Source organism: Spirosoma migulaei (genome assembly GCF_054776855.1).
Genome location: NZ_BAAHBG010000050.1, coordinates 1 through 57,523, shown reverse-complemented (window position 1 = coordinate 57,523; position 57,523 = coordinate 1). Strand labels below are relative to the sequence as shown.

The following is a 57,523-nucleotide window of genomic DNA, read 5'->3' as shown; positions in this document are numbered from 1 at the left end:
AATTAGCTAGGAAGTCACTGGATGACGACACGTTCAATTTCATCAAGACGTCAAAAACTATCTTATGTTTAACCGCAATTAGTTTACAGACAGGGAGAATTACGGTATTTAGTACAAAACCCATCGAGCCTACCGAATTTTATGATGTACAATCCATAGAAACGAGAGATGACCTACTGAACGCTATGATTGCCAGTAGTAATCAGGCAGGTTTTCTTCCACCTGTATCTATTAAGAATAAACTGACGAATCAGATTGAACAGTTTGTAGATGGTGGCAATCGTGAAGTCATTCCTACTCGGGTAGTTGTCTTTCAAAAACCTACTGAGATTTTTGTTCTCAGTAATAATCCAAGAACTTTTGCTCCTTTAATCAAGACCTTTGATAAAATTATTGATACGATTTTACGGGCTATAACGATTTTCATACAAGAAGTCCGAGAAAATGATTTGGCCGTTCTCAAGGAGTATACTGATGAAAAGGGAATTAAACCGATTTTCATTGAACCTGATCATGATCTAGATCCCCTGAATCCAACTGGTTTAAATTTTGATCGGATCGTAATGGCAAATTGGCAGGTTGAAGGCTTTAAAAAAGCGGAACAAGCTTGTACGCAAGCTAAGATCGTAAATGCTATAAAGCCAAGCGTCTAACATTGGGGGCTAGATTAGTTGCAGAAAAAGCTCAGATAGAAAGATGAAAGGGAGGGTATCTAGTATATTATTCAGAAAATGAAATGACTCAAAAGCAATCAGACCCTACTAATCCATTACAACCCAACTATTCAATAGTAGGAGATATTGTCCTTAAAAATCAGAATACGCTCCGAAAGTTGGTAGGCATACTGGGCATGATTTTGCCTGCTTTATGCTACATTCTTTTACAAATCGATAGTAACTTTTCTCCCGTTTTGCCATCTATCAGTCATTACTATTTCACTCGTTCCTGTGGCATTTTTTTAATATGCGTCAGTTCTTTATCCATTTTCCTACTTATTTATAAAGGGCAAGAACCTGTTGATTTCTATGTATCATTTCTGGCAGGAATATCGGCATTTTGTGTATTACTATTCCCTACTGATAATTTGTTAGATTTATTAAACGGGAAGTACAGTTCAGTTACTGTTACCATATTAAAGACCAGCGATTTTAGACCTAAATTCCATTACTTCTCGGCAGCTATTTTCCTATCATGCTTAGCCTTCATGTCCTTCTTTCTATTTACTAGATCTAATTTACCTCCTAGCAAACGGCCAAAGGCGAAAATTAGACGAAACCGCATCTACAGAGTCTGTGCTGTAATCATGGTAGTAGCTTTATCCATAATTTTCCTTGGTTTTCTACAGGTTATTCCGGATAAATATTATAATGATCATTGCTTGACTTTTTGGATGGAAGTATTGGCCGTTGAAGCTTTTGGGTTTTCCTGGATGGTAAAAGGTAATTCATTCTTTACAGACAAGCCATAATAATTCCTCTTAGACCATACTAGCAACTCGCTGTTAAGGTGATTTTATTCCAGAGCTGTCGATACTAATTAGATATTACTAGGCTTGGTATTAAGATTATACCAATACCGGCTTAAAACGTGGCCACCTCTGCCCATCTTATGACCTGGATAGCACAGACTACTTTCATCCTGACCAACATTGTACCCCAAGCACCACAGCTTAACCGGCAATCCTGGCTACGGCTGGAAGATTACTGTCGGAATCTAGTGGCTCAAGGCAACGAGCTATACATTATTGCTAGAACTACGGGCAAAGGTGGCGAAGGAGATAATGGAAAGGCTTCGACTATTGCTAATGGCAGACTAACCGTTCCGGCCGCCCTCTGGAAAGTGATTGTCGTACTGCCGGTGGGATCTGATGATGTGAGCCGGATAAACGCACAGACGAGGGTTATAGTGGTCATAATTCCAAATACCAGCTCAGTAGGTGAACAAGTTTGGCCGGGCCAAACAAAGCCAGCTTGACAAGCAACAAGCAAGGCTTGACGATTTAGAGAGGTTGGTGAAGCAATTGCTGGAAAAGAAGTAAGTGACTAAGACAAGAGCCCCTCCCACCCGGTTGGGGCTTTTTAATTCACTAGCTGTAGTTTCTGGCGTATCAGCCGGAGCGTCTTGATACTCGTTTTGTTGCCGTTCTGGGCATTAATGAGGGCCAGCTTCACGCACTGGCGAAGATTACAGGTTTTTGCCCAACGCGAAATAACAAACTCAGTATCGGGCAGGTATCGACCCTGAAAATAGTCTAGCAGTTCGTTGAGATCATTCATGCCCACTAATGTACCCTTAAGCTAAATCGGTGATGTGTATAAAGCTGACTTTCTACCCAACGGGCTTCCTAGGGGATCCCATCAGCGATTTTCTTCACCTGATCGGGCGATACATTCTTTACCTCTCCCTTCCCATCGAGTTTTACTGAAACACGCCCTGACTCCGTCCAGCGAAGTACCACACCTTTCTGCGTGCCTCGGTAGTAACCATTGGCTCGGACTTCAACGCTGACCCGATCGCCGGGTGAAATTACTGGATTCATGTTTTGATGATTTACTTCGCTTCCAGTATATCACTCCACTTCGTTGTGTAGCAGGGTGAAAGGTACTCCTGCTTCATCGGCCAATCAGGATTGTATTGCTGAGATGCTAGTCGCAGTTTATCCCTCCCATAGCGGTAGTTTAGTTTATCCATCAAACCAGCCAGCTTGATCATTCGCTCGTCAGGCCCCCCCACAAATAACCCTTTTTGTCGGTAGTCAGCAGGCACAAGATTAGTCAGCATAACGCCAACCTTCTGAAAATTATAGCCGAACTGGAAGATAGCTTTTAGGGACGCCTGGGCGTATTTCAGCAGCTCAGCGGTGCTATTAGTCGGGTGAGGTAGTTCCACGGTGCGAGAGTTGTAGTACTGCTTGGCGGGCTGGCCATTACCTGGTGTTTTACGAAATCGGTCGGTGTGCAGAAATACGGTGACGGTACCACACAGCGAATCCTGCTTTCTAAGCTTCTCACACGAGCGGGCTAAGTAAGTTGTCATCGCATCGGTGATCGTGTCTAGGTCGGGCACTAAACGGCCAAAGGAGGGGGCTGTACAGATGGCTTTCTTGGGTGGTGAATTTACTTCCAGCATCCGGCAGGGAAAGCCCCGTAGTTCGTGTTGGAGTCGTAGACCGTTAACGGTCATGACCCTATTGATCCACTCGTCGGGGGCATCCCGAAACTGAGCCGCCGTTACAATGTCATGGCGCTTTAACATACTGGCATACCGATATCCAACCCCCCACAAATCCTTAACGGGAAAGGCCGCTAGGGCTTCGTCAATCTGCCCTTTCGTATCCAGCACGCAAACGCCGTTCAGTTCTGGCCGTTGCTTGGCAAAGCGGTTAGCCAGTTTAGCCAGCGTCTTGGTTGGCCCAAAACCCACGCATACCGGCAGACGGAGCCACTGCTTCACGGTGTCTCGAATTGATTGCCCTAAGCCCTCATAACTCGGATACAGCCCTTCGTAGCCGTTGACTTGCAGGAACGCTTCGTCAATACTATACACCTCAACATCTTCCACAAACCGATTCAAGGTACTCATCAACCGAGCGGACATATCCCCATAGAGGGTGTAGTTACTACTGAATACTTTGATGTCGTGTTGCTGTCTGAGTTCGGCCAACTGAAAAAACGGCACGCCCATTTTAATACCCAATACTTTAGCTTCATTACTACGTGCCACTACGCACCCATCCCGATTGCTGAGGACAATGACGGGTTTGCCTTCGAGCGATGGGTTAAAGCTGCGCTCGCAGGACACATACATGGCGTTGGCATCAACGAGGGCGAACATACTTTGCGGGTTTGAAAATGACGAAGGTGACCACCCCCAGTACCGTAAACTCGTCCTGGTCAGGGTGGACATAGATCGGGGCATACTTCTCGTTACTGGATTCGAGCAGCACCATGGCCTCTTTGCGCACGAATCGCTTCACGCAGTACTCTCCATTCAGCCAAACCACAACTACGCTTCCATCAGCGGGCTTTAAGGCCGAATCCACGATTAACACATCACCGGGACAGATACGATCACCAATCATACTTTCCCCCGCTACCCGAACAAAATAGGTTGCCTCAGGATGAACGATACAGAGGTCATCCAGGCTACAAACCCGCTCCACATAATTTTCGGCAGGACTGGGAAATCCACCCTGAACTAAAGCCAAAAAGAAGGGAATGGCGTGCTTACTAGCAGTAGTCACCTGAACAATATCCTGGGGGTGTATTGGATCAAGGGTGTCGATCATAGCAGTGCCGAAAAATCAAAGAACCGCTATATTATACTTTTGTTATATATGTTGCAAATCAAACATAATAAATCGCCTATTTGGTGATATGTAGAGTTGGTTCATTCCTGACACAAAAAAATGCTGACCCCATTAGAATCAGCATTTCTAGTAGTCACCCTCCCTAGAGTGAAGTATTGATGAGTGACCACTACCGGTCAGGCTTTTAGCATTTACAGGTTACTTTTTGGAGAAAGTACCTTTTTGACGAAGAGTTGGTAAAAGGTAACAACTTTTGTCTCGTAGCCAGGCAGCTACTAGTCCTGGGAGCGGCCAAATATAGCTTGCATGGGATTAATCAAATCCGGTTCCTGAAGATCCTTGGTGTAGATTTCGGTAGTCTTGAATCGGCTATGACCCAGCATCATCTGGATATCATACATCGTTAGTTTTCCCCCTTGCTGCATCATTCGACGAGCCCGGTCGGCAAAACTATGCCGGGCATTGTGCATCGTCAGCTTATCCGCCAAACCCGCTGCCTGCTTAAGCGGCCTCAGGCTCAGATTCACCTTGCGGTTCCAGTGGACGATGGTGTTGTAGAGTTTTCGCTTGATGGCAAAGGAAGCGGCCTTGTAGTCATCATAAGTGAGCAATTTGGCATACACTCCTTGGTTATCCATGTAGGGTAGTAAGTAGTCTGTCGAACCAGCATCTGCCTTCCACCAGAGCTGAAGTAATTGACGAGCTTCCTCGAAAATGGGCATGTGGACCAGATGCCCCGTTTTTAACATGCGGTAACGCAGCTGGGTCGGATTACCCTCGGCATCCAGCGTAAAATGAGCATAGCGTAACTGGATCACATCCGAAAAACGCATCCCCGCAAACAGGTGAGCCAGCATCCAGATCTGGAAAGCCTCCGTAGGGGTGATGCGCCAGCGCCGACTGGTAACCCGTAAGTCCGCCACCTGTTCGATGGTTGTTTCATGGAGTTTAGCCCGTTGCGTTTTAACTTCTTTCAACCGGATCACATCTGTCCAGGGAGAGAGAAGAAACGCCTGCTTGGGGGAAATGCCCGTTTTAATCAGAATGGCCTGATGAAGCACATGCATCCGATCTAGCATCGTATTGATGGTTAAGCCCACTCTGCGACCCCCGTATTCCTTTTCAGACTTAACCAGGTAGTCCTGATACTGCCGAACCAGGACGGGGGTAACCGAGGCCAAGAGTAAGTCGGCCACGGCCCAGGTGCGGAATATATTCGCTGCGCTGCGCTTATTGACATAGGTAGAATAGGCCTGATCCTGGGCATCGACCAATACTTTATCGATCCACTCGAAGTACAACTCGGGAATACCTGCCCGAAAGCGTTCGGCCAGTAGTAAGGGTGAGAAGATAGCGGTGGGCTCGGCAGCCTGCCACTTTTCCACCTGATCTTCGACTCGATTGTGTTCGTTTTTGATCCGGGTGTTGAGTCGATCCTTATCGGGGTGTTTAATGACCCACTGACCCCAGGTCTTTTTGGGGTTCCAGCAAGTAGCGGGGGTATCTATTTTCACCTGCGTGAGCACCCGTCCCGGCTTTTGGCCTTTCATGTGCAGGCGTATACTAACTGTCGAGCGCCCTGTTTTGTCGGGCTTTGGCGACAATTCGATATGGTAAGTAAGTCGTGACATACTGAGCGTATTGGATTAAGTAGATAAATGGATTCATCTCTGTGTTGGTATAAGTTGAGGGCGTTAAAAAAATAGGGCGGGCTATTCGTAGTTTATTTCCTGCGCTGTCGAAGGTAGACAGTACAATCGTATACCCAGCTAGTATCGTTACTTCCCATCAGCGGTGTTCTTTGTAGTAAAAAAGCCAGCCCCAACGAGACTGGCTTTTGAGACCTCCGTAACTTAATGCTATTGCGGCTTAGACGAAGTTCTGACAGGGCGTCACAAAAATGCCGACTCGAATTGAATCGGCATTTTGCATTCTATCCATACACCATGCCCAAAAAAGGAACATGATTGAAGCTTAGGAAGGAAATTAAATAACGATTATACTGAAACTAACCAGTGAGCATAGCCTAGGCTTTCCATTACTTTTACCGGTAGAACAGTACCTCAACGCCATGAGCCTTCCTAGGTGGCCAGTCAATTCGCCCATGGCGAAACTGATGCTGGTAGAAGAAAAGTTACTCCGCCTGACGCCTGAGTCAGCTACTGAAGCGGTCATTCAACTCTACACCGAGTTCCGGGAACTACTCTGGAACATAATTGAAATATCTCCTGATCCAGCTCCTTACACACATGCCTGGAACCTGATCAACCTGTATGCAAAGGTGGACCTATTGGATTTTCAGCAGGGTAATATCGGAGCATTAGCTAGAATGCAAGCGAAGGTAAAAGAAGCGATCCAGTTGTTACCCTGATAGGTAGAGAATTAAACTTTTTAGCCTTATAAACTGAGAATGACAAATTCAACCCGCCGATTAAAGCGCCGGTCCTCTTCCGTCCCGGTTCGGTTGAGTGGATAGTTAGCCCCATAACCTACAGCTCGGAGTCGATTTAACGGAATGCCTTTCTGATGCAGATACCGTTGACAAGCTAAAGCTCTTTCCTGGGATAGGCGCAGATTCTGTTGGGGATCACCGATCGTGTCGGTGTGGCCCTCGAGCCGGATAGACAGTTGGGGATTTGTTTGAAGTAACAACGCCAGTTGATCCAGTTCAGCAAAAGAGGCTGGTAATAAATCGGCTTTGGTGAGGTCGAAATAAATGTTTGCCAGAGGTAGCTTATCGCCTATCCGTAGCGTTTTTGCCGTTTCCCCGCTGGGTAGTAGCGAAGGGCTAACGACAGGACTATATTTTCTCAGGGTGGAACTACTATCCAGCGGATTGTCGATTCGTAAGCCTAAGAACTCAAAGCATTGAAACCGATCTTCGTGACTACAATCCCCCCAATTAAGTAGCTCTACTCCCCTAGGTACTCGTTCATAGTAAAGCGAAAAGTTAACTTGGTCAACAGAGGAAACTTTTACTTTTTTAGGAAATAAAGGAATGCCTTCCACCTTGATAAACCGAAAGCTTTGGGTCCCTAAGGCGTTCGTTAGTTTGGGCTTATCGTTGAGATAGATATAGCCAATGGGCACATACTGACCCGATTGGGTATAAAACTTCTCTCTACGGTTGGTAAACTGCATATCGAGAATGGTGTATTGGGGCGTTAGCCGGATACCAACCACGCGCATCCCGTATCGCTCAAAGCTTGGCGACACTAACATATTCGTAGCGCTTTTCGCGTCAATTCCAACGCTACCGAATGCGTTTCGACTAGTGGTCTTATAGCCATTCGGCGTACAACTCAGCAAGCTAATCAGTAACGGCAATGCATACCGGCAGGATTTCATCAGGGCTAATAATCTATAGATATCAAACAGGTGTTAAGTCAATAAATAAATAGACCTTATTTTGTTTTGTAATCGCCCTTGCAAAAGTCAAAACTGGCTAGGTAACGCAAAATCATTGGGTCACTTATCATCGCTCAAGGCTAAGAAAAGCTGAAATTATAGGCTATCTGGATTCTTACCAGCCCTTTGCAACATCCACTTTAGTCATGCGGCAAGACTGAAAAAAAATGCTAGTAGTGGCCTAGAGAAATGCCACTACACTATTTGATGAAGCCGATCGCTTCATCAAATAGTGTAGTTTGGGCCCGGTCATTTAATTGATTTAACCGCAACGTATGGCTTATGAGCTGATCACAAATCTGCTTTGTAGTTGACGGCTTACGTGGATCTACTTGATCCGCTTTCTGTTTCAGGATCGGATGTTTGATTGTAATAGAGCTGAACGGGTATTTAACTCAATCGCTCGCTTTATTTACAAATGAGTACTATCCAGAAACTGTTTGAAAGCTGCCAGGCAGAAGTCATTGTTTTTTATAATGGCCACAAGAGTACCGGTGAGTCCGTCGATGAGTACCTCACCGATTGGGGGGATGGGCAGGCGGCAAAAGCAATCTCACAGGAGGTATACATCGAAATGATAAAACGGGATACCGTTATTGTCATTCAATTTTATCCGTTCAGCCCACTCGACTATAAGCTCGTTTTTCATTACGATTTGGAGCAAGCTGCCGAGCAAGCGCTAGCCATTCTCTTATAGCCAAAGGTCATAGGGTAGGATAATTCCATTTTCGTACTAACGTCCGTGCCGTACAATTTTGCGATACCTTGTTAGAACGTGTCGATCAGGTTAGGTTATGCCTAGAGTGCACTAGTAGAACCTCTAGTTCATCCACATTGAGACCTATTTGCTGAATGTTGCTCAGAACCACCACACTATGGTTTTTAGAAACACCATTACAGCCACCACTCATCTTTATCAGCGCTGGGTCCCTGGTGAATAAGCAGCCCTATTGCTGACGGTTTTTGAGGTGTCTGTTTTGTTCATCATACGCATAAAACTGTAGGTCATTGGCACTAAGCGCCACTCCTTTTGGGAACGCTCATAGACCATCTGATTCGTCTCGCCCTGTAGGATCGTTAACTCACCTTCCTCTTCATTGAGCGAAATCATATCGACCTCTTTGGGAATTTGATACGTTTCTCGCTGTAGATCCAGTACGCCCTGCAAATTTGACCTGTAAACGTCGGCCAGCTTTTTCAGGGAAGCCAGCGAAGTTGTATCGTGCGATTTCACGCGGTAAATGGTTCGCCAAACGACTGGTTTTGTTAGGTACTGAAGTCCCTCAAGGGTGAACCACTTTCGCTCGAGCTGATAAGAAGTCTGCTCAAAACGAACGTCAAATTCTTCGCCCATTTTATTGAGATCCGCAAAAATCTGGTTAGCAAACGCCTGTCGGGTGGTTTGAAAGAGGGGAAATACGCTGGAGTGGAAACACTCAGCCAGCATAGTTGTATCTCGGGTTTGTATAGCCTGTACGTAGTCGGCCAATAGCTGATCTATCGAACGATTGGTAAAATTGGGTTGAGTACAGCTGAGAGTTAAGCTCAACAGTAGCAAAGGGGTTGCCAATAGGAATAGGAACTTTTTCATCGTTCGGGGTTGGTTTAGTGAACGATACAAAGTTGGGCGGTACTAAGCCCGCTTGAAATGGCGAAACCCCTATATTCTGGTTACAGGAATACCTATATTTTGGGGCAAAAATCGGATCAGAGCTGGTAATCAATTAAAAAATTGCCTAAAAATTAGCTTTTCAGTCAGGCCTGTGTCACCTGGGGTAATATACGTAGTCAATCCAAAGTGGACAGATGCGGCCGGGCTGCCGGAGCAGTGAGAAGAGAGAGTGACGAAATATAATAAGGCCAACTAGCTGGTGACTAACTGGCCCTGTTATAAATTTTAAATAACCTCTGCCCGAAACTGCTTGATCTGAGTCTGGCATTAAATCAGGTGATCAGCTAGTGCCTTATCGGCATAAGCTCATCGAGCAGGGCTTGCCAGTCGGAGAAGTGACGCTCGGCTAAGGCTTGAACGGCAACAATCGACGGGTAAGGTTTGCTGAGGCAGCCATTAGTATTCCCAAACAAAAGCCACACTTGGAGCCATATATTGACGTCCAAGTGTGGCTTTTGCTTAGATAACAATACTTATTAGCGCGCCTTCCGCTCCTTCTCCAGGCTCTCAATGGCCTCCCAGCGCTCATTGATCCGCGTCAGGTGAACCACCAGCCGTAGCGTACTATATAGCTCTGAGAGGTGCGTTTCCTTCAAGGGGAAGGTCTTATTGTGATCAATCGTACGATCCTGGTCAGCATCGACCAGATACAAAAAACGGGCATAGAACGAAGACGTGATCAGCTCTATTAGCTCACTGGTGGAAGTCTCTGAATTTAGTTCCTTAACCGCTTCGTAGAGTTCATAATATTGGCGCTCCAGCGGAGGGCATAGCGTGGTTTGCTTATTCATGGTTGGTCGAATCTGTTTTGATGGAGTTGCCGATTTTACGCAAGTCAGCTGCCAGGTTGTTTGCCATTAGGCCTATGTAAGTGTTGCAAACCTTGATCTGCTCTATCGTACGCGCCAGCTCGCCGGTAGCAAATGAGTCCAGAAGATCACACATAGGCGCTTTTCTTCCGGAAACCCAGGCATCACGCTGCTTTTCCAACTCATCAAACAGCTTTCGTTGGTGCTCAATAAGTGCATCAAGAATGACCTCAGCATCTGATGGATTCGACGCAATATCCTTCCGTCTTGAATCGGTATTTATTTCCAATTCCATTGCCCAAAAGATGGACGTCCTAAAGTTCTGTCCGGCTGAATTGGTGGTTTGCTTATTCATGACCTAATCCTCCTTTTTGAATAGCTTCGACGATATCACTGTCCGAATTGATGAGAAAGCAGTCAAAATCCGTTTTGAGCTCCGAGAGGAAGCTGATCAGCGTGGTAATCGTGCGGATATGGATCTTACTGTCACTACTGGACAGATCCGTTTGGGGATTGGTTGCCCAGCCTGACAGCAGTTCACTAATGGCTGGAATCGAATTAGTCGTATCAAAGAAGCTACTCATCCGGTCCAAAGTATAGCACAGGTAATCCATCGCCGATTCATTGGGATCACTAGCAATGCGTTGCAGGATGGCCTGCTTATCGAGGGGTGCAGGCGTTGTTGGCTTATTCATGACCCACCTCCCGTAGTTTTCTGGCTTCCTCAGTGAGCCAGTTTACATTCGCTAGTTCATCCCGTAAGTCAGATAGGAAGGTAACAAGCTGTAGGACGATAAGCAGTTTTCTTCTGCTGTGATCCGAAGCCAGCACGGCCGCTGGGGTGATGAGCCACTCATACAGCAAGTCATTAATGGCCTCGGTTGGTGAGCAACCTGCCCCGCAAGCCAGGAAGTCATCGACCAGAACTAGCAATTTGCTTTGGGCATCGTAGACATCTTTGTTGACGTCTACATAGTCCTGGGTAACAGTGGGGATCATTGGCCGGTTATCGGCCGGTGGAGTTGTTTGCTTATTCATGAGAAATGGGGCTTGGAGTGGAGAGTTGAGCAGGTGTCCATTGGAGATTACCCGCCTGACTGTTGAGCTTGTTGCCGTCCAGGTGAACCAGAAAGGAATGCTCCTGCGAATTGGGCAAGAATGCAGTAGCAACCACCCAGTCGACACGTACGACGATCGTCTTTTTACGGCCGCCCTGTTTGACACGCAGGCATTCGTAGCCGTCGGCGTCAACGCTCGTTCTGATCAGAATACCCGTATGGACGCTGCAAATCCGACCGAAGCTGGAGAGCTCATAGCGGTCTTCGAAGCCAGGAAAAGGCTTCCAGATCTCACTCGAATTAGGAGGATGGGGAATAGGCCAATCAACCGGCGAGGGGGTTGGTTTTATCGTTTCCATCGGCTTAGTTGACTACGGTTTCCAACACTGACACCACACGCGCAATACTGGCAATCACTGACCGGCTTTCAATCCGTTCTGACCACTCTGAATTATCCCGGCTAACCCGTACAACATCCTCGTCAATGGAAACCACACGGCCTAAGTAATAGGCGAATCGCTGAGCTTTCACTACTACGGCAACCACCTTACCAACAAGTGAAGGGTAGTCAACAGGATTAGTAGGTACAGTCAACAGTTTAGCGTTTAGGCTAACAGTCGGGCTCATGGAATTGTCTAACACTTTAATAGTTTCGGCTGTGTTGCGTTCAGATGAACTTATTTTATCCTCACCAAGTAAGCGGTTGAGGAGTATCTCTACGAAAGGCAAAGTCTGAACTTTTGCCTGTGCCTGTGAATTGGCTTGAACTGTGCGTATATCCGAAGGGCGCTTTCGGGGGCTAATTTCCGGCACCCATTCAAGATTAGACGCGATTACATTGAGTAAATTGCCATTCTTGGCTCTTACCTTTCGGCTGTTGGTCGGGTTGGGAATAAAGGCTGCGGCTACTGCAAGGTGGAGTATCACCCGAGCTCTAGGTGCCTTACTTTGACTTCTTCCAGCTTCGGTAGCGATAAAGAAGAAATACGGTTCGTTTGCCTCCCTGTTAATTTCGGGCTTAACGATCAATCCCGTTCCTGCTATTCGCACCCGACCCAGGCTTGAGACCTGATAAGGGAAGCCCGCTTTTTCTAGGACTTTCCACTCTTCGACTGATTGCCGACCATCCAGTACGGCAAGGGGATTTGGGCCATTTTTGGCCGTTTGTGGAGGTGGGGTTGCATTCTTTCCCCTACCCACGTAGCTTTGCTCCGTAGACATAAAACGTAACGGTTTGATGGTTTACATGGCCCCAACGCGCATCCCGCCAAGTTTGCTAGCGTTGGGGTTCTCCATGTTTAAGCGGGTGATTTTCACCAGCTATCTTAATACAATATTAATAAAACATGAAATATATTCCAAGTTTGTTAACAAATAAAAAATAGAGTTATCTGAAATTTATTTCAAGTTTAATTTTTAGAGCATCGGCAATTTTCTGAACCGTCTCAAGTGATAAGTTTTGTTTTCCAGCCTCATACTTATTTACTGTTGATTCAGAAAGGCCCATTATTTCACCCAATTCCTTCTGAGTAAGCCCCTTAGCTTTACGAGTCTCCCGAATGAGTTGCCCTACATACTCTACAATATCTGACATAGTTAACCGGTTGCGTATTTAACAAAGGTAGCAATTTACCTGAAATATGTTTCAAGGTTACCTACCTGCTTTACCAAATGGCAATATTTGATGTAGATACATGATTTAATGCCGCTTACATAACCACAAAAAAGCCCGAAAAAATACCAATAGTTGATGAATTTGAAAATTAATAGTAATATCAGCCGCTAATCATCCAACCATCTTCACCTTGCCTTTTCAATGAGTACTCCTCCTAAATCAGTACAAGAGATCACCCCACAGGATTTTTATATAACTAGCGGACTTTACGAGACTTATTCCTTCACTCAATCAAGCTTAGAGGCTGTTTTACAGCTCGTTTACACAAACGACCCAATTGAATGCTACTGTCCCCAATGTGGCAAATCATCTGTATTCGCGCCAGTTAAGAACGATCCCATACCTATTCGCATGGCTCCGGCCAAGGAATTAATCTCATATGCTTTAGCAAACAGGGTTGTAGAAACAAAAGAGTTCACTTGTTCGCGGATTAGTACACACGCCCTTAGTTTTTGTATTCGACTAGAAAAGGGTAGAATGACCAAAATAGGGCAATTTCCTTCTTTTGCTGACATTCATTCGCAGGATGTTAAAAAATTCAAAAAAATACTTGGAGATGAGATGTACTCCGAATTCAATACAGCGGTTGGCCTGTTTGCCCATGGCATAGGTGTCGGATCACTTATTTACCTGAGACGAATTATTGAGAAGTTCATGCTACAACCTGCTTATGAACAGGCTAAACAGCAACCAGAGTGGAGCGATGATCAATATAATAAGCTAAGAGTTAGGGAAAGAATCAACCTACTCAAAGCCTATTTACCTGATTATCTGACCGAAAATCCAATCATTTACGGTATTGTCAGTAAAGGTATTCATGAGTTAAGTGAGCAGGAGTGCCGAAAGATTTTCCCTTTAGTCCGAAGCTTTATTGAGACAGTGTTAACAGATATGCATATAGCAGAGGAACTGAAAGCTCAAAGAGCCAAATTAACCGCCGAAATGCAGAAGGTGGCTTCGCAACTGTAAGTATTACTGAGTGTCTTGCCAAACCGCCGGGCTGTCGACTCAAAGTTAGCACGACTCTCAACCTCATTAATTCTCAAAGACGTTCTAAATTATAACTAACAAAAATTCTTCTCTCAACAAGTTTCAAATAGGTGAGGAAGATCATTCTTTAACTTTGACAACAATCGATTTTCTATACCTGTACACCCATTAAGTGATTTTACTTTAACAAACATATTGTAAGTCATTCCCTGTGCTCCAGAAAATTTCACGTTGGATAAATCTGCATCATCTAAATTTACTCCAGACAGTAATGTATTTTCTAAAGATGAGTTTTTTAAAATCGCTTTCGAAAGATTGGCTTCAAACAAATCAGATCCATCTAAATCAGCTTCCGACAAATCAGCTTCAAACAGATTGGCTTCAATTAAGTTAGTATCTTTAAGATTTGCTCGATTTAATTTTGCTCTAATAAGTTGTGTTTTAAATAAATTTGATTGACTAAAGTTTACATCAGCTAAATTTGCATCGGAGAAATTTGCTAAAGAAAGATTTGTCCTAAAAAAGATTGATTTTTCAAGGTTCGCTTGATCAAATATTGATTGCTCAAAATTTGCGTATGAACAATTAGAATTAGAAAAATCGGACAGTGAAAAATTACATTCGGAGAAATTTGAAAACAATAAAGATGTGCCCGCAAAATTCGAACATTTGAATTTAGATTTAACCAAAACAGCCCTCTCTAAGTTAGACTGTTGAAAATTACAATAATTAAAACTAGCTCTATCATAACTTAAAGCAAGTATTTTGCAAAAACTAAAATCGTAATAATTAAAATTGAGTTTGTATTTCAATTGCAGTAGCATCATAAAAAGACTAAAATAAGGAACATTTTCGAAAGTAGTAGTTAAATGCTCCTTCATCTCACCTCCTATACGGAAAAATATACTAATAATGCCATAATAAATATTTAAAGATTTTTTGATATTATTTGGATGGTTTTCTTTGAAATATGAAAATTGATGATTAAACAAATAGGGAAAAATGTCAGATATTTTTCCTTTTAATAATAACTGATTATTAGTAATTTTATTCGGAATTTCACGTTCATTATGGATTATTTCTATTAAATACTTTTGAATCTGATCGGTCAATATATAATTTCCATTAAAAAGATGAACAATTGAAATTAAGATATCTTGTTCGCTTTTTATTTTTCCATTGAAAATTGAAGATATTTTATACCAGATAGCTTCAGCAGCTAGATATTCGCCAAATGTCTTATGTAAAAATTCAATTGCAAACTTTCTTTCTTCAGTCAGCTCATTAACTTGATAATTAAAATAAAAAGCAATAGCAATGGTTTTAAGTGCTTTGATCTGGTCGTCCCCAGCAAAGCCCAAAGATTTTAATATAGACTCAGGAATTTGTTCATGACTTAAATAAGTAGTATTTCGGTGTAACATTTCAAGTGCAATATCTTGTAATATCATTCGCAATTTTTCGGAATTAGGAAGCCATTCCTTCAAATTAGGGTGAAAATTTTCCTTATTATTAACTAAGTTCCAGTACCTATAAATAAGGCGGCTAAATAATTCATCATAAACTCTACTCGAATTGTAATTTTCTTCTGGTATAATTTTCAATTGGGCAATTATATGTAATAGGATTGGTTGCTTTACCATTGGGCTTAATGCGTGTGTGGCGTCATTAAGTTCTAAAAGTTTCTCGTAAGTAATAATATAAGGTTCATTCACTTTTTCATTATAATTACTTATCCATTGCATTTGTTCTTTTATGTTTAATTCTTTTAATATACAGCAAATAACACCTCTTCTTTTAAATTGATAATAATCAAGATCTTTCCTAGAGGTGATGATAAGCTTATAAGGGCTAGATATTGTATTTGTTAATTTAGCGATTTGCAAAAAAAATTTATCCTTATCTATATTATGAATTTTTTCAATTTCATCTAGCCCATCTAAAATTACCACTGATTTTGTGAATTTTTCTTTAGTTATAGGTACGTCTTTCTTTTGGCTATCATTTTCTAATCTAAAAGCACCTTCTGCAATGTTATTATAAATGGCATCAAATGGATTTTCATAAAACTCCTCTATTCCTGAAATGTCTCTTAGGCGTAAGAAATAAATAGGGCGATCCACCTTATTAATAATTTCATATAACAATTTAAAGCAGAATGAAGTTTTGCCCTGACCTGGGTCGCCTAACAATAACAATATATCATTATATATATCCGAAATAGAATCACCATTAATCCATTTTTTTACAGCAAAAATCAACGAATTATTATTAAAAATATCATAACTATTCTTTGAAATTTTCGGTTCAATATAAATATCTTTTAGTGACAAATTAGTTTCTCCTAAATTGCCTTTTCTTGTAAAAAATCCTTTAAGATATTCATAATATTCATCCTGCTTAGTACGCGCCCCACCTTCTGCATATTTTTTCAAGCCATCATAATATCTTTTCCACAACGAAATTTCCGTAGGCTCGTCTATTTGAGTAACAGCTTTATAAATAGAGGTACCCTCTTGATCACCCCCTTCTCTTTTTGGTAATAACTCACTTAGGTCTGGTGACTTACGCATATGAGCTAGCAAGGCATTAATTTGCGGCTTAGTCTGTAACGAAAATCCAGTTTCTTCATAATATCGTTCTGTTACTTTTTCCCAGATTCCAGCAAACTCTTTATTAGGATAGGAAGGCATAAAAAGTGTGACTTTTAAAAACTAAATTTTCTAACAAAAACTAAATACAGAACCATTTTCAGCTCTCACTGACCTTTGCAGGGTCAAATCGTCCGGACCGAAATGATGCTATTTTAACTCATCAATTTAGATCTGCCATGCAAAATAGTAACTTTCGCAATGCGCTGGTACTAGCCATCATTGCTATATACACAACCGAATTTGCCACTATTTCCGTACTGACCATCAGCTTGTTTCATGTCTGTTTGCTCTCATTTGCGCTGCTACTAACGCTTTTCTTTCTTCTGAATGTTCTGGTAGTCTGTGAATGCTTCGATGAGCTGTTCGGCCTGAAAAGCTTTGTCCGGCGAAAACATAACCATTTATTGACGCTGAAATTGTTGCTGGTCGCTTCTGCGGCTGTAGCTGTTGGCACAAACTACCTCCTGCATCCTAACGGGCCTGTACACCTGGGCGGTGAACTTTGGCTAATACTGCTGAGTGAAGTTGTCACTTACATGCTGGTTCAACTCAAGAACCATGTCGAACGCTTAGGCTCAAAATGGTAAGTGAAGTTCTTTCTGCAACTATAAAAACACCCGGCCATTTAATTTGAATTGGCCGGGTGTGGCATTTTCAATGTATCACTAAAAGCTCAAAACCTCCCACGCCGGTTTCAAATGGCAGTAGGTTGAGTAACAAAGCCAATTTAAGCCTGTGGAAGCGCTCTTACGCCATTTTTCGACAACTTTACTTAAGTGCATACTGATTAGTTAGTTCAGCCATGCTAAAGCCATTTTTCAACCTCCGAGATTGTATCTAAATTACTAGCCCTCAAATTGGTCATTAAATGTAAATGTCTACATAGTGACTTAAATACCTTATTTATATATGAAGGCCAAAAAAGAAGTAGAGAGACTAGAGGTAAGCTTGACCTTTACCGCTGAAGTCATCAGCCCATTTGTAGCTGATTTTAAATTTGATACCTTTTCATTAGATGTATCCTATCTTCAAATAGAGGCCTTAAAGGACATCAAATCTCTGACTATTAGCTTTATAGATACTGCCAAACGGGGGAATGACAACCTCAAAATTGTAGGTAAGTTTATTGGCAGTATTCGAAAAGATAACAAAGCCTATAAAGGCTTTATGGAACTGCGGGATGGCGCTGGACCACTGGGTGCTGATAAGATAATGGTTATTTACAAAGCTTTTGGGGTTCTTGTAATAGATCTAATAAAATACATTGGATGGCGAAAAGACCTGGATATTCAGTATAGCCAATTTGAGAAAATCAAAATTGACTGGCGATGGGATACGGACGGCATGTCTAGTGACGACCCCGTAGATGTAACCCATAGATTTAGTAATTTTCAACATTACTACTTGACTACTGACCATAAGGTACACATTGCTGCTGAGGATTTTGTCGATTTTTATAGTCTACAAGATGAATTTGGGGCCGTTCCCCTTCACCATGAATTACTTTTTGAAGTTGACAGGTTGCGTCAGGGACAATATAATAGGAGCGCCTATTTGATGCTGTATACCACGCTTGAAGTCGCCACAAAAGGACTAATCAGGCAAAAAAAGCCTGATGCAGCTTGGCTTATCAACAATATGGCTTCTCCTAATTTAAATAAGCTATACAGCGAATATATCAATAAAGAAATAGCGCCTATACTAGATAGTGATGACCTGGATAACTTAATGAAGATAACCACGAAACGTAATAGCGTAGCCCATACAGGGGAGGGTGTTAAGAAAGAGACCCTGGAAAAGCATTTTGAGCAAATCAAGCGGTGGGTCAAACAAATTGATTTTGTACTAGGCTATGAATGGGCAAAAGGCAAAGCATGATATATAAAGCGCCACAACTAAATGTAGCTACATGTTTCACCCCCGCTTGCGTAACTATGCTACCGACAATCCGACAAAAAAAAGGGTGTTTTTCCCATTGTTCAAATGACGCTAAAACGGCACATTCGTACCACACTACAAAACTAAGTTTATGGCAGCTGACTTAAATACGCTCGTTCCTGAATTTAAAGTAAAAGTTGAGCAGTTACTTGAAAACTGTCTAAAACAGGGAATAGAGATGCGTCCCAATGAAGCACTTAGAGGCCCGCTTAAACAAGCTATTTATTGGAGACAGTCAAGGTCAATTGAAGAAATTAATAAAAAAATCAAGGAGCTTAGAGTTAAGGAGGCCCCCTTTTTAGCCGACTGCTTAGAAAAGGTTGGACCGCAGCACGGAAAACATGTAACAGATGTAATTCCTGGCGTTTCATGGCACCAGTGGGGTGAAGCACTTGACTGTTTATGGATAGTAAAAGGAGAAGCTGAATGGTCGTTGACTAAATTAGTCAATGGTCTGAATGGCTTTAAAGTCTACGCGCAGGAAGCAAAAAAAATAGGCATTGAGGCTGGCTTTTTCTGGCCTAAATTTAAAGATAGTCCACATGTTCAACTGAGGAAAACGGCGAACCCTTCTGTGATCCTTTCACTATCGGATATTAGTAAAGTGATGCAAGAAAGATTTAGTGGAGCACTTTAAACTCTTATGAATACGCAATCAAGTGTCGCTATCTGTATCTGCTTGTTACTTTTCTCTACGATATTTTCAAATGCACAAGAGGCAGAAAAGACTAGGATTTATGAAACACGAAGTAATATAGCCATTGTTCCCTGTGATGTTAAAGGCAATAGGGTTTATAAAAATAGTTATTATGAACGAGCTCCATTTAAAGCTCGGTTTGCTGTAATAAGAGCGTTAAAAGATGAATATGTAGTACGCTTTTTAACTTGGTCCACTCCATCAGATTCTACTACACCCCCTGGAAATAACTCATCATTAGCTGGCCTTTCTACTTCGGCCACTCCTGAACAGATAGTCCAAGTTTATAGAATAAATCTTAATGATCCTCTTAAGTTGTCAACCAGTAACACAAATGTCAATGATTCCATTAGAAACCGACAGATTACAACTGGAGATTTTAAGATCGGCAGATTTTTCCTTATCGCAAAAAGTGATTTGGATTCAAATTGCGTAAAAGTATTTGCTACTTGGTTTAACTCTGCGACCTTTACTCTAGGGCTAGTAACAATGCCAATGAAATTACGATTAGGGCCAAATTTTGATTTTCAGGGTAATTTATCTTTAGGTACAACGGCAGGGGGTAAAATGCGAATTTCTAAGTATAGTTCTAATTATCTTAATGTAATGCTGGGGCTATCGCTATCAACGGTTTCACTGGATAGTTTTAGTACAGGGGGCAGAATTAGTGGTCAACCGCTCACAAATATTGCCGTTTTTTCTCCGTCGCTTGGCGCAGTTTTAGAATTTGGTAAAGCGCAGATTGGGGCATTTTTAGGGTGGGATTTATTAAATAAGTCTACAAAATCTAAATATGACTGGATTTATGACAGAAAACCATGGCTCTCGGTAGGTTTTGGATTTTCCATCTTTGCAGTAGATAGTAAGGTAACAAGCTCTCAAAATATTAAACAGACCGTACCAACATCTGCTCCTAAAGACTGAAAAAAAGTATTGAACATGCATTCTTCACTCCTTTACCCTACTACCTGTGGTAACTACATCTTCAATTCCATGTATCTCCATTTAATAAGAGTATATTTTTTTGCAGTTTTTTGTGGTTACTTTAACTTACCAAATATGTGATTACTTGCTACATTACTCATAATTTCAATAAGAGCAGTAAGCACTATAATAGCCTCTGAGTTAAAAACTAGAATGTCAACGCCTATTCAGCTACCTACAAAGATATATGAAAAAGAACATTTTAATATTACTACTCTTCCCTCTATTGTTTTTAACGGCATTTGATTCTCCGACTAAAATTGTTTACAAGAAAATAGGGGGAACAACAATATATAATATACCAAATGAAAAGATCTATCTATTTATCGCAGGTCTAGCTGTCGATGCAGATGGGTCCCCAAGGGCTTATAATAAAGACAATAGTAAAGCATTAGATTATTTAGCTAATGCTGGAAAAGTGGGGAATTGGTGGGCTCTGGCAACTGACAATCAAAAAAAATAGGGCACTCCACTTATTCAAACAAAAACTGACCCTGCCCCAGGTTATTACATTTCAAAAACAGCATTAGAAGATGATTCAAAAAAATATGCTGATCCAAACAGATATGTAGATTCTGAAAGCATTCCATTCATAGTATTACCTCCAAATTTTGCAAAGGATTTTAAGCTTGGTGATGTGGCTTTAGTAATAAATAAGAAAAACAATAAACGCTGTTTCGCATTTACAGCCGACATAGGCCCTAGTGACAAAATTGGGGAAGGATCGATTTACTTGTGCAATCAACTCGGAATTAATAGTAACCCAAAGAAAGGAGGGGCTTCTTCTGATATTACTTATATTTTAATCAAAAACTCAGGAACTGGAAAAATTTTGAGCAAGCAAATGATTGATCAAATTGGAAAATCAAAATTGAGCGAGGAAAAAATAGCTGAAATTTTGAAGCCGTGAAAATTTCAACTTAGGACCTATCAAGTAGCTTAGTATTGGTGAAAATCCTCCTATCTCCTTCCTATTCTCATAAATTTGCTGGTATCTTCCGTTAACTACAATCACACTATCTACTTTCTTATTGAACCTCGAAGTGTTCCAGTCGCTATTCTCGACCATTGCACTCCTAGATGCAGCTTAGACGATTAAGGAACTCAGGAGGGGAAGTACAAAGCCGGGTGAGTAGTAAAGGTTCTGCCACGGTTAGTTGCCGAGTAACGTCCATAATCTTACGGGTTATTTTCGCTAAAAAAGGGTGTTTTTCCCGTAGGAAATGAAGAGAAACAAACAGTTATTGCCACTTTTTAAACTATTAAACTCCTATTAATTAAGTACTTATTAGTCTATGTCATAGTAACTAGAACTTATAAATGGAAAAATTTAGCTTAGATATTTTTACATCAAAAGTTGCTATAGGCTCGCTATGGCTTGTTTCGATCTTTCTCTTTACATGCGGATTTTATAATATTTACCCATTTGTCGAAGAATTATCTGCGACTAAAACCTGGGGGGCAATCGTCACGATACCCACTTTAATATTCTCCTATGTAATTGGAGGTGTTATTATCTATCTAAATGAGACATTCTTGTTCCCAATTTCAAAAGAATCAAAAAATATAGAAGTAATAAATTATATTAAAATTGCAAAAACCGGAAATGAATCTATAATTAAACGCTACGAAGCAACTAAATATCAATATGATTTTTTTTCGGCAACAATACCTACCTGTATCTTTTTAGGTATATCTGTAATTTGGGGGTCTATCAGATGCCTCAACACAAATCCTCCCCTGGAACACATAGCAGTTGTACTAGGCATGCTCCCTATTTTAGCATCCTATCCATTATATATTATTATACTTAATTTAAAAGCAGATATTATTACGCTTATAAATAGTACCGATGTTGAATAATGATTGATTACAGTTTTTTAGTCGTAATTCCCTATCTCCGTAGCCATACCTCCTTCCGCCCTCTTTCTCAAGCTGGTTTCAAATGGCAGTACGTGGAGTAAGCGCATTTTGTCGTTTGAAACCCATACCGGCCGGATCGGGTCCGAAAATCCGCCACTTGGGTTATATTTTACGCAGGGCCGCCTGAGCGGTCCGCCGTTGCGGTCGGTTGTAGGCTTTTGGTACTCATAATTGCAGATAATAAAACAAGCCAAGAGCTAAAGTTAGATTGTAACTACCAATAGTAAACTTCTTATTCCAGATGACACTAAAACTTTGCCTGCTTGCGATTGGTGGCTTATTGAATAGTCAATTCCTGCACGCTCAAGTTCAACTGGGAGCTAAAGCGGGCCTCAACTTAGCTACCCTTAAATTTGACAACCCCACTCTAAACGCAACTCAGCAAGCACGAATCGATTTTCAAGGGGGGCTTTTGGTGGATGTGCCCATCACTCGTAGTTTATCCCTTCAGCCAGCCTTATCGATTAGTACCAAAGGCACTACCATTAACACCTTCGCCATTGATAGTAGTCGAAACCCGATTGCAACGCCCATAACTAACTCGATTAAACTACTTTATGTCGAGTTACCCGTACTGGCCATATTTCGCTTTGAAGTCAGTTCATCATTGCGCCTTTATGGGGGAGCAGGACCTTATCTAGGCGTGGGCCTAGGTGGTCGAATCAGCTCCAGCTTTTCGCCCTTAAACGAACATGAAGTAATGTTTGGATCAGGGAGTATAGGCAGTAACACTTTTAGAAGGTTTGGTTATGGCCTAAATGGTACTGCGGGTCTAGAATGGCATCGATTGTTATTGGGCATTACTTATGGCTATGGCCTAGCTAATTTAGGCAGCGCTCTGACCAAATCTTATCATCGCCCGGTAGGTTTATCGATTGGTTTTTGGCTTAGTCGGAAATCTTCCTAGTGAGGTTAAACCGCTCGTTGACTGATAGTCTTTTGTCGCTGCATTTAAGATGGGTTAACTTATAGGCACTTATTTAACAGTTTTACAACCCTGTCTTCTTCTATGGAGTCCTATTAAAAACGGTTCTATGAACAAGGTAACTTTCTTTCTGCTCCTCGTCTGGATAGCTAACTCTGCCTGTGAGGGGAGGTACCCATTGAAGATTGACTTTGAAATTGCTAAGGCTACCATTATTGGCCGCGAAGTATGTAGTACTGATACTAGTTTGAACGCCTGGCTTATCGACTTAGGGCCAACTTTTAGCGGCAAAACGACGGGTAATTACTACGGGAGCGAGGCCACAGTGAATGGAAAATATTACGCGCATGTGGTTAAGACATACAGCCCGGTAGTAAGTGGCTTAGACTCAAGCAAACACTATGTTTTCGATTTCTATGTGGAAGATATTATACCAAAACCAAGTTGTAATCTTCCTATAACTACCCAGATTAATGTCTCACAGATTCGAGTGAAAACGGTCAGTTTTACAGACTAATAGAAGGATATATTTTAGAGTCATTGAGGGCTTTAGTCCTAATATAACTGGTTATAATTTATTTATATAACGAGAGTGGCTGTTGCAAAAGTCGACCCTGCCTAAAATTGGCTCCGATGATACTACCCCGTTAGGGGTTGTTATGGAGTAGACACCTGGTTATTTATACATATTCAGACTTTTCACAGCACTTACACAACAGATTTATGCCCTCTCGAAGTAAGAGCGGATATGACACGTTTCTGGGTGACTTTATTAACGTAAGCTACGTGATTTGTCCAATTTGTCATAAACGGGCCATTGTCGAAGTTTCGCAGATGACAGCTGGAGTCGTTAGGCTTAGCTGCTCTCATTGTTGCCTTACGAAAGAAAAACAAACGTCTCCCTATACGCTGGGAATAGCAGCAGACCCCTTCTTTGCCTTACCACTATGGTTAACAGTGCAATGTGGAGATAACCAACTGTGGGCTTATAACTATGAGCATCTCAGGTTTCTACGTGACCATATAGGAGCTCAACTCCGAGAGCGTAACGGATTAGCCAGGCGTAATCAAAGCTTAGCAAGCCGCTTGCCTAAATGGATGCTTACTAAAAAGCATAGGGAGCTAGTTCTAAAGGCAATGGCACACTTAGAGAACCTGTAACAAACCGATTGAGCCAGCATTTTCTAGCCTGCTTCTATTAGTTTAGTTTTGCAACTAGCTGATTTTTAGTCATTGGATGAGCGCTGACCGACGGGTAAACTTGGCTTCCTAACCCCATTCAGATTTTGGCAACCGTGCGGCGGACCGTAGCCACATTAGTTATACAAAGACTCCAAAATGGACAGTAAACTGCTTTAGGAAAAGGTAGCCCTATTTCTAGTTAGTATCGACGTTTAATTGGGCCAGCCTTCAGGCTTGAAGGGGGTTCGTTGGTCCAGGGGCGCACACAAGGCCGTGGGCGGACGGTACGTCCCGTCGATGAATAGGGGGCGCGTATTCGGGCCAGGGGCAGGCTCGGGAGTTACCTCACGGCCATTCAGGGCATAGAAGAGTTCACCACCTATAAATTTCGAATAGCCATTGGCCAGATCCAGGCCCAAAGGCACGCCCTGATAGTCCTGACGATCAATGTAAATGGGCTTCGTATACACCCCCGTAGCTGTAAAATAACCCACTACAACTTGTTTAGGAGTAGCCACATTGTGCACATTACCCACCGGAGCCGTGGGGGGCGTGTCGGCCAGGCCGCCGGTATTCTGGGTTTGATCCTGAAACAGCTTATAATAGCGGTAAGCATCAACCGTCAGCGAGGACTGGCGTACCTGTACCAGACAAGGCCCATGCTGATAAAAGGGAACACCGGCTACCTTGAAGTTGGGGATGAGGCCCCCGTTGCTGTACTGGTCATCAAAGAGGGTCACCGCGTAGCTGGGCAATATCTCCCAGCATTGGGTTCGGCACCGGTAATCAAACGTGCGGCCGTAAACGAAATCCCCAATATAAACGTAGGGCGGGTAGTAACACGCTTCGTAGAGCTCTGGGCCGGAGCGGTATACGTCATGATTGACTAAGATGACATTGTAGATGTTGTAAAAGCCCTGCTCGCAGGAACGACACCAATATTGGGGTTCATAGTCGACCAAATCCCAACGGTAGTAGTTGCGCTGCTCGATGGGATCTTGCAACTCGATGAATATATCATGGCCCGAGGTATAGTAGCCTTTCACGGCGGGGGACAGACTTTTCAGGTTGAATTGAGCCCGAATCTTAGTAATGGGAGCTGTAGCGGGCATCACCTGTTGAGTGGAGACATACTGGGTCCCATCGGTGAGGGTGAATCGTAACTGGTAGGCATGGCCCACCTGGCCTTTAAAGTCGGCCGGAAGTTGGTAGAGTCCATTCGTGGTTTCATGGCAAGCGATCACTCGTGCGGAGTCCTCCAGGACCTCAACGCTCGCTTTGGTAATGGGCAGGTTGCCAAAACGCCCTGTCAGCCGGTCGGCTCGGGCGTAGTTGAGCCGAATAAACTGAGGCTCGGCCAGATTGGTCACTGTGCCATCGACGACGATAATGTCCACTGTACCGTGTAGAACGAGAACTTCGGGGTCCACGCAGGCCAGCAAGAGCAGACACAGTATACAGCTATGAAGTGCTTGCAAGGTATAGGAACGCATGAGGTATGGATTAATCCTTGGCTAGACAAGAGAAAGGCCTGGCAAAGGGGGATTTACCTGCCTAGGCTTTTCTAGGGCAAAAGTTAATATTCTAAATGTTGAAGCAATTAATCCTCCGAATATGAGCCCTTTTTAGTTCTTTAATAGCCTTTGGAATGGAGCGGTTAAACCCCTGGCGGACTTTTGCAACAGCCACTACACTTATGATTAGACATGGCTCACTGCTTCCTGCACGCTCCTGCCGTGAACGAGTCAATACTATATGCTTTAGCTTCACAGGCATTGCTATAGGTCTTTCCATTACAGCCGCAAACAGGGTCATAATTGGTATAGCAACCCGACGAATCTCTTGGCTTTTCAAGGCACGTTAAATCTGGGTTTACTCCGTTGTTACAACTCAACAAAGCAACCAACAGTAGAAAGACTAATAGTGGGCGCATACAAATGATTTTTGAGTAGGACCCCTAAAGTAGCAAAACGGTTGAATTGCCTGTTGTATGAACAGTAACTTCGCTAATCTGTCAGTCCTCTTTCCTACCAATCGGCATCAAAAACGAATTTTGAAAAATTACACGCTATTGTTTCAAAATTCGAAAAAATCAGCCTATTCCTTAAACAATTCCTGCTGGCCTTAGTTTAGTCTATGTATTTCGCTCGAAGTAGCCTACACTCACTTGAAACGCGGGTCTAGAACTATACACAGAGTGAAACCAAAAGCCAGGTGACTTTTTCTGTCGTCTGGCTTTCTTTTTGGCCTCTTAAAAAAGTCCTGTATTAGCTTTTTAGTATAAAAAGATAATATTTTACGGCGTTATTCCTTAGAATAAGTCAATTCTATTTACTTACCAATTATCGCCTTTTTTTGGTGGTTTATCCCCTGAATTCAACGCTTGGCCAGTTTTCAGTTGTTTGCCGAGCCGCTTACCCCTCATCTTTGTGCCATCATTCACGAACAACAAAGAACATGAAAACGAATTTCTTGCACATTAACCGCCCGGCTCGGCCCCGCATCATTGAAGTAGGTGGCCCTTTAGTGGGGCTACGGGGTCGGACAATCTACCGGATGCGGACTCGCTAAGTGAGCTCGTCTCGAAGCGGTAAGCTCCCAGAAGTGGGAGCTTTTTTTATGGAAAAATTGTGGATCATAACGTAAGAAGTTATTTTCAGCAACTCTGAACACGGACAAACTACACCCTGTCGGCTAAGCTAATCATTCAGAGTGGCGGATAACCTACCCCTCCAACGTGGCTGGACAACCTAAACTAGTTTTCCGAGATTTTCACTAAGCACTGGAAGTGGCTTGTTATACTCTCTGCACTCCTCTATCACTTTGATAAGCTACCTGATAGCTACCGCGTCCCCGCCTTACTGTCGGTGGGTGGGGTTAGTACTATTAGGGGATTAGTTGAGTTATGGAAAAGTCCAAAGTGACGTATTCGCAGTACATCTGCCAATGTATTGAACTCAAATTCAGGTTACCCAATAATCCATGAAGTCGGGACCTACTCAGTTTTTTCAATAGGATTCGTACTCGTAATTTCGGATGTGTAAGCCATTCGCTTCATTTGAACTTATTAATAAACCTCTTTGATCATAGGTGTAGGTTACGTCGCTTAGTATTGGGTTGTTTTTACTGTAAGTGAATAAGGCTCTATCAGAAGTAGTTTGATCGATTCCAAAATAGGGGTTGGGTTTGGTATCATATTGAAAGTTTTGCAAGCTTGTCGATAATTTGTATTGATTTAATCGAGTAGGCATATTCGTATATTTTATCGTCGTAATGTTCCCATCGGTAAAGGTAAATTCCTGGCTAAAGTGATAGGTGGGATCAAACTGCCAACCTGTATTAATTTTAGTGGTGATTTTAGTAGGCAGTTTAGCTGATCCCGTATAGGCAAACGTGTTTTCCTCATCGAGGGTGAAATAGGTAGGCGATGCATTCATCGAACTATATTTTTTGGCTACAATCCTATTGCCCGTACTATCATAGCTATACGTCATTTTTTCCAAATGTGTCGAGGCTGAATAATAAGGGCTTGCTATTGCTTGGCTGTCATAAGCGATGGTCGTCTCCTTTTTAACTAGCCTATCTTGTGAGTCATAGAACAAAGTGGTCGTTCTTTTTGGACTCACTGGGCTTAGAAAGCTGTAGGTAGAAAGTTTACCTTGTTGGTCATAAGTGTATCTTTCAATGGTCGTATCTGCTACAGTAGAGTTCGACACATCAAAAAAATTCTGAACGGCTTTCAGGCGATACCGAGGTTGCCTGGCTACTTGGTCATCCTGGCAACTGACTAGCAGAACCAACAGAGTCAGATAAGTGCAAAAAGTAGAAAGCGTGCGTTGCATAAATTAATCCTGACTAGGGTAGGCCATGATACTTCTTCAGCTATATAGGCGATGAGTTGACATGGTAAGTCTCTTCTAATTAAAATTTATCATTTGCCAGTCGCGTTGTTGCTGTTTTTGTTCCCAAGAAGCCAATAGCCTATACTGACTCATTAGATAGACACAATTACCCAACATCCCGTTGGAATTAGGGCTTACCTTTACTCATGGACCTTACTTAAAACTAAGTAAAGATGGATAACTCGGAATGGTTTCAGAAGTGGCTTTTGTCAAACGGATTCCTATTGAGCTACAACAACCCTACAATCACTGAATACGTTAAGCCCTTCGAGAATGGCGATAGTTTGTATATTATATTGGTTATCAATGAGGAGGGTAAATACAAGCTATCCATTCACTCGGATGCCCCTGGTTGGGCTGAAAGTACCAATCTCGAACTTCCAAGGACTAGCCAAGAAGCTCAATTGTTGTTGTGGTTTCATGGACTTGATCTTTAGGAGTCTGGCATCTTCAGTTTGCAGCTATTATACTTTGTGGGGTATTCTTAAAACCCGAAGTGGCAGCTGTTTTGATTCCGGCAATTGTTCTATTGGAAGGGGCTGCTGCAATCAAAAGCTAGAAAGGGGTAATAGTACAAAGCTGGTTGAGTAGATGAGGTAATGATAAATCTATCCATTAAGTAGCATCTATATCAGTACAAGCTATTTCAATTCAAAAAAGGGTATTTTTCCCGTTAGTACCGACAGAGTTAAGTCAGTAATTTAGAGCAAGATTTTTCAAGCCTTGACCACCAGTCGAGAACTGATAGGCAACTTAAAGACTAGCCAATACAGGCGGCGATTTAATCTAAGCAATAATGCCCTATAAATTTAAAAGATAAAACTTAAATAAAGCATATCGTAAAATTTTAACAAAAAAATGGAAAAGGCAGTCGATGAAATAGTCAATTCACTATCAAATTTCTTAGATTTTATCATTTCTACGCTAAATAAGACTACTAGACAAAAAGCGTTTTTAGCTTCTTATGAAACTCAGAATAGAATTGAACTATATTCCAAATTAATATATTCTTCATTCTTATTAGCTTTTAGCTCTTGGTTAAATGCCGTAACAAATACTGCAAGTGCTTTTCGCATAAATCCCAACTTCAAGACAATTAATATATTAAATAGATTTGATGAGATACAATTCTCTGGCTTATTGCCATCAATGGTGGTATTTGTTTTCTTAACTATTTTTTGTATTGAATTCCCTATCAAATATTCAAAATATATAGAAGAAGAATCAAAGAAAGATATTGCCTTTTTTTTAATAAACTATGTATACAACTTTGTAAGTTGGATAAATATCACATTAGCGTTAATGGGTATTACATTCTTCCTGATTGCAGTAATTGTAAATATTTTACCCTATCCTATATTTGTTATTTTTGCAAATATAGCTTTGATTTACGTATTATATAGGTCTGTTCTATTTGCTATTATTCCATATGAATTCATTAAAAGCTACACAAAAAATACCAACCTTACTTTCCCAATAACTGTCTCTACAATTGCCACATTTATTTATTTAATTTTACTAGGATTATTTTCCAATTATATTACAGATAAACACTCAGAGAATAATTCATTATTTTTTTTAAATCAGAAAAAATACTTTCAGATAGACTCTGTTAATGCAAATAAATTTATCATATCCTCTAAAATACTATTTGAGAATAATTCTGAAAATAATTATGTCATAAAACCTGATAACAATTTATTTTATTTATATCTTAAATCCCGCAAAACTAACATCTTTTCAAGAGACAAAATCGACACTATTTTATTTAACGCACCCAATTACGAAAAAGTATTTGTCATAAAAAGAAATGACCCATTTCTAATTAACTTGAGCGCAACTCTTGACTCTGTTAAGATAAAAACATTAATAAATTATAAGGATCATTTTCATTATCATGCTTTGTTAACTTTTACAACTTTAGACTCACAGGAAGTTCCGATATATGATTCTCCAATAAACGCACTTTTTTTTAAGTATAATAACTTTTATCCTTTAGGATTTTAAACCAAATTAAGTTAAGTATAACAATTTCTAATCTTTACGCCCAATCGCAAGGCTTCTCAATCGCTTAAAAGAATCGTCAATCTTCCCAGTCTCCCGAACGGCGGTAGTGGACAACCCCAATATTCTTCTTTCCATTAGGTCCAAGCGGTTTATAAACTGGGAATCGTTTATGATCGCATCGAAGGACAGGGCACCCGAATTGGAGGTCATCGTGAGGGAGTAGTTGGCTTACAAACTGCTTACAATATAAGTAGTTTACAGACCAACGTAAATACAGTTTTATGCTTTAATTTCAGGGTTTAGAACAAAATGAAGCAAAAAAGGGGATTTTTCCCGTATGAATTGAAGGTATTACAAGTAAAATTTGAGAATAATTTATTAACTCCATTCTCAAATTCTCCACCTCCTTATGAAGCAGCACGTTAAGACTATTGCTATAATATTAAGTATGTTCCATTGCTTATCGAGTTTAGCTCAAGATACACTTAATCAAATAGATCCAAGACAGTATGTCACAATTCAGTACAGAAAGGTATTGACTCGTGACAGGTCGGACACACTATGGAACTGGGAACACAGAAAGGGAATACCGAATCAAAAAGTGCATTACATTGATATAAATGGAGAAATAAGGATTGACTTTTCAAGGCTTGGCTTAAGCCAAAATAAAGAATTTGAAGGTGTGGTATCCTTAGAAGCTGAAATTTCAGGTTCAAACGGAACAAGAAAAATAGAAGTAAATCCCTACTCTGAAATAGGTGTACAAAGAATTCCAATAGGAATTAAATCAGAACCACCTTCTGAAATTGCAAAAAAATTATTAAATATGCTTTTGTCAGTTAGAGATGCTGATACTTTAAATTATAAATTCAATGGTTATCAACAATTTGATATAGCTACTTTAAATCTAAGAAAAAATGTAGATACAAGGCTGAAAGAATTCAACGCAGAAAAGGTAGAAAAAGAAATAAGAAATAAGGGTTACGAGCTTTCTCTATTAATACGGAATTCGCCTTTTAGGAGTAGCATGGAACGTCCCATTTCTGTTAATTTCTTTTTTGATCCAAATATAAAAATCGAAGAAATTAAGGATTATGTCACCAAAATTACAAGTGATTTCAACACAATTTACAAAAGTTTTAGTAGTGGTTATATTAGAGATTTAAATGCAGCTTTGGAATATAATATTGATAGAACGAACCTCATTTTAGATTATTTAGCATCTTTTGAAAATGCGGGCGAAGATGCTACGAAAGCTTTTTTCTTACTACTAAATAAAGACTTAGTAAGTTATAAAGCATTAAAAGCAAGCTTTGTAAATAATCAAAAAAAATTATCTCAAATAAACACAAATTATAGACCAGATGATCCTCGCTTAGACTCCACTCTATTATACAATGCAAACTTAATAGTAAGTTCAACTAAAGTATTCAGTGAGTTATCAAACTTCAGAGGATCAGCTTTGGAAAAAATTCTAATAAATATGATGAAACAAAATCCATATATATATAATGAACCAGCAGGCCTTCGAATTAAATACAATGAAAAAATTGTAGAGAAATTTATGTTCCTTGATTATATAAGTACTTATTTTCAAAATATTTCAGAAAAAATTTCAGAAGTTGCCGGGAAATCTATTTACAAAAAACTAATATATGCAACTATTGATTTGGGAAAAAGTGGTGCAAAGGACGGGGAGGTGATGAATATTTATCTTACTTGGATTCTAGACTCAAAAAAGGATAGTCTTGCAAATTCTCCACGATTATCAATCGGCAAATATTTCCTAAGGCAAACTGGATGGCAGGTGTCGGTTTCAGATATGTTCTCAATGGTTAAGCGAATAAATGAACAAAATACAAACCTGACTTCAACTTCGATTTCTCCATCAAACTTTAAAGGCTCAGGTGGCGCAGTCTTGATGTGGACTTATAATAAAGAAGACAAAGGGCTTACTATTGACTCTAACAAACGAGGTGAGCAAAGGATTAGAAGGAAGAATAAATTTTCTAATTTTCTTGAACCCTCACTTGGAATAAATATATCATATCTTGATTTTAGCATTGAGAAGGATGTAGAGATAGGCACTGGAGCTCAGCTTGGGTTATTCAGAAACAAAATATTTTTGGGATATGGTGTTAATCTACACATGATAAGTCCGACAAATCAATCTCCAACTTATTTTTTCATTGGATTTAGCTTTGCCAAGCTTTCAGACTTATTCAAAAATAGCAGTAGTGTTTCCAGTCAACAATAGATACCTTTTATAGGGTTTTGTTATAAGCCAACTCCTTTAAAGGAGTTGGCTTATATTTGATACAAGAGTTTGATATAAGAGAGTGGTAGCTCAAATTATTATGCCGTTTTAAAACAATGAGCTAATTATCATCCACCTTTTTTTACCTGCTCAAAATCCGCCAAACCGTAGACCTCGCCTTAATCCCAAACTTCTTCATCATCGCCTGCTCTCAGGCCGTTTTTATCAACAAATAAGCCCCAGCATCTACCCGGGCTTTATTATTACTTTGAATCTGTATTATAAGCCCGGTAAGTTCGTGCACCACCATTTTTAACCATTTCACGAATCCAACCATTACCCAAGGGTATGTACTGCACATTAGCAGGCGTTGTGTTTTCTTTAACACTGTGCATAACTTCCATTAGTTGTTTGACGCTTTTTACTAACTCTGGATCGGATCGGTGCGAGGTAAACTCAGGGCTTTTAATGTGAGTAATCACCAGGCCAGGTAAACCAATCTTACCCTCCCGAACCAGGGCCGCCACTGCTTTATGCGCATCATCCGAATTCAAAGCCTTCAGGGTCTTATCGTACTTCGTCGACGAGCGGGCATTAGTCACATGCTCACCACCTTCGACTTCAATATCCGAAAATGCACCGGTTCCCTGAATACCACCGCTTTCGTGTTTGGCTCCCCGAAGCTTGCCCCCATCACGGAGCTTAGTTGAGGTTATCGCCTTAAACTGTTTGGTAATGGCATAGATCGAAGCCAGGATCGACGCTACCGTAGCAAAGTAAGCGATCGGTCCAGCGATAGGGCCCAGGGTAGCCGAACGAGAGGCATAACTCGTCAGGAAGCGAATGCCTTCACTAATGGCCACCGCCTGGTTGGAAATCTGGGTTGCCGCATCAATGGTTTGCTGAACAGCCAACGCTTTTCGCTTAATGGATTCCTCTTCGGCTTTTTGTCGCTTGAGGTCGTTGAGCTCCTGTTGCCTTAAGAGTAGGTTGTTAGCATACCCTTCCTTATCGCGCTCCTCTTCGATACTAACCTGTTCCTGTTTGGCCTGAATCTGGGCCTCCAAAGCCTGTATCTTCTCATCACTCTGTTCGATGATTAGCTGCGTTGTTGACTGGATAGCCGAACCGATCTGAGCCATACCATCCCGGAAGGTTTTTAACTGCTCATCATTCATGCCGTTGGTAATGCCCAGCAGTTCATAAATATCCCGGCTCTTAGGCGTATTATTGGTGAGCTCAGTTTGCTGCTTTTTTAGTCCGTCGACAGCCGCCTGCGTCTGGGTGATAAGTAACGCGTTCTCAGCTTCTCCCTGCTCTTTGAGGAGTTTAATCGTTTCTTCCCCGTACTTGATCCGGATGGCTAATTTAGCCTGTTCCCGTAAGGTGGTAATGTCGTCTGCATTCAAGGTAGGGTCTACCGCGCGTTGGTTGGCTTCGAATCGATTTGTATCGGTAAAGGCCGTTTCAATGCCCTCCTGATCTTTGGTCTGCTTCAGAATCAGATCAACAGCCAGGGCGTTTCGGTCCCGGTTCCGCTTGGCCACCATCGCATTATAGACGGCGCTGTTCTTGGCTTCATTCGCCAGAATTTCCTTCCAGGCGTTATCAAAGGCTTCCAGATCGGCTTTACTGTAGACGTTCTCGATTAGCTTACGCGCTTCATTCCGCTGCTTGACCAGCTCATCATACTGCTCGGTGTTCTTCTTCTCGATCAGTAGCTTCTCGTCCCAGAAGGTATCGAACAACTGCAACTCAGTCTCATTCGACTTCTTGGCCAGCTCCAGCAGTTGATACTCTTGGCGAACGCGCGATAGGACCAACTGACGAGACCGTTCATCCTCAATCTGCTTCTGGCGATCGGCAAAGATCTGGGCAATCATGGGAGCCGAATTCTCCAGGGTGATACTGGTATCCGCCACGACCTGACGCTTGCCATTGACAACGGCCGTCTTATCGGACTTGGCCAGTTGTAATTTCTTTTCGATCGCATCCCGTTGAAGTTTCAATTCCTGCTGATCCAGATCCGCCCGGGCATTGATATAGGCAGCGCCATCTTTCTGCAATTGCTGCAACCGCTCTTTGCCATACTCCGATTCTAGCTTCTGAGCTTCTTTGGCATACTCCTCCCGGGCCGCCAGTAGCAACCGGTTGTTCTCATCTTCGATCGCCTGGGCCTTCTTACCCGCTTTCTCTTTTTCTTTGTCAGGGCCATCGCTGAGGAGCTGAGCCAGATTCTTTGCCTGATCATCGGCTTGTTTTTTGAGCCTGGCTACCTGGGTATCGGCTAACTTTTTGGCCGTACTGGCTCCGAATAACGTTTGTCGGGATTTGGCAAACGCTTCATTCAGTTTACCACTGTCTTTACCCGTTTCCTTGATTTCCCGCTCTAACTCTTTCTTGAGCCGGGCATGCTCAGCGACCGCCTGCTGATAAATCTCCTCCCGTTGTTTCTGCACCGTATCGGCCGCATCCCGTTCGGCTTTCGACTGTACCTCTCCCCGCTTTTTATTGAGCTCGGTGATAATCTTCAAATCATCATCGACACTCTGTTTTTCTGCCCTGGCAATCCCACTCATCAGGGCTTCTTTGCGGGCCGCATCCAGGTTAGCCTGACGCTGCCGGTTGGCATCCTTACCAGCGGTTATCAATGCGCCTAGTAATCCATCTTGATCATTGTTGACATAACTACTGATAAACGTTTTAAAGACCGATGTCTTTGCCCCGATCTCATTAACGAAAACCGTAAACCGCTGCACCATACCCCGCAGGAATCCGTCATTGCTTTGGCCCAGATTCCGAAAGAACGCATCAATGGACGTACCGGCTTTGTGCAGATCTGTGGCCAGGTTATCGGTGTTGGTTTTGGCCTGATCATAGGCTACCGAAGTACCAGTGAGCGTTTCGGTCATTTTAGCCACCTCGTTGCGGGCATCGAGTACCTGCTTAGCGGCTACAATATTCTCGGTACCGAATACCTTGGCTTGCTTGGAGGTGGTGTTGTACTTCTCAGCGGCATTGTCAAGGGCTACGTTTAAGCCAACAATCGACGGTCGTAGGTTTTTGTCCGAATCCGTTTCGAGTTTTAACAGCACATTGCGAAGGGCGGTACCGGCTTCGCTGCCTTTGATCATCTTGCCCGCCAGGATCTGAAGCAACGCGTTACCCTGTTCAAAGGAAAGGCCAGCGGCTTTCATGGCCGTACCCGAATTTTTCAGTGCTTCTGCCGTGTCATTGATTTCGGAGTTACCCAGCTTAGCACCCGCGGCCAGTACGTTACTGAACCGGGCCGCCTGATCAGCGCCTTCCTCGAATTGAGACAAACTACCCAGTAAGGCTCTGGCCGTTTCATCAAGTCCCTGTTTAGATGCCTGCGAAAGGATAATAACCTCTTTCGTTGTTTGGGCCAAAGCTTCATTGTTCTCTAGTAATTCGGGTTTGATACCGGCGATATTTTTGAAGGCTTCGAGTACCGTCGTGCCGGCGATGCCAGTATCTTTTTCGATCTTCTGGGCCTGATCGTCGAGAAACTGTAAGCTTTTACCGGTTGCCCCAGTCAAGGCCGATACTTCCGACAGCTTTTCGCCGTATTCAGCCCACTCTTTAGTTCCCTTGATGACGGTACCTGTAACGGCCGCAACTGCCCCAGCTGCGGCCAATGTACCACCCGAGAGTTGAAGTCCTGATGCATCTGCTAGTTGACCAACTACCGCATCAGTCACATTGCCTAGAGTGCCACCTTTAGACAAGTCGCCTTTGGATGATCCACTACCACTACCTGGCAAGAAACGGCCTTTCTCATCCCGAGTGGGTACGTCTACTTTGGGAATTTTAAGGCCTTTTGAAAACTTAGCCTTCAGTTTATCCCACCACGAATCGGCTTCTTTTAGCGGCTTGTTGATGCTCTTCTGAAGCACATCCTCCACCTGGCTAATCTGCTTTTTAAGCTCTCCGTAAGTGTTGGCCGCGGCTAGTTCCTCCTGCTTTTTCTTGATCTCGGCCGTGACCTGTTTAATGCGATCCTGCTCTTTGCGGTACGAAGAGGCAGCCGCTTCCACCCGCTGGTAAATTTGGACCTGCAAGCCCAGTGATTGATTGAATTGCCCCTGCTTTATCGTTGTTTCGGCCAGTGGGTTCTTTTTGGCCTGCCGGGCAATTAACTCATCAACTTTACCCAGGGTATCCGATACGCGGTCTATCTGGGCAAAAAACTCTGTCAAGTCTAAACTGTACTTACTCTCGATCTCGGTCATGATGCCCTAGTGTTTATAGCTGTCAGCAATTTCCTGATTCCGTAATTTGGCCGCTTTGTAGAGGTAGTAAAACTCCACGCTGGGCATACGCTCCAGTACGGCTACTCCTTCTGGTCTGCCTTCGGCCAGGTTCAATAGCAGTTGACTCCAATACATATCCCTCTGGGCTAGTTGCTGTCCGATTGGGATGGACTTTGGGGGTGATCCTGTCTCAGTACGTCCAGCGTTGGTAGCCTTGAGCCCAAAGAAATCTGGGTGAGCGTGTTCAAGTTTTCGTCCGAAATTTTGAGGAAGCTTAACGCTGAGGCCAAAAAAAAACTATTCGCGATGCCCGCCTTCTTCCAGGATTCAATCTTCTGAGTGGCAAATTCAGGATCGAACGTTTTGGTATCCTCGTCGTGTCGATTGATAAACAGGGTGCAGATGTAAAGCACCGGCGTTTCGCGGGACAACAAATCGGCCGTGCCACGAATTAAATTATCCAAGATCACGGCTACATCACCCGGCCGGGATTCGTTATTGGCTTGATAGGCGCGGTGCATTTCCGCAATGAGCGCCTTTTCGTGCCGTCCTAAGGCGGCAAACAGACTGTATTTTTCCAGGTATCGGTTCCGGATCAACGGCAGATCCAGGTCGTGTTGCACATGGAAAAGGTGACCATCGGCTTCAAACTGTTTGGTATTAGGAGAGAGGATGACCGGTTGCAGGTCGGGATTGGGCTCACTCATGAGTAGTTCTTTAATATAGGTTAATTCAACTATCACACGATTTTTTATCGTACCACTAAGTATGCTTCAAGTGGTTGCCAATTGGTGTTCGACTTGAAAATGAATAGTCAGGCAACAGCGTATCCAGAGCGGCTTTAATTTGCGGCTTTCTCAGATTTTCCCAGCCAATTGAATAGGCTGTTTTGAGCGAATAGCCCGCTTCACGAGCCGCCCGGCTGGCATTATAGTGCTTGCGGTAAAACTGGATGAAATGTAGTTGCCGCCGGGTAAGCGGGCGCGCGCGAACTGGTTGGGTTGCCATCGGAGCAACCGGCCCAAAATCATTTGCTGGATTCATTGGACAACAATGAATAAGAGTTAGAGCCACCTCCAACAGAAGTAGCACACAACATGGATTGTTAATGGGAAATGGTTAGCCGAAATGGCTAGTAGTCAATTTACGGCCGGACCGATGGCCAAATGTTCCAGTCAACTAAGGCGTGACCAAGCTAAGTAGTCCAGCCAGTTTACGGAGTGGCTTGCTCCAAAGGTCATTCAGCGTGAGGAGGTACGGCCGGAACTCAATTGGCTATACTGATTGACTGGTATAAATATACAAAAAAACTCAGGTTTCTTCAGGTTATAAGGCGAAAAATAAGCCGTTTACTAAAGTGATTAGTAGGAGTTCCAATATTCAGGCGGAAAAGGGTAGTTTCGTTTCTTCTCCCAACCCACTAAATCACCTTCCTATGAAAGCTACTGTTAAAATAACTATCAGCCATAAAGGAGGAATAGGTAAGTCAACCGATAATGAAGTCGACTTTTGGACGGCTGTTAAGGAATTGTCGTACTATAAAACTGATTTTATTGACACGTACGAGCGTGTATTACGGGACAAATTGAATTATAAATTAAAAGAAGCAATTATTTATAAAACACAAAATGAATTTAATAACGCTAGTCGAGGTTCAGAATATTTTATTTACGAAAATTTAATTGAAAATTATTATGAAGAGCGCCAGACCAAAATTAAGAACCTAAGGAATAATAAGCAATCTGATAATGAACCAGAAAATAATCTAAGAGATAGCATTGAGATTGCGGAGAAATTAGTTGATCTTACAAAGAAAAGAGATGCATTTTTATCGAGCAATTTCTTCATTGGTGATCTCTATAAGAAAATGCGATTAGCCCAACAATTAGAATTTTCAGTAAATAATATAAGGTACGGATCTCTTCTATTTGATTTAAGTATAGAGCCGGCACAAAAGGCTTTGGAGTTTTTTGACAATAATTTTGATTACATGCAAGTCTTTTTAGAGGGGTATATCGCTTCAACATTTAGTGAAATTTTTAATATTGATACAATAAATTTTGAAACAAATGTAAATGCTCAGGCGACAGGTTTATTCCCGGCTATTACAACCACACAATCCACGACAGCGGCTAATAAAACAACTAACACTATGGATAAGGCCAAATGGACTTGGGCACTAGTTAATGGCTCCTTTATTATACCTTTGGCAATAGCAGTCTATTTAGTCTTTTCCTATCAATCTAAGCTTGAAAAAATCCAGGAATTACAGGACAAACGAACCAATATGATATTGGCAAGCCAGGATCAGTTAATAAAGCAATTTAGTGAGCAGCTTAAGCGATCAGACCTGATAGTGGAGAGAATTGTCGATGACTTCTTTAAGCCTAAAGCTTCACCCTTGTCAAAACCAAACCCTAGACCGAAACCCAAGCCGAAATCAGGTAACAAAAAAGCAAGATAAGGTTTAGTAGTAGCTGGAATTAATATAAGAATGATATCATTACGGTTCTAGATTCGTGTCGACTCTCCTTCAATGGCCGTAAAGCAGGTAAAGAAATAAATAGCCATTTTTATTGCGAGAAGTATTTTGCATAGTCTAAAATACATAATTCTTCAAACGATAAACCCAGATACCATGCTAGGTGGATTTGGTGCCAATTTTTTGTTCTACTAAATATTAATTGGCTATAATCAGATCAAAAAACAATCACTGATCCATCAGGTAATGTATACGACTGCAACTGTTTCGGCTGATTGGCATCGCCAGGCACTTGTTTATACCGGCCATAGATCTGAATCATCTTGTCAGTCGCATCTTTAGCATCGTACAATTCAATTTCAACGGTCGTTGTCTCGGTCACGAAATCGTCGGGTCCCTTGGTTACCGATTTACGGCACTTGTACTTTTTAATCAGGCCAATGCTTTGCCTGGCCTGATCGGACAGCAGATCGATATCACCCGTTTCCGAAAGAAAGGGTTCCATACTCCCTCTACCCCAAATGGACATCCGGCCAATGGCTTCACCAGCACTCATTGCGTACTCTTCCATCAAGGCTGATAGGGCCGCCTTAACAGCCGGTTTTCTCAGTACCTTAGCGGCTTCCACGCGGGCGTTCTTTTCGGCATAACCTGCTTCGCGCGCGGCCCTGGCTCCAACACCGTATTCCACATAGGCGAGCACAAACCGTTTTTGCCGTTCGGTCAGCGAGGCCATTGGATCGGGTTTATCAACTGGTATTGGTTCTTGAAATGATTCCATGGATCAAGGACAACGGGGCTCCTGGGGGGTCGTTGCAGATTCGTTCTTGACTAGAGAAAAGATTTACCGGTTAGTTACGGCCGAACCGGCGGCCAAAGTAGTTTCGTCAACTGCGGCATGACTGGCTCCAACGATCAACCCAGGCCAGGTTGATACGCCCTAAATATACAAAAAATCCACAACCTCCCCGAAAGACCGTTTACCTGTCAACTGCGTCCACTGTAAGCCCAGGTGGCTTACAAAGGTTAACACTTTTGATACATTGGAGATGTTAACCCACCTTTTTCAATTCAGCCATTTGCCTAGCGTCGTGCCTTTTCGGAGGGCAATGTATTCTTTTCGAACCTGCATACTGGCTTCATCATACTCCTGGCAGAGTTGGGCATACTGCTGACTTTGCTGGCGATGAAAGTCCACCTGATCATGACCAATATAAAGACAGCAAGCCAAAGCGTGAAAATCCAGTCCTTCCTGTTTCGCCTGCTCTTCACAGGCCTCACCGAATTCAATTGGATAAATAGGGTAAGCGGGTTCAGGTGTCGACTGGTCGCTTTGCTGCCAAATGGCAAGCGCCTGTTGATACGCTTTTACTAACTGATCATAGCGCTCAATATGAAGAGCAATGAATTGAGGTAATAAGTCTTTCCAGGTAGCAGGCGTATAGGCGTCAGGAAAGAATTGGGCTATACTGGCTTGTAAGGTAGTCATACCGGGCTTATCATTAGCAGTGACTTCGCTAGCCAACCGCTGGTAATCATTGGCTAGCTGCTCGTAGCCAGTGGCCTGCTTCTGCCAGTGCACGTTCTCTTTGGACAGGGCGGCTACTTCCCACTGAAGTAGGTAATGAGTCAGGGCCAGAAACTCATACGAATGTCCCTGCTGCTTAGCCAGCAGCCTAACAGCTTGCCGAAGCTCAGGTGGAACCATTGGCCGTACAGCATTGGGATTTAGCTGGCGCTCCTGATGGTATTGATCACGCAGTGTTAAATAGGACTTGATCCCGAGGTCGACAAAATCAGACAGTAGCCTTGGCCAGGTCAGCCAGTTGTAGCGGGATGGGAATGCCTTGGCAATAGCCCGGCGAAGTTGGGAATGAAACATAGTCATGAAATGGGGATTATGTGCGCTAAACTATACAGGGGTACTTGGTTGGGTACCATCCCTAAATGCTGAGCGAATTGGGATCGATTGGGACTAACAATGAGAGTTGGCGGAATGCCCGGCGCATCCCAATCCGCGGGATAGCTATTGCAGGGCTTAACGTCCAAGACTTCGCCCACTATGGTCTGACCGTCCAGGATCAGACTGGGTTGTGGTGGGTCAGGCGGTTGGCCTAGCAGAAAGTCGGCCAGGTCTAAGCCATCGGCTCGCTGCTGGTCGGTGGCTACCCGTTCCAGTAAATCCGATACCTCAATCTGAAAGCCCGCTGCGGCTAGCAATTCCGCGCGTCGACTCCAGTCTGCATAGGCATTCAGATCTGGAAACAGCACGATCTTTCGTCCACGTAAGGGAGTCAGCCGCTCGGCATTTAGATACGACAAAGCACCAACGGCCAGCCAGGTAAATTCAGGGAAATAGGGCGTACAGACCACCGCCGTTTTGGGTGCTTCGACGATCGCAATGGGTTGATCAATAGGAGCGCTTTCAAGTTGGGGTAAGCCAAACAAACAGGGAGATCGTTCGGCATGCTGCTCATACGCTGTCAACCAGTCCGGAATAGGGTTGTTGGCCGTCCTATAGCGATGCAAGAGAGCCGAATGAACCCAACTGGTTTTACTGCGTTTCTCGCCATTCCGATCCAGATACTTGATTGTATGCCAATCATCGCCGAAGAGCTTAATCTGCCCACCCCGCTTTCGGTTTTGCTCATCGATATACCAGAATACACAGGCACCGGGCCAGTAGGAGGAAGTGCCAATTTGGAACTGCTGTAGCAGCTGAGTGGCTACCCCAAAACCGAAGTGCTCATGTAATAGACTCGCAAATTGGTTCTTTTCATACTGGCCTAGCGAAGGGAGGAATAGCTTATCCGGCAGGCTGTATACTGGTTTAAGGTTGTTAGGAGTAGGCCGTTTCTCGAAGACATAGGCTGCTACTCGTTCAGCTTGCTCAGTCGAAGCACCTTCCATCGTCTGAAGGCTATGGGTAATGCCCACTTGGGTAGATCCGGCGTGCTTCCACTTTGCCGCCAGTTTAAACCACTCCTTGGGAATGCCCTGACGCAGTTCTTCAGCGTAACTAGTACCTGTTGGTCCTTTGCTGTAGGGACTCAGGTGATAGCCGCAATTACTTTCCCGATCACAACGGCCATAGATGTCAGGCAGGGGCTCATTGGTCTGGGTATCAACGTACCGGCTGAGGGTATTGCGGTGCTGTGGAGCGCAATCCGGACAATCCGATTTCAGGGCTTTCTTAGGAAACTGAAAGCGGTAGGACTTTGCCTGAGTTGTCATGATAAGAAAAAAAGTAGTTGGTTGGCTGACCACTTTCACCACTTTTGCCACCAGAGGAGGCCGTGCAAAAAGTGAAAAAAGTGCACCTTCAGAAAACAAATTATTTTTTTTGGCTCCGCTGGGGGCCAATGCACATGCCAGGTAAGCCGTGCAAAAAGTGAAAAAAGTGATGCTCGAAAAAAGAAATTATTTTTTTTCGTACGCTATTGGGTTCACTGCAAGCGCAAATAAAGGGTGGCAAAAGTGGTAAAAGTGAGGGCGGGAAAACCTACTTTTTTTTAGTAGGGCGTATCCGTCCGGTGGACATAGACCACATTACCCACATTCCGGCGTTCCGTCTGGATACCGATACCGTTGAGCCGCTTTTGAAAATTTGGCTTTTTGACCGGGGGCATGCCTGACTCCAGACAATACGCCCGGTAGTCACGGTACAAGTCTTTTAACAACACGTATCGATCGGAACCAACACTGTATTCACTCTCATCCAGAAACAGCCGTACGCTGTCCGACTGCTTTTTATAGATATCCAGCTGTTCCTGTACCGCTTCACATGGCGTAAAGTTGCCCTGAGCCAGGAGTCGGCGTAAGCCCGCTAATACCCAGTTGAAAACTCCGGATAGTTCCATCTGAATGATTCTGTCCGCTAGCTGCTTGTCCTGTTCCGCTTCGGGAATCGTTATGTTAAAGGGCACGATCAAAAATCGGCGAAAGTAAGCATGGGTGTGTTCAGGAGAATTGGGCAGCTCATTGGTGTTGGCCAGCAGTTTGGCGTAGTTGGTCATGGTAAAGGCCTGCCCATATAGCAGGCGAGCTTCTACTGGTTCTCCGGATACCAACGCCTTAAAGGTGGTCGATTCCAGATTACCACTGATTTCAGACGCATAGTTCAACAGCTTGTTTTGAATCTGTGCCCGGTAAGCGGGTTCGGTGGTCAACTTCTCCAGGGTGAAGTTGCTGACATTGGGTTTACCTAACAAGCCCATTACAATCTCAAAAAACACGCTCTTCCCATTGGCACCCGATCCGTAGAGTAGCATCGCTTTTTCGAGTTTCAACCGACCCTGATTGATAAAGACGTAGCCTAGGTATTCGGCCAGTAGCTTTTGACAGTCGCTATCAGGTTGCACTCTATTTAGAAACGTCTGAAACTGGGGAGCCGTCGCAGTGGGATCGTAAGCAAAGGGGAGTTGATGCATCAGTAGGTCGGCCGGATTGGGAGCCCGTAGGATCTGACGATCGGCGCTGATCTCGAAAGTTCCATTTTGCAGGTTGATCTTTACCCTATGCTCATCGACTACCGGAGCGGGTATATACGCCGTTTCCGAAAACTGTTCAAAGAGCTTTTTGGTAAAATCAACCGAGCGGGCTTTTAGCCAGGCAATGCCCATCCGTTCAGCGGCTTCCCCCAGGAACCTACGCAGGTCATCATGATTCACCACTTGCCAGAAGGAGCCGTTATAGAAGTAGAAAAAATCATGTCGACGACAGATGTTCCACTGATTACGTTTGGTCAGCTCCAGAATCTGCTGGGAGACTAGTACATGGTAATCGCTCACCTTAAGCTTAGCATCCTCATCAGTGGGATCAAACCCGGCCAGGGCTCGAAAATCCACCTTCTTAACCTGCTCCAGGAGGCTGGCCATTAGCTGCTCATTAGGCTGAAAAACAAAAGCCGTATGCCTAAGAATGCGGGCCTTATCAGCAATATCCGCTTTTGCCTGTGTAAGGAATGGGTTAGCTGCTCCACCATTGGCTGTGGGGGGAGCTGCCGGACCTGTTGTATTGGCAGCTGTGGGTTTAGCGCTGACCGGTGGAGTAGTGGCTCCGCTTGGGGGCGTAGTCAGGGTGCGTCTCCATTGTGGTTTCATTGACTATTTCCTTTTCTTTTTACGGTGGAAAACTGGTGTAGATCGTAGATCTGGCCGAATGGTGGAAGTAGGCTTTGGGAAAGTAGGCCCCAGAGCGGCTAAAGGTGCAGATTGCATCCCTGACCTACGTAGTAGCGAAAAGAACCAGTTTCGAAAGGTTTCCAGGTCAGAACAGGCAAAGCGAACCGCATCGGGATCATCTTGCTCACCTTGCCGGTCAGCAGTGATCTCGACCGTGATAGTGACGCCACCAACCTCCGAGCGAACTGCATCGAAGGGCCGTTGACGAATCAACTCCCTCATGCCACCTGTAGGAATATCTTTCGCTTTGAGGCCATCATACACGCCCCGGGTAAAGCTGCCATGGGCTTTTAGGATGGCGAATACCTTATCGATTAAGTACCGACGGTAGGCAGGATCGTCGAGCGCGTGTGGAGGTGAAGAAAGTGGACTCATTTTGCCACCTCCTCATTCTGCTTCCGGTTACCTTGCTCAACCCAAGCCTCTAATTCACTTTGGCGAAAGTAAAGGCGATTGCCGCGTTTTTTGTGGGGAATGGCCCTTTTTGATACAAGGGTATAAATTCGGGCCTCACTCAGGCGAGTAATCTTCACTGCCAGCGCTACTCCTCCAACTTCATCAATAGGATTCGCCTGGCTAAGTTTGGGAAAAAGATCGGCTAACTCATCGCGTAATATTTCGCGAATTACTGGCCGGATTGCTTGGTCTGCCCAAGCGCGTAAATGTACTTCTGCCGTGGTCATAACTTTATGTGATTAAGTTCTGACCACAAATAAAATAGCCCAAAACTGGATAAAATCAAGTCTTGGGCAGTATTTCGCCTATTTAAAATGGACAATTTTCGTTTTGTCCAAAATTGCGTATAACCTGCTTATAACTAGCTATTTGCGACTTTTAATTTGTCGGACAAATTGTCCACCATATTGAAGCGGTGTCTCTTGTTTGCCAATGCATTTAAGATATCGACCAAGTCCTTTTTCAGTTGCTGCTAAATTTAAGCCTTTTGATTGCATATACTCCCGGATGGCAGTTTTAACTATCTCTTTATCTGGCATTGGATTTTTTTTGCTTCGTTCCTTGATTACAGCATCACTTAGCAAATTCTCAAATCGAACTACAGCCATGCGCGCTTTTCGCTCTCGCTCCGGATTTTCTTCTCTAGGCTTACTTATTACTTTCTTTGTTGATACTTCTACATTCTTATTGGTTAGCGAAGGTATTGAGACATTGCCGCTAATTTTTCCTTTGATCCATTCAATAATCAACCATTCAGCAGCGAGGTGGCTTGTCTCTACCTTAATCTTATTCCTGGAAAAAGAATTGATTAAACTCAAATCAAATTCAATATCTGTTGGATGACGGTCTACATAAACATATACGAAATCAGAACAAGTACGATTTAAATATTGGGTAGTAAAGCATTGCCAGGGAATAAATTCAAAGTTTATATTGGCAACTGCACTACCTTCAGCCTTTTTCTTATAAATGATAAGCCGAGATTTATACTCAGTTTTCAGATTATCTTCCCTTTCTTCGTTTGTCAGTAATAAGGATAACTCAGCTTCAAGATCCGCAGTTACTGATTTAAATTCGATAACAGCAGAATTAGACGACTTCGTAATAAAAAGCTCCTGTAAATGCTTGATAAGAGCGTTACGGTCTACACGTTTCCGAGCCTGTTGTAAGGCCCTATATTCAATCAATTCGTCTGCCACTTGAACTAAATAATCTCGATAAGCTACTTTGACTTTATCCATAGCAATAAACAAGTATTTGGATTCACGCTCATAATACTTGCCACTGGAGGTGACCTCTTGCGCTACCATTTCACAAAATTCGAGGTAACTTCCATTCTCTTTTATTCGAGCAGCTTTGTAAGAAGCTATTCGGTCGATGTATTCAGCCAGACTTAATTCTGGAGCTTCCCAATCTGTCCCTGTACGCATTAATACCAGTGACTCAATTATCTCTCCTAACTGACGGCAGGTAGAATCTTTTTGCTGCTTGGGATTAAGCACCCAATCATAATCTATTGAAAAATACTCTTCACCTGTTTTAGGATCATAATAGGTAGAATCGTCTACTTTAACTAACTCGTTCATGGCTTGATACCGGTTATGTTAGGAAGAGCATTATTTAAAGTAAAGCATCATAAGCTGAATCGACGGTTTCACTCTCAAAGCTGGTTAGGTACGTTTGGGTGACAGACTCAGTTGTGTGACCCATGGCCTCACTAATAACCCCAGTAGCTATACCTGCCCGTTTCAAGGCAGATGCAAACGAATGCCTGGCAACATAAGTTGTCAGTGGAATCGTAATTCCTACCGCATCAGCAATCGTTTTTAGATTGGTATTTACTTCTCCAAGAACCTTATGGCATCGGTTCTTTATCTGGCTGGCGGTAATATGACGTGAAGTGCTAAGAATCGGAAAAACGTAGTCATTAGGACCAGTTTCTGTGAACGCACGATAAGCATTAATTATGGATAGGGCAGGGGAGGCTAACCGAATGCTAAACCGGCCGCCTGTTTTCTGGCGCATGTAATTAACTCGGTAGTTTCCTGCGGTATCGAGGCCAATATCACGCCATTTCAAGGTGGCAAGGTCAATAAAATTGATTCCACCGACGTAAAAGGAAAACAAGAAAACGTCTTTGGCTAACTGTAGGTGTTCAGTTGTCTTTCTTAAACTAGCATATGGGCCTTGCTTAGCAACTACCTTGTAAGCTTCAATCTTGCGTATATCCTCTCTACTTATAGCCCGCTTCCTTGTTTTAGTAGAAAACTTTCCTAATTGAAACTTATGCTTTTCAGCCGCATTACGGGCAAATGGATAACGCTCTGGCTGAGTGACTTCCTCGGCTATGGCTTTGTTAAGGACTGCGCGTAATACCCTAAACCGTTGGTGTATGGTATTATCCGCGTTACCTCGCTCGCGTAAGTGTGTTTCTAAGGCGTTGCAAAGCTTGACAGTGATCTTTTCAAATGAAAGGTCTTTAACGCCGTATTCCTCATCAAAAAATCGAGATAAAAGAGCGTACAACTCCTTATAAATATCCGCATTGCCATTCTGTCCAGCACGTTTCATTGACTCGCAAAGTCCCTCAATGTATTCGAGTAAGGTAATACTACGGGTCTGCTTGCGGCCTTCAATAGCTTTGATGGCAACATCGTTGGCATCATGGATTGCATCGGCATCAGCTAGGGTGTTGGCTGCATTGCTATATTTTCTTTCCCACTTCTGAAGCTTCGTAATTAAATCTTCTCGGTAAGGCTCGGGGTAGCTTTTGCGAATTTCTTTTTTCTGTGGGTTCCAATATTTCGGATGCAAAGTCAAGCCAGTAGCCAGGTACTTTAGCTTTCTGTCTTTGGTAATACGAACCATAAACGGATGACTCCCATCAGCCATTACCTTACTAGTGTAATAAACAGCTTTCACGGTTGCTTTCCCTTCCTTGTGATCAGTTGTCTTCCCCACGACTAATATTGGTTTAAACCGGATGTTCTGGTTTAAACGTTGGTTTAAACAAATGTAATAATTAATACTATAAGACAACAAACAACAACAAATTGAATTGCATTAAGTTGTTGATTTACAGTGGAAATAATATGGAAGAATAAATGACAAACAAATAAGATATACTTCCTTCTAAGAAGGCGGTCATTGGTTCGAATCCAATCGGGATCACATTGGAAATTAGCTAGTTAACTACATTGTTGGCTAGCTAATTTTGTTTTGGTTTAAACAACTTATACGCTCCAAGCGTAAAACACTCAAGTAGTAGGATAAAATTGGCTTTATGCCTTTTGCCTTATTAAGCCATTCTTCGGTCCGTATAAGCTGCTGTCAGGTACTCGATGCCCACCCAGACGAAAGTAAAGCTATGTATGGGATTACGAGCTGTAGTTTAAGGACAAGAAAAAGAAATTTGTTTTCGGAGCGTCACTTGTTCTGTTTAAAACAGAGAACGTTAACGATTAGTATTCTAATTTTGTAAACAGTAACAAATTCAGTAAAGCCCCCTCACCGCGTTTGCAATCTGGAAGCAATTAATGTCTATTCAATTAAACCGTCTGTAATGAAACGCATTCTGTCAATCGTTCTATCGCTGACTACACTTCTTGCCTTTGGCCAAAACACCGAAATTGGCCGACAAGTAAACCAATCCCTACGCAAGAATAGCATGCCACTTACTGATAGTCTGAATTTGAACGCTCTAAAGACTGATGCAATTAACCAGCCTTACAGCATGACGCTATCTGGAAATGTAACGATAGGTGGTATTAATAAGGTTGGCAAATTAACCTATAACACACTCAATACGGCCAATTCGCTCCACATCGGTATTGATCCTGTGAATGGGGACGACACAAAAGACCCCTCCGATTATACCGTTCAGACTGAAAGTTTTACCAGCGGGGTCGTGTTCAAAACCATAGACAAGGCTATCGAATGGATAAACGGTAGTTCGGGTTATAGCTACTTCGTTAGCATTCGTAACACTACATCAGCTAACCCGGTTGTACTGAGTTCAGACCATGAGGTCAATAACAAATTCGTTTTCCTGTATTCAGCAGCGTATCCTGCCCCCGCCTATATGGCCTTGAATGGGGGGCTGTATGCTAGTCCGGGTTCAATGATCCAATTAACTACGATTGATTTAACCTTAAATGGCTCGAATCGGATTGGATTAGACGGGGGCGATATCGTTGTTCAGGGTTCAACTATTCGGCCTTCAGCGTCCTGTTCAAACCTATATGCTCTTACAGTAGGGAGGATGTACCTTGATAATTCGACCTATGTTTTTAGTGCAAACAATCAGAGTATTTTACAACCATCGGGCGGCTATGGAGCACAGGTGAGTGTTGGGATGCATGGCCCTTTGTTGTTTAGTATGGGTTCGTTCACGGGTATTTCGCTTATTTCGGCAGCGCATAGGGGCTATAATCTTAGTGTGAAGTGTAAGGATAACGCTACATTCCCTACGACCTTAAACATCGAAGGTGGGCTTTTCCAATACGGACAGACCCTTGTGCAGGGACAAGCCATTTTCGACCCTACCAATAGTAGCTATAAGAGCGTATTACACGGTCCTACACCTATCCGAACACCGGATATGAACAGTACCAGTGCCGATTTGACGGGTAGTTTAAAAACGGTGGTCGTTGATGAAAATGGACGTTTTGGGGTTCGTGGTACTAGATTTACCACCGCACAACGCGATGCCCTAACGCCTTATGAAGGCTTAGAAATCTACAATCTGACGACGCACACTAAAGAGTTCTGGAACGGAACTACCTGGAAAACCATTCTTACTAACTAGGCTACTGGTGTTAACCAGGTGGTTACCGGCACCTTATCGCCAGGGCAGTCAACAGTGCCTGATTAGTAAGTAAGAAAGATTACTTACATTGCTTATGCTTATGTAATTTGATGAGATGAAACCACATCATTTAGGGCACAAGATAAGGTTGACAAAGTGGCTACTAACAGCTGCTCTGCTTGGCAGTCTTTTTGCCTTTTTAGGTGGTGGCTTTTTGAGTCAAGACCGCGTAAAAGTCAGCCCAAAGACCGAGCTATCGCTTGTTGCTGAACAGGAGGCCCGTCACCGCGTGTCTGTAAAAAAGACGATAAAGCTGAAACGGTTTTTTATCGCTTATAAGCACGTCCAGTTTGCAGTCTTAAGGTTTTATAACGCTTTGACTAATAGTCATATAAGGCTATTTTGCTCCAGTAAACCAGTACTCACACGTTTGTGTACGTTCGTCCAGTTGAAGGCTATTCCTAGTAGCCCCGACGAGCCATATTTGTCTTCTAGAGGTTAGTGCCTCCCCTATAAGCCTATTAAGTGGCTTTCTCATTATTCTTCTCAGTACTGCCTTCCAGCAGTCTCAACTCATTGATATATGCTTATCAAACGAATTAAGCAGCTTTTAAAGCTCATAGGCCTGGTGTGCCTTATTACACTGGCTTTATGTGGCATAGGTATTGGCGGTGTAGGCCCCGTGTTATCACCATCCAGGGAACGCTATATTGATAATGGAATCAAAACCGAATTCCTCCAAACGAAGGGCGACGAAGGGGATTCTATGGAGGAAGAGGAATCTAAATGTTGAATTTGATTCAATATCGATAAAGAAAAATAGTACAAGATTGTATCCACTTTTAGTGAGGGAAATTCTTGTACCAGTTTCAACTTCGCATGCTCCTGATTTCTTTGTACAGCAATCGGGAACATACAAGACCGGATGCTTACTATGTTGGCTTTATTGGGCAGAGATCTGTTTTAGATACAAATAGTTAGTAATGTAGTGAATGGTTATGTCATACAGGCTACATCAATTTGATGTGGCCTGTTTTATTAATTCATTTTCCGGAGTAACCTTCCAGTCACATGTACAATTGGTCCAGAATCGAACTGGACCAGCATACTGCCATTTCGACCCCGAATACACTTGCTGTCTTCCTATAACACGGCCCTGCATGACAGAGACCCTTCAATGCAGGATCCGTCATGCGGTCACCCAGATACTTGTATTGTCTTTTAGTTTCCATATATAATCTATTTGTTAACTCTTTATTTATTATTTGCGATAATTTAGTATGTTGCATGCATCATAAATCAATGTGTATGAAAAAAGCGCTACCCCCCAAACAACTTATCAACCATATCGAACCTCAGTCCGTCCTTTACCTGACGGGAGATGCTAATTACAGCCGTATCCATTTGATGAACGGAACCGTATTTTTGTCTGCTTATACCTTAAAATGGTTTGCTCAGAAGTGGCCTGAGTTTCTTCGCCCTCACAAACAAGCCCTGGTCAACCCTGCCTACATTCACCGCCTGCAAGTAGCCGCCAGCCTACGATCCCAAAGCTACGTAGTCATGCAGGATCAAGTTCAGCTACCCATATCCCGCCGTCGAGTACCCGTTATGCTATTTCAGCTAGGACGAGCGTAAACACCCATTGTAAACACTTGACTTGAACGTTGCTCAGTTGCACTGACTGGCTTGATTTATGTTATAAACTAGCCGTGTAAAGAGGAATAAGTGAGTAAAATGTAATCTAAAATAGGGTTTCAGATAATCATATGTTTGCTGTTGATCGAAAGGTGAAAATAATTGATTTACAGATTTTTATCTGCTAAAAAAATCATGACATTTTTTCGCCTGTTCGTATAGAAAAAACGAACATTGGCAAGATTTTGGCAAGGTTTCATGTATGAAAGCCATCGCCATGTCACCGCACAAAAACATCTATTTACTGAAAGAGTATATCAAGACATTTCTGGCAACGGAGATCGTTTTTCCCGGTATTCTGCCCCGGCAGTGGGGTACGGACTTTACTCGGTCTGAGTTAGATGGGATTTACTTTGCCCTAAAATTTGTCATCCATAAGGCCCATCCCCTTCAGGATAGACCCATGATTCTGGCCTTTGAGCAAATGGACGAGTTGGATAACCTGAACTTACACTGGTTTTTGTCCGACTACTGGCGGGAACTGGTTGTCATCTTAAGGCTCTATCCTAATTTTGGTGATAGTTATCTGGCCAGCTTAAATTGACGAAAGGATGATAAGCCGCTAGTTGTTTATCATTGTGTCAGCTGTCTTATTATCCCTAAATCGCATTAAAACCTTTTCTGTCTGGAAGAGTAGAAGCCTGCCCAACTCGTATTTCATGAAACCAACCACATGAGTCAGCTTTTAAGCCGCTGGCAAAAAGTACAGTGTAGCCGTTGGCACCATGACTTGCTCCTGGTCAGGATGAGGCATTTGACCTAACAAGGGCGACCTGGCGACTACTACTTTATATAGAACTGGTTTACAGTCAGGACTAAATACTGATACCTTGTGTTCCGTACCTGGCTGGAAGGTTGGCCCAAAAGCAGTATCAAAATCAATCCAGCAGTCAGGAGCTAACTTAGTGGTAGCTTGGCGTGAGCTGTCCTTGTAGAGTAAAAACTGAAGGAGTACTTCAGGATTTAATAAGGTAGCATTACTTTGCAGCGTGTTCATATAATGTAGTTGTTGTAGTATTATATTACAAATAAAATATAAAAAGGCCAAAAAGCTAGTTGTCTTAAGGGAAATGGTCTCTAGTTTGGCGCATGATTAATTATAGTTTCAAGCATACTTGCTTACAATAGGTAGCCGCAAAATTTATGGTCTGTCAAAACAGGGCTGCCAAAGGCTACCAAGACAGTAAGCAATAAAACACGTAGCCAGTTAGGCTTAATTAAGCAGGCAAATACAGTTGGTTGAAACAAATAAAACGGCTTACTACGTTAACTTTGGGTAAACGATAGGAATCATATTCGGTTGAGGTAGCAGGAATAGTCAAGCCTATTCCGATTTAGCGACACGACTTTTACTAGACCGCTTTTTCGGATCACTTATGCATATTGGTTTGATTGGTTGTGGGCTCTGGGGCCAGTTGATTTTAAAAACGCTGACGGAATTGGCTGTGACTGTTACCGTCTGTGATACCGATCCTGACATACGTAGGCAAGCTCTCCAACTGGGTGCTTTAAATGCTACGGCTTTTGTCGATACACTACTCTCTGTCGATGGGTTGATTATAGCCACACCCGCTTCAACGCATTGTGCTGTGCTGGAACAGATTGCGCCATTTGGCAAACCTATTTATGTAGAAAAACCCCTGGCCATCTCTTACCAGGAGGCACTCCGCATTGGCCGATTACCCTTGCCGCCCACCTTTATGATGCATATCTGGCGGTATCATCCTGGTATTGAGCTATTGCAAAAAATTAGTCAATCTGGTGAATTGGGAGAATTAGTACTGCTGAAAACTACCCGCTATAACTGGACAAGCCCACGCACTGATACTGACACGCTTCGAACGCTAACTCCGCATGACCTGTCTATTCTACTGCATATTCTGGGTCAGGTACCAACGCCAAAAGCAGCACTGGCCGAACGACATAATGGACAAATACGAGGCCTAACGGTATTGATGGGCGATAAGCCGGGCTGTATAATCGACGTGTCGACCCGCTATTCGGATAAACGACGGGAGGTGCGGCTCCATGGTACTGCAGGTGTAGCTGTATTGGCCGATGAGCGGGCCAGCGCCGTCGATATTTGGTACGGTACTGACCAGACATCGATCAGCCAACGCCAGCACGAACGTCGTTTATTCGATTCAACAACTCCCTTACAACTTGAGTTGAGCGCTTTTATCGGTTATCTGCAAGGGGGACCTCCACCTATCAGTCCGTTAAAAGAAGGTATTGAATTAATGCGGATACTTGAAGAAATAGAACGGCTTACCTAACTACCTGTCTGCTCGAATGAACGAATCTATTCTGGCCACGATTATTTTACCTACTACCGCCGACCGGGGGATTTTGCTGCCGTTATGCGTAGGAAGTATACAACGACAGACGCTACAGGCCTTTGAGTTGTTTATCATCGGTGATGGGGTTGACGAGGGTACTCGAGCCGTTATTCTTGACTTGATGCGGGAGGATGGACGCATCCATTTTTTCGATCATCCTAAACACCCCCGCCGGGGTGAACTATACCGACATCAGGCACTACAGCAAGCGCGTGGCTTTTTTGTTGCGTATATCTGTGACCGTGATCTATGGTTATCTCATCACCTTCAAACCCTTGCCAAACACCTGAGTATGGCCGATTTAGTGGCCACAAATTATTATTACGTTCGGCGTAATCAGCAGCTGTTCCTGCCCTATTTACCCGTCTCTCCGCAACAGGCAACTGCCCTTAGCATTTTATCGGCAGCAGGGCATCGGCTTGACTTTTACAAAAAACTGCCTTACGGCTGGCGGACAACCCCAGTGAACCGTCCAACCGATCTCTATATGTGGGAACAGATTATAGCCCAGCCCAATTGCCGGTTTGCCATAGCCTGGCAGCCTACTCTCTTATATTTCAAACGAAATGATCATCCTGGTTGGCCTACCGCTCAACGCTATGAAGAACTGGCCCGCTGGACCGCATTGATGCAAACACCAGTAGAGCTACAATCGGCTATAGATCAGGCTTTGGCTAGTTTGTTTTGTGAGAGAAATCAGTTCAAGCGGAGCTGGATACTTGTTCGAGGAAAACGCTTGTCCGATTTGCCTGACTGGCTTAGGGGTAAAGTTCAGCGTTGGCTAAAGAGACCATCAGATCCGTCAGCAGAGGAAAGCTGGCTGCCCGATCCGATAGAATCGGATCGCTGATTCCCCAGGGGATGTTTAGGGCTGGGTCGTCCCAGCGACAACCCAGATTATCATCTTGAGCATAGGTACTATAGCATTCCGAAACAGCTTGTAAATGGATCGAAGGGGTGAGGAAATACCAGCCATGTAAGAGGCCAGCCGGAAAAATAAGCGCCTTCATATCTGCCCCGAATAGCTCGTAAAGGGCGTATTGCTGATAGGTGCGCGAATCGGGGCGGGCGTCATACAGCCCAACCCGGCAATGTCCCTCAAGTAAGCAGAAGTATTCATCATGCCGTTGATGAATGTGCAAACCTCGCAACACATTCGTTCCAGAACGGACTATACTCCATTGCGCAGGGGAAATCCCTACTCCCCATTGTAAAGCAAATGTTTCCGTAAATGACCCCCGCTGATCAGCTATTTCATTGAGTTGCCTTAACTCAACTCCATCCAAAAGTTTTCCTACAATTAATCTGGAAGTCACGGGTAAACTCGGCGAATGATTCATGAATAGGCTTTTTGTCTGCCATTGACACGCTAGCAATACTACTCATAAGTTTGGTGATTTGACCCATAGTTAGCAGGGTATTTTGATAAATAGTTACATTTATTGTAAAAAATATTGGATTAAGGTAGTAGCGTCAACTAATTTTTGGAGATCCAGTATGGAGTTATTGTAGGCTTATCTTCCAAGGTTAATGGGCAGCTCATTAGGTGTCAAAAGATAGTCAGTCTGCAAAAAAAGTAGGCAAATAGAAATATGCTTGCCAGCTAATAACTATTTCCGTAGCTTACATAGGCAGACTTACGGCGGTTTCATTGAGCCTATTTGTAACTCAATTGACAACAAAAGTCCTGCATTACACCTGTTCGCTCCCTATCATTATGACCTGCCAGACCTGCGGCCATCATAACCAGGAAACGTTTTGTCCCAACTGTGGGGAAAAACGTTTCGACCCACACAGTTTAACCCTCAGTCATGTGGCTGAAGAAGTAGTTGAGAGTTTTACCCATGCCGATCATACACTGCTAAGGACGCTAAAAGCCTTACTGTTTCGACCCGGAAAGCTCACGGTTGAGTATGTAGCAGGTCGGCGGGTACATTATATGAAGCCATTAGGCCTATTTTTGGTGGTTAATCTGGTGTTTTTTCTGTTGGCTACTTACAATGCGTTTAACCAACCGCTAAGTAGCTTTCTCAATTATAACAACTATACCGTTTTTGGTACCAAAGAAGCAGTGCAGCAGGCACTGACTAGATCAGGCCAGACGCTGGCAACTTTTCAGCCGATATTCGATGCGTCTATGAAAGCCAGTTCGAAAACCTATCTCATCATACTGATTCCACTGTTCGCGCTAATATTCGGCGTGTTGATGTGGTCTGCCCATCGGACATTTATTGAGCATCTGGTCTTCTCGACACACTTCTTGAGTTTCGTCTTGATCTTTTTTTTACTTCAGCAGTTCCTTATCGTATTACCCTTCATCTGGATAATTGGGCAACTCCAATGGGAGGCCCGGGGAGATCTGATAGCAAGCCTTATTGGCCTGGTTTTTCTAGGCTTCTATCAGGCCCGCGCGTTTAGGCGATTTTACGGCACTGGTACGATCTGGTCTGTCTTTGCTGCCTTATTGAGTACCGTGTTGTTTGCTGGGGTGATCATGGCTTACCGACTGATCCTATTTTACAAAATACTGTACTTGACTCATTCATAAGCGTGCTTATTTTCCATCGTATCAGTATCACATAAAAACTCAATCGCCATGATAAAAAGGAGGTTAGCTTGTTTCTACCTGATAATCGTCATGCTTTACCAGGGAAGGTCGGTTTTACGTGCTCAAAATAATACGCTGAACCAGTGTTTTGAAGAGCAAATCAATGCCAGGCACGCGGTAGTCACGAATAAATTGCCTAATCAATCTGCATCTGCATTGGGTGTACTTTTCGACCCTACACAGCAAAAGCTTCAGCAGATTGACCACGATTGGGCAGAATGCGTGAAAGGCCATCCTATACCTCTATCCACCTTTAAAACTCTCACTGGCGAATCCTATGATTCAGCTTCGTTAGCGGGTAATATTGTCGTAATCAATTTCTGGTTCATGGGATGTGCACCCTGTCGGTCCGAAATGCCCGCATTAAATAGACTAGTAGATGAGTACAAGGGCAAAAATGTTCTCTTTCTCGGTTTTACTCCTGACAGATCGGCTTCGTTAAAACCCGATTTTTTTCAGCAGAATCGATTTGATTTTACCATAGTCCCTGATGCTAAAAACATGGCAAGTTCATTCCATTTCATGGGGTACCCAACTACCTATGTAGTAGATCAACGAGGTATTATTCGCGAAGCTTGGCTAGGAGGGGGTGGACTCAATAAACTTTATCCTTATTACAAAGCTAAAACTGCCATCGACACATTATTGCTGATGAGTAGTAAGTGATCTGCTTATCAGTAATGGAATTGTATACGTATGGTAAATGTTTCATGACTAGCTTACTCTCAGCTAATTTAATCTTAATAGAGCTAAGCTGATGAATAGTGATTGAAATGACAGCAACTCATTTTAAACAGATAATCCGCATAAATTCTAAGCCAGAGCCCGTTTCTCATGTTCCGAATTGATTACCCCAAAATCAATTAAATCATCAATGGGTTAAACCACATCAGGTTGTTTTGTGCCCATACGCCACATATGTGTGGAAAGTCTACTCCTTTTTCCACAACTTCTATAGTATGTTGAGGAATCGCTAAAAATGTAATTAGCTGACTATCAGGAATATTAGGATGATATTAGTAGTTTGGCACAATTTGCGCTATAGAATAAGCAACATAGAATCAGCTAGCTGCCAGCAACCAATGGCAGTGTATTTATAGATTACATACTCAACGTTAAGAAAACTGAAAGAAAGAAGCCTGGCAATAGTCAGGCTTCTTTCGCTTTAAGCAGAGTACGCATTTACTACAGCGGTGCTGATTACGCTAGGTAAATGAGACTAATTACGGATCAAGGACAATACTTGTGGAGGGCGTTGTATTTTTCTAGGTTTGTGCGTTTAATCA

At 43.0% G+C, this 57,523-nt stretch carries 58 protein-coding genes (1 of these 58 cut by a window edge); 26 read left to right on the top strand and 32 right to left on the bottom strand.

Translation table 11 applies throughout. The features are described 5' to 3' along the window. The 3 genes from ACYVGO_RS38575 to ACYVGO_RS38565 form a co-directional block, all read left to right on the top strand. Positions 1-653: the 3' portion of a patatin-like phospholipase family protein gene (locus tag ACYVGO_RS38575; RefSeq protein ID WP_460974131.1), read on the top strand. Its footprint begins 277 nt before the window's first position; the window shows 653 of its 930 coding nt (coding positions 278-930); the start codon falls outside the window, past its left edge; its stop codon occupies positions 651-653. An 83-nt stretch (positions 654-736) separates the two neighbouring features. Beyond that, the gene (locus ACYVGO_RS38570; protein WP_460974130.1) at positions 737-1,468 is read left to right on the top strand and encodes a hypothetical protein; all 732 of its coding nucleotides are present in this window, start codon (positions 737-739) and stop codon (positions 1,466-1,468) included. Positions 1,469-1,608: 140 nt separating this feature from the next. Continuing rightward, a complete protein-coding gene (locus ACYVGO_RS38565; protein WP_460974129.1) occupies positions 1,609-1,974 on the top strand; it encodes a DNA/RNA non-specific endonuclease in 366 nt (121 codons plus the stop codon). 104 nt (positions 1,975-2,078) lie between these two features. Here the strand turns inward: ACYVGO_RS38565 and ACYVGO_RS38560 are convergent, their stop codons facing one another. The 5 genes from ACYVGO_RS38560 to ACYVGO_RS38540 all read right to left on the bottom strand — a co-directional run bounded on the left by ACYVGO_RS38560 (position 2,079) and on the right by ACYVGO_RS38540 (position 5,940). After that, entirely contained in the window at positions 2,079-2,276 is a 198-nt protein-coding gene (locus ACYVGO_RS38560) for a DUF6965 family protein (RefSeq protein WP_460974128.1), read from the bottom strand. Between the two features lie 68 nt (positions 2,277-2,344). Beyond that, complete coding sequence (locus tag ACYVGO_RS38555) at positions 2,345-2,539, bottom strand: hypothetical protein (protein WP_460974127.1); 195 nt, start codon at positions 2,537-2,539, stop codon at positions 2,345-2,347. A gap of 11 nt (positions 2,540-2,550) precedes the next feature. Continuing rightward, positions 2,551-3,834: a Y-family DNA polymerase gene (locus ACYVGO_RS38550; protein ID WP_460974126.1), complete on the bottom strand. Its 1,284-nt coding sequence runs from the start codon at positions 3,832-3,834 to the stop codon at positions 2,551-2,553. Next, entirely contained in the window at positions 3,818-4,288 is a 471-nt protein-coding gene (locus ACYVGO_RS38545) for a LexA family protein (RefSeq protein ID WP_460974125.1), read from the bottom strand. The genes ACYVGO_RS38550 and ACYVGO_RS38545 overlap by 17 nt, the downstream gene beginning before the upstream one ends. Positions 4,289-4,584: 296 nt before the next feature. Continuing rightward, positions 4,585-5,940, bottom strand: coding sequence for a tyrosine-type recombinase/integrase (locus tag ACYVGO_RS38540; RefSeq protein ID WP_460974124.1), 1,356 nt, complete (start codon positions 5,938-5,940; stop codon positions 4,585-4,587). A 440-nt stretch (positions 5,941-6,380) separates the two neighbouring features. Between ACYVGO_RS38540 and ACYVGO_RS38535 the strand changes: the two genes are divergently transcribed. Then, the gene (locus tag ACYVGO_RS38535) at positions 6,381-6,680 is read left to right on the top strand and encodes a hypothetical protein (protein ID WP_460974123.1); all 300 of its coding nucleotides are present in this window, start codon (positions 6,381-6,383) and stop codon (positions 6,678-6,680) included. Positions 6,681-6,706: 26 nt separating this feature from the next. On the opposite strand, the gene ACYVGO_RS38530 is transcribed toward ACYVGO_RS38535, so the two are convergent. Then, a complete protein-coding gene (locus ACYVGO_RS38530) occupies positions 6,707-7,657 on the bottom strand; it encodes an OmpA family protein (RefSeq protein WP_460974122.1) in 951 nt (316 codons plus the stop codon). Between the two features lie 478 nt (positions 7,658-8,135). Here ACYVGO_RS38530 and ACYVGO_RS38525 point away from each other — a divergent pair, with 478 nt between their 5' ends. Then, positions 8,136-8,414, top strand: a complete 279-nt coding sequence (locus tag ACYVGO_RS38525) for a hypothetical protein (protein ID WP_460974121.1) — start codon at positions 8,136-8,138, stop codon at positions 8,412-8,414. 219 nt (positions 8,415-8,633) lie between these two features. Here ACYVGO_RS38525 and ACYVGO_RS38520 read toward each other — a convergent pair whose 3' ends face one another. From ACYVGO_RS38520 to ACYVGO_RS38485, 8 genes are all read right to left on the bottom strand, one after another. Continuing rightward, positions 8,634-9,308, bottom strand: coding sequence for a hypothetical protein (locus ACYVGO_RS38520; protein ID WP_460974120.1), 675 nt, complete (start codon positions 9,306-9,308; stop codon positions 8,634-8,636). Between the two features lie 557 nt (positions 9,309-9,865). Beyond that, entirely contained in the window at positions 9,866-10,180 is a 315-nt protein-coding gene (locus ACYVGO_RS38515; protein ID WP_460974119.1) for a hypothetical protein, read from the bottom strand. Further along, the gene (locus ACYVGO_RS38510; protein WP_460974118.1) at positions 10,173-10,553 is read right to left on the bottom strand and encodes a hypothetical protein; all 381 of its coding nucleotides are present in this window, start codon (positions 10,551-10,553) and stop codon (positions 10,173-10,175) included. The genes ACYVGO_RS38515 and ACYVGO_RS38510 overlap by 8 nt, the downstream gene beginning before the upstream one ends. After that, entirely contained in the window at positions 10,546-10,893 is a 348-nt protein-coding gene (locus ACYVGO_RS38505) for a hypothetical protein (protein ID WP_460974117.1), read from the bottom strand. Before ACYVGO_RS38505 ends, ACYVGO_RS38510 begins: the two co-directional genes overlap by 8 nt. Beyond that, positions 10,886-11,236, bottom strand: coding sequence for a hypothetical protein (locus ACYVGO_RS38500; RefSeq protein ID WP_460974116.1), 351 nt, complete (start codon positions 11,234-11,236; stop codon positions 10,886-10,888). Before ACYVGO_RS38500 ends, ACYVGO_RS38505 begins: the two co-directional genes overlap by 8 nt. Beyond that, a complete protein-coding gene (locus ACYVGO_RS38495) occupies positions 11,229-11,615 on the bottom strand; it encodes an NUMOD4 domain-containing protein (RefSeq protein ID WP_460974115.1) in 387 nt (128 codons plus the stop codon). Before ACYVGO_RS38495 ends, ACYVGO_RS38500 begins: the two co-directional genes overlap by 8 nt. Positions 11,616-11,619: 4 nt before the next feature. Then, positions 11,620-12,477 (bottom strand): hypothetical protein, encoded by an 858-nt coding sequence (locus ACYVGO_RS38490; protein WP_460974114.1) that lies wholly within the window; start codon positions 12,475-12,477, stop codon positions 11,620-11,622. Positions 12,478-12,643: 166 nt separating this feature from the next. Then, positions 12,644-12,850, bottom strand: a complete 207-nt coding sequence (locus tag ACYVGO_RS38485; RefSeq protein ID WP_460974113.1) for a helix-turn-helix domain-containing protein — start codon at positions 12,848-12,850, stop codon at positions 12,644-12,646. Between the two features lie 222 nt (positions 12,851-13,072). Between ACYVGO_RS38485 and ACYVGO_RS38480 the strand changes: the two genes are divergently transcribed. Continuing rightward, positions 13,073-13,900, top strand: a complete 828-nt coding sequence (locus ACYVGO_RS38480) for a hypothetical protein (RefSeq protein WP_460974112.1) — start codon at positions 13,073-13,075, stop codon at positions 13,898-13,900. 113 nt (positions 13,901-14,013) lie between these two features. Here the strand turns inward: ACYVGO_RS38480 and ACYVGO_RS38475 are convergent, their stop codons facing one another. Next, entirely contained in the window at positions 14,014-16,614 is a 2,601-nt protein-coding gene (locus ACYVGO_RS38475) for a pentapeptide repeat-containing protein (RefSeq protein WP_460974111.1), read from the bottom strand. A 137-nt stretch (positions 16,615-16,751) separates the two neighbouring features. Between ACYVGO_RS38475 and ACYVGO_RS38470 the strand changes: the two genes are divergently transcribed. From ACYVGO_RS38470 to ACYVGO_RS38430, 9 genes are all read left to right on the top strand, one after another. Next, positions 16,752-17,162: a hypothetical protein gene (locus tag ACYVGO_RS38470; RefSeq protein ID WP_460974110.1), complete on the top strand. Its 411-nt coding sequence runs from the start codon at positions 16,752-16,754 to the stop codon at positions 17,160-17,162. Positions 17,163-17,484: 322 nt separating this feature from the next. Then, complete coding sequence (locus tag ACYVGO_RS38465) at positions 17,485-18,453, top strand: hypothetical protein (RefSeq protein WP_460974109.1); 969 nt, start codon at positions 17,485-17,487, stop codon at positions 18,451-18,453. Between the two features lie 151 nt (positions 18,454-18,604). Next, positions 18,605-19,150, top strand: coding sequence for a M15 family metallopeptidase (locus ACYVGO_RS38460; protein ID WP_460974108.1), 546 nt, complete (start codon positions 18,605-18,607; stop codon positions 19,148-19,150). A 6-nt stretch (positions 19,151-19,156) separates the two neighbouring features. Then, complete coding sequence (locus tag ACYVGO_RS38455; protein ID WP_460974107.1) at positions 19,157-20,134, top strand: hypothetical protein; 978 nt, start codon at positions 19,157-19,159, stop codon at positions 20,132-20,134. A 247-nt stretch (positions 20,135-20,381) separates the two neighbouring features. Next, complete coding sequence (locus ACYVGO_RS38450; RefSeq protein WP_460974106.1) at positions 20,382-20,657, top strand: hypothetical protein; 276 nt, start codon at positions 20,382-20,384, stop codon at positions 20,655-20,657. 174 nt (positions 20,658-20,831) lie between these two features. Further along, positions 20,832-21,104 carry a hypothetical protein gene (locus tag ACYVGO_RS38445; RefSeq protein WP_460974105.1) on the top strand — a complete coding sequence of 91 codons (273 nt, stop codon included), beginning with the start codon at positions 20,832-20,834 and terminating at the stop codon, positions 21,102-21,104. Between the two features lie 410 nt (positions 21,105-21,514). After that, entirely contained in the window at positions 21,515-22,057 is a 543-nt protein-coding gene (locus tag ACYVGO_RS38440) for a hypothetical protein (RefSeq protein WP_460974104.1), read from the top strand. A 301-nt stretch (positions 22,058-22,358) separates the two neighbouring features. Further along, a complete protein-coding gene (locus ACYVGO_RS38435) occupies positions 22,359-23,024 on the top strand; it encodes a porin family protein (protein WP_460974103.1) in 666 nt (221 codons plus the stop codon). 127 nt (positions 23,025-23,151) lie between these two features. Continuing rightward, complete coding sequence (locus ACYVGO_RS38430) at positions 23,152-23,559, top strand: hypothetical protein (protein ID WP_460974102.1); 408 nt, start codon at positions 23,152-23,154, stop codon at positions 23,557-23,559. Positions 23,560-24,436: 877 nt separating this feature from the next. On the opposite strand, the gene ACYVGO_RS38425 is transcribed toward ACYVGO_RS38430, so the two are convergent. The 3 genes from ACYVGO_RS38425 to ACYVGO_RS38415 all read right to left on the bottom strand — a co-directional run bounded on the left by ACYVGO_RS38425 (position 24,437) and on the right by ACYVGO_RS38415 (position 28,066). Next, entirely contained in the window at positions 24,437-25,717 is a 1,281-nt protein-coding gene (locus ACYVGO_RS38425) for a DUF4249 domain-containing protein (protein ID WP_460974101.1), read from the bottom strand. 218 nt (positions 25,718-25,935) lie between these two features. Continuing rightward, positions 25,936-26,157, bottom strand: a complete 222-nt coding sequence (locus ACYVGO_RS38420; RefSeq protein WP_460974100.1) for a Kazal-type serine protease inhibitor domain-containing protein — start codon at positions 26,155-26,157, stop codon at positions 25,936-25,938. A gap of 1,075 nt (positions 26,158-27,232) precedes the next feature. Next, complete coding sequence (locus ACYVGO_RS38415; RefSeq protein ID WP_460974099.1) at positions 27,233-28,066, bottom strand: hypothetical protein; 834 nt, start codon at positions 28,064-28,066, stop codon at positions 27,233-27,235. 918 nt (positions 28,067-28,984) lie between these two features. Between ACYVGO_RS38415 and ACYVGO_RS38410 the strand changes: the two genes are divergently transcribed. Together ACYVGO_RS38410 and ACYVGO_RS38405 are read left to right on the top strand one after the other, a co-directional pair. Then, complete coding sequence (locus ACYVGO_RS38410; protein ID WP_460974098.1) at positions 28,985-30,133, top strand: hypothetical protein; 1,149 nt, start codon at positions 28,985-28,987, stop codon at positions 30,131-30,133. A 409-nt stretch (positions 30,134-30,542) separates the two neighbouring features. Beyond that, positions 30,543-32,390 (top strand): hypothetical protein, encoded by a 1,848-nt coding sequence (locus tag ACYVGO_RS38405; RefSeq protein ID WP_460974097.1) that lies wholly within the window; start codon positions 30,543-30,545, stop codon positions 32,388-32,390. A gap of 263 nt (positions 32,391-32,653) precedes the next feature. Here ACYVGO_RS38405 and ACYVGO_RS38400 read toward each other — a convergent pair whose 3' ends face one another. From ACYVGO_RS38400 to ACYVGO_RS38385, 4 genes are read right to left on the bottom strand one after another with little or no spacing between them, the layout of a single operon-like run. After that, positions 32,654-36,643 carry a phage tail tape measure protein gene (locus ACYVGO_RS38400; protein ID WP_460974096.1) on the bottom strand — a complete coding sequence of 1,330 codons (3,990 nt, stop codon included), beginning with the start codon at positions 36,641-36,643 and terminating at the stop codon, positions 32,654-32,656. Between the two features lie 6 nt (positions 36,644-36,649). Then, positions 36,650-36,799 (bottom strand): hypothetical protein, encoded by a 150-nt coding sequence (locus ACYVGO_RS38395; RefSeq protein ID WP_460974095.1) that lies wholly within the window; start codon positions 36,797-36,799, stop codon positions 36,650-36,652. Between the two features lie 11 nt (positions 36,800-36,810). Next, the gene (locus tag ACYVGO_RS38390) at positions 36,811-37,371 is read right to left on the bottom strand and encodes a hypothetical protein (protein ID WP_460974094.1); all 561 of its coding nucleotides are present in this window, start codon (positions 37,369-37,371) and stop codon (positions 36,811-36,813) included. A 55-nt stretch (positions 37,372-37,426) separates the two neighbouring features. Continuing rightward, positions 37,427-37,708, bottom strand: a complete 282-nt coding sequence (locus ACYVGO_RS38385) for a terminase small subunit (protein WP_460974093.1) — start codon at positions 37,706-37,708, stop codon at positions 37,427-37,429. A 391-nt stretch (positions 37,709-38,099) separates the two neighbouring features. Between ACYVGO_RS38385 and ACYVGO_RS38380 the strand changes: the two genes are divergently transcribed. Beyond that, positions 38,100-39,128 (top strand): hypothetical protein, encoded by a 1,029-nt coding sequence (locus ACYVGO_RS38380; RefSeq protein ID WP_460974092.1) that lies wholly within the window; start codon positions 38,100-38,102, stop codon positions 39,126-39,128. A gap of 235 nt (positions 39,129-39,363) precedes the next feature. On the opposite strand, the gene ACYVGO_RS38375 is transcribed toward ACYVGO_RS38380, so the two are convergent. From ACYVGO_RS38375 to ACYVGO_RS38365, 3 genes are all read right to left on the bottom strand, one after another. Further along, positions 39,364-39,927, bottom strand: coding sequence for a terminase small subunit (locus ACYVGO_RS38375; RefSeq protein WP_460974091.1), 564 nt, complete (start codon positions 39,925-39,927; stop codon positions 39,364-39,366). A 285-nt stretch (positions 39,928-40,212) separates the two neighbouring features. Further along, complete coding sequence (locus tag ACYVGO_RS38370; protein ID WP_460974090.1) at positions 40,213-41,028, bottom strand: hypothetical protein; 816 nt, start codon at positions 41,026-41,028, stop codon at positions 40,213-40,215. Positions 41,029-41,030: 2 nt separating this feature from the next. After that, on the bottom strand, positions 41,031-42,380 hold the full coding sequence (locus ACYVGO_RS38365; RefSeq protein ID WP_460974089.1) for a DUF6371 domain-containing protein: 1,350 nt from the start codon (positions 42,378-42,380) through the stop codon (positions 41,031-41,033). On the opposite strand from ACYVGO_RS38365, the gene ACYVGO_RS38360 reads away from it, so the two are divergent. Continuing rightward, the gene (locus tag ACYVGO_RS38360) at positions 42,379-42,525 is read left to right on the top strand and encodes a hypothetical protein (protein WP_460974088.1); all 147 of its coding nucleotides are present in this window, start codon (positions 42,379-42,381) and stop codon (positions 42,523-42,525) included. The two genes, ACYVGO_RS38365 and ACYVGO_RS38360, sit on opposite strands and share 2 nt — an antisense overlap. A gap of 133 nt (positions 42,526-42,658) precedes the next feature. On the opposite strand, the gene ACYVGO_RS38355 is transcribed toward ACYVGO_RS38360, so the two are convergent. The 5 genes from ACYVGO_RS38355 to ACYVGO_RS38335 all read right to left on the bottom strand — a co-directional run bounded on the left by ACYVGO_RS38355 (position 42,659) and on the right by ACYVGO_RS38335 (position 47,746). Further along, positions 42,659-44,248 (bottom strand): DNA primase family protein, encoded by a 1,590-nt coding sequence (locus tag ACYVGO_RS38355; protein ID WP_460974087.1) that lies wholly within the window; start codon positions 44,246-44,248, stop codon positions 42,659-42,661. Positions 44,249-44,251: 3 nt separating this feature from the next. Further along, complete coding sequence (locus tag ACYVGO_RS38350; RefSeq protein ID WP_460974086.1) at positions 44,252-44,704, bottom strand: hypothetical protein; 453 nt, start codon at positions 44,702-44,704, stop codon at positions 44,252-44,254. Beyond that, positions 44,701-45,012 (bottom strand): helix-turn-helix domain-containing protein, encoded by a 312-nt coding sequence (locus ACYVGO_RS38345; protein WP_460974085.1) that lies wholly within the window; start codon positions 45,010-45,012, stop codon positions 44,701-44,703. Before ACYVGO_RS38345 ends, ACYVGO_RS38350 begins: the two co-directional genes overlap by 4 nt. A 138-nt stretch (positions 45,013-45,150) precedes the next feature. Beyond that, positions 45,151-46,371 carry a hypothetical protein gene (locus ACYVGO_RS38340; protein ID WP_460974084.1) on the bottom strand — a complete coding sequence of 407 codons (1,221 nt, stop codon included), beginning with the start codon at positions 46,369-46,371 and terminating at the stop codon, positions 45,151-45,153. Positions 46,372-46,405: 34 nt separating this feature from the next. Continuing rightward, positions 46,406-47,746 (bottom strand): phage integrase SAM-like domain-containing protein, encoded by a 1,341-nt coding sequence (locus ACYVGO_RS38335; RefSeq protein ID WP_460974083.1) that lies wholly within the window; start codon positions 47,744-47,746, stop codon positions 46,406-46,408. 601 nt (positions 47,747-48,347) lie between these two features. Here ACYVGO_RS38335 and ACYVGO_RS38330 point away from each other — a divergent pair. The 3 genes from ACYVGO_RS38330 (at position 48,348) to ACYVGO_RS38320 (ending at position 51,834) form a co-directional block, all read left to right on the top strand. Beyond that, positions 48,348-49,592, top strand: a complete 1,245-nt coding sequence (locus ACYVGO_RS38330; protein WP_460974082.1) for a hypothetical protein — start codon at positions 48,348-48,350, stop codon at positions 49,590-49,592. A gap of 1,308 nt (positions 49,593-50,900) precedes the next feature. Further along, entirely contained in the window at positions 50,901-51,230 is a 330-nt protein-coding gene (locus tag ACYVGO_RS38325) for a LytTR family DNA-binding domain-containing protein (RefSeq protein ID WP_142772597.1), read from the top strand. Between the two features lie 262 nt (positions 51,231-51,492). Then, positions 51,493-51,834: a hypothetical protein gene (locus ACYVGO_RS38320; RefSeq protein ID WP_460974081.1), complete on the top strand. Its 342-nt coding sequence runs from the start codon at positions 51,493-51,495 to the stop codon at positions 51,832-51,834. Positions 51,835-51,975: 141 nt separating this feature from the next. On the opposite strand, the gene ACYVGO_RS38315 is transcribed toward ACYVGO_RS38320, so the two are convergent. Beyond that, complete coding sequence (locus tag ACYVGO_RS38315) at positions 51,976-52,287, bottom strand: hypothetical protein (protein ID WP_460974080.1); 312 nt, start codon at positions 52,285-52,287, stop codon at positions 51,976-51,978. A gap of 379 nt (positions 52,288-52,666) precedes the next feature. On the opposite strand from ACYVGO_RS38315, the gene ACYVGO_RS38310 reads away from it, so the two are divergent. Both ACYVGO_RS38310 and ACYVGO_RS38305 read left to right on the top strand, forming a co-directional pair. Further along, complete coding sequence (locus tag ACYVGO_RS38310; RefSeq protein ID WP_460974079.1) at positions 52,667-53,566, top strand: Gfo/Idh/MocA family protein; 900 nt, start codon at positions 52,667-52,669, stop codon at positions 53,564-53,566. 16 nt (positions 53,567-53,582) lie between these two features. Beyond that, positions 53,583-54,479, top strand: a complete 897-nt coding sequence (locus ACYVGO_RS38305) for a glycosyltransferase family A protein (RefSeq protein WP_460974078.1) — start codon at positions 53,583-53,585, stop codon at positions 54,477-54,479. On the opposite strand, the gene ACYVGO_RS38300 is transcribed toward ACYVGO_RS38305, so the two are convergent. Next, on the bottom strand, positions 54,388-54,969 hold the full coding sequence (locus tag ACYVGO_RS38300) for a dTDP-4-dehydrorhamnose 3,5-epimerase family protein (protein ID WP_142772602.1): 582 nt from the start codon (positions 54,967-54,969) through the stop codon (positions 54,388-54,390). The two genes, ACYVGO_RS38305 and ACYVGO_RS38300, sit on opposite strands and share 92 nt — an antisense overlap. Before the next feature lie 473 nt (positions 54,970-55,442). On the opposite strand from ACYVGO_RS38300, the gene ACYVGO_RS38295 reads away from it, so the two are divergent. Together ACYVGO_RS38295 and ACYVGO_RS38290 are read left to right on the top strand one after the other, a co-directional pair. Further along, complete coding sequence (locus ACYVGO_RS38295; RefSeq protein ID WP_460974077.1) at positions 55,443-56,177, top strand: DUF3667 domain-containing protein; 735 nt, start codon at positions 55,443-55,445, stop codon at positions 56,175-56,177. A gap of 90 nt (positions 56,178-56,267) precedes the next feature. Further along, a complete protein-coding gene (locus ACYVGO_RS38290) occupies positions 56,268-56,903 on the top strand; it encodes a peroxiredoxin family protein (RefSeq protein WP_460974076.1) in 636 nt (211 codons plus the stop codon). Positions 56,904-57,523 lie beyond the last annotated feature (620 nt).

Coding starts and splice junctions, on each gene's coding strand:
- ACYVGO_RS38570 (WP_460974130.1), top strand. CDS start 737: ATGACTCAAAAGCAATCAGACCCTACTAATCCATTACAACCCAACTAT.
- ACYVGO_RS38565 (WP_460974129.1), top strand. CDS start 1,609: ATGACCTGGATAGCACAGACTACTTTCATCCTGACCAACATTGTACCC.
- ACYVGO_RS38560 (WP_460974128.1), bottom strand. CDS start 2,276: ATGAATGATCTCAACGAACTGCTAGACTATTTTCAGGGTCGATACCTG.
- ACYVGO_RS38555 (WP_460974127.1), bottom strand. CDS start 2,539: ATGAATCCAGTAATTTCACCCGGCGATCGGGTCAGCGTTGAAGTCCGA.
- ACYVGO_RS38550 (WP_460974126.1), bottom strand. CDS start 3,834: ATGTTCGCCCTCGTTGATGCCAACGCCATGTATGTGTCCTGCGAGCGC.
- ACYVGO_RS38545 (WP_460974125.1), bottom strand. CDS start 4,288: ATGATCGACACCCTTGATCCAATACACCCCCAGGATATTGTTCAGGTG.
- ACYVGO_RS38540 (WP_460974124.1), bottom strand. CDS start 5,940: ATGTCACGACTTACTTACCATATCGAATTGTCGCCAAAGCCCGACAAA.
- ACYVGO_RS38535 (WP_460974123.1), top strand. CDS start 6,381: ATGAGCCTTCCTAGGTGGCCAGTCAATTCGCCCATGGCGAAACTGATG.
- ACYVGO_RS38530 (WP_460974122.1), bottom strand. CDS start 7,657: ATGAAATCCTGCCGGTATGCATTGCCGTTACTGATTAGCTTGCTGAGT.
- ACYVGO_RS38525 (WP_460974121.1), top strand. CDS start 8,136: ATGAGTACTATCCAGAAACTGTTTGAAAGCTGCCAGGCAGAAGTCATT.
- ACYVGO_RS38520 (WP_460974120.1), bottom strand. CDS start 9,308: ATGAAAAAGTTCCTATTCCTATTGGCAACCCCTTTGCTACTGTTGAGC.
- ACYVGO_RS38515 (WP_460974119.1), bottom strand. CDS start 10,180: ATGAATAAGCAAACCACGCTATGCCCTCCGCTGGAGCGCCAATATTAT.
- ACYVGO_RS38510 (WP_460974118.1), bottom strand. CDS start 10,553: ATGAATAAGCAAACCACCAATTCAGCCGGACAGAACTTTAGGACGTCC.
- ACYVGO_RS38505 (WP_460974117.1), bottom strand. CDS start 10,893: ATGAATAAGCCAACAACGCCTGCACCCCTCGATAAGCAGGCCATCCTG.
- ACYVGO_RS38500 (WP_460974116.1), bottom strand. CDS start 11,236: ATGAATAAGCAAACAACTCCACCGGCCGATAACCGGCCAATGATCCCC.
- ACYVGO_RS38495 (WP_460974115.1), bottom strand. CDS start 11,615: ATGGAAACGATAAAACCAACCCCCTCGCCGGTTGATTGGCCTATTCCC.
- ACYVGO_RS38490 (WP_460974114.1), bottom strand. CDS start 12,477: ATGTCTACGGAGCAAAGCTACGTGGGTAGGGGAAAGAATGCAACCCCA.
- ACYVGO_RS38485 (WP_460974113.1), bottom strand. CDS start 12,850: ATGTCAGATATTGTAGAGTATGTAGGGCAACTCATTCGGGAGACTCGT.
- ACYVGO_RS38480 (WP_460974112.1), top strand. CDS start 13,073: ATGAGTACTCCTCCTAAATCAGTACAAGAGATCACCCCACAGGATTTT.
- ACYVGO_RS38475 (WP_460974111.1), bottom strand. CDS start 16,614: ATGCCTTCCTATCCTAATAAAGAGTTTGCTGGAATCTGGGAAAAAGTA.
- ACYVGO_RS38470 (WP_460974110.1), top strand. CDS start 16,752: ATGCAAAATAGTAACTTTCGCAATGCGCTGGTACTAGCCATCATTGCT.
- ACYVGO_RS38465 (WP_460974109.1), top strand. CDS start 17,485: ATGAAGGCCAAAAAAGAAGTAGAGAGACTAGAGGTAAGCTTGACCTTT.
- ACYVGO_RS38460 (WP_460974108.1), top strand. CDS start 18,605: ATGGCAGCTGACTTAAATACGCTCGTTCCTGAATTTAAAGTAAAAGTT.
- ACYVGO_RS38455 (WP_460974107.1), top strand. CDS start 19,157: ATGAATACGCAATCAAGTGTCGCTATCTGTATCTGCTTGTTACTTTTC.
- ACYVGO_RS38450 (WP_460974106.1), top strand. CDS start 20,382: ATGAAAAAGAACATTTTAATATTACTACTCTTCCCTCTATTGTTTTTA.
- ACYVGO_RS38440 (WP_460974104.1), top strand. CDS start 21,515: ATGGAAAAATTTAGCTTAGATATTTTTACATCAAAAGTTGCTATAGGC.
- ACYVGO_RS38435 (WP_460974103.1), top strand. CDS start 22,359: ATGACACTAAAACTTTGCCTGCTTGCGATTGGTGGCTTATTGAATAGT.
- ACYVGO_RS38430 (WP_460974102.1), top strand. CDS start 23,152: ATGAACAAGGTAACTTTCTTTCTGCTCCTCGTCTGGATAGCTAACTCT.
- ACYVGO_RS38425 (WP_460974101.1), bottom strand. CDS start 25,717: ATGCGTTCCTATACCTTGCAAGCACTTCATAGCTGTATACTGTGTCTG.
- ACYVGO_RS38420 (WP_460974100.1), bottom strand. CDS start 26,157: ATGCGCCCACTATTAGTCTTTCTACTGTTGGTTGCTTTGTTGAGTTGT.
- ACYVGO_RS38415 (WP_460974099.1), bottom strand. CDS start 28,066: ATGCAACGCACGCTTTCTACTTTTTGCACTTATCTGACTCTGTTGGTT.
- ACYVGO_RS38410 (WP_460974098.1), top strand. CDS start 28,985: ATGGAAAAGGCAGTCGATGAAATAGTCAATTCACTATCAAATTTCTTA.
- ACYVGO_RS38405 (WP_460974097.1), top strand. CDS start 30,543: ATGAAGCAGCACGTTAAGACTATTGCTATAATATTAAGTATGTTCCAT.
- ACYVGO_RS38400 (WP_460974096.1), bottom strand. CDS start 36,643: ATGACCGAGATCGAGAGTAAGTACAGTTTAGACTTGACAGAGTTTTTT.
- ACYVGO_RS38395 (WP_460974095.1), bottom strand. CDS start 36,799: ATGTATTGGAGTCAACTGCTATTGAACCTGGCCGAAGGCAGACCAGAA.
- ACYVGO_RS38390 (WP_460974094.1), bottom strand. CDS start 37,371: ATGAGTGAGCCCAATCCCGACCTGCAACCGGTCATCCTCTCTCCTAAT.
- ACYVGO_RS38385 (WP_460974093.1), bottom strand. CDS start 37,708: ATGAATCCAGCAAATGATTTTGGGCCGGTTGCTCCGATGGCAACCCAA.
- ACYVGO_RS38380 (WP_460974092.1), top strand. CDS start 38,100: ATGAAAGCTACTGTTAAAATAACTATCAGCCATAAAGGAGGAATAGGT.
- ACYVGO_RS38375 (WP_460974091.1), bottom strand. CDS start 39,927: ATGGAATCATTTCAAGAACCAATACCAGTTGATAAACCCGATCCAATG.
- ACYVGO_RS38370 (WP_460974090.1), bottom strand. CDS start 41,028: ATGTTTCATTCCCAACTTCGCCGGGCTATTGCCAAGGCATTCCCATCC.
- ACYVGO_RS38360 (WP_460974088.1), top strand. CDS start 42,379: ATGATAAGAAAAAAAGTAGTTGGTTGGCTGACCACTTTCACCACTTTT.
- ACYVGO_RS38365 (WP_460974089.1), bottom strand. CDS start 42,380: ATGACAACTCAGGCAAAGTCCTACCGCTTTCAGTTTCCTAAGAAAGCC.
- ACYVGO_RS38355 (WP_460974087.1), bottom strand. CDS start 44,248: ATGAAACCACAATGGAGACGCACCCTGACTACGCCCCCAAGCGGAGCC.
- ACYVGO_RS38350 (WP_460974086.1), bottom strand. CDS start 44,704: ATGAGTCCACTTTCTTCACCTCCACACGCGCTCGACGATCCTGCCTAC.
- ACYVGO_RS38345 (WP_460974085.1), bottom strand. CDS start 45,012: ATGACCACGGCAGAAGTACATTTACGCGCTTGGGCAGACCAAGCAATC.
- ACYVGO_RS38340 (WP_460974084.1), bottom strand. CDS start 46,371: ATGAACGAGTTAGTTAAAGTAGACGATTCTACCTATTATGATCCTAAA.
- ACYVGO_RS38330 (WP_460974082.1), top strand. CDS start 48,348: ATGAAACGCATTCTGTCAATCGTTCTATCGCTGACTACACTTCTTGCC.
- ACYVGO_RS38325 (WP_142772597.1), top strand. CDS start 50,901: ATGAAAAAAGCGCTACCCCCCAAACAACTTATCAACCATATCGAACCT.
- ACYVGO_RS38320 (WP_460974081.1), top strand. CDS start 51,493: ATGAAAGCCATCGCCATGTCACCGCACAAAAACATCTATTTACTGAAA.
- ACYVGO_RS38315 (WP_460974080.1), bottom strand. CDS start 52,287: ATGAACACGCTGCAAAGTAATGCTACCTTATTAAATCCTGAAGTACTC.
- ACYVGO_RS38310 (WP_460974079.1), top strand. CDS start 52,667: ATGCATATTGGTTTGATTGGTTGTGGGCTCTGGGGCCAGTTGATTTTA.
- ACYVGO_RS38305 (WP_460974078.1), top strand. CDS start 53,583: ATGAACGAATCTATTCTGGCCACGATTATTTTACCTACTACCGCCGAC.
- ACYVGO_RS38300 (WP_142772602.1), bottom strand. CDS start 54,969: ATGAATCATTCGCCGAGTTTACCCGTGACTTCCAGATTAATTGTAGGA.
- ACYVGO_RS38290 (WP_460974076.1), top strand. CDS start 56,268: ATGCTTTACCAGGGAAGGTCGGTTTTACGTGCTCAAAATAATACGCTG.